Annotated in this window: 41 protein-coding genes and 2 pseudogenes; 18 read left to right on the forward strand and 25 right to left on the reverse strand. The window is 42.6% G+C overall.

Annotation, left to right across the window (positions count from 1 at the left end):
* The 8 genes and pseudogenes from ACK5MF_RS15920 to metK form a co-directional block, all read right to left on the reverse strand.
* Nucleotides 1–238: pseudogene (locus ACK5MF_RS15920) on the reverse strand (helix-turn-helix domain-containing protein); the annotation flags it as partial.
* Between the two features lie 206 nt (nucleotides 239–444).
* Complete coding sequence (gene ruvX / locus ACK5MF_RS15925; protein ID WP_416923551.1) at nucleotides 445–870, reverse strand: Holliday junction resolvase RuvX; 426 nt, start codon at nucleotides 868–870, stop codon at nucleotides 445–447.
* Nucleotides 871–1002: 132 nt separating this feature from the next.
* Nucleotides 1003–1566, reverse strand: coding sequence for a YqgE/AlgH family protein (locus ACK5MF_RS15930; protein WP_416923552.1), 564 nt, complete (start codon nucleotides 1564–1566; stop codon nucleotides 1003–1005).
* 26 nt (nucleotides 1567–1592) lie between these two features.
* A complete protein-coding gene (gshB, locus tag ACK5MF_RS15935; RefSeq protein WP_416923553.1) occupies nucleotides 1593–2549 on the reverse strand; it encodes a glutathione synthase in 957 nt (318 codons plus the stop codon).
* 12 nt (nucleotides 2550–2561) lie between these two features.
* A complete protein-coding gene (rsmE, locus tag ACK5MF_RS15940) occupies nucleotides 2562–3293 on the reverse strand; it encodes a 16S rRNA (uracil(1498)-N(3))-methyltransferase (RefSeq protein WP_416923554.1) in 732 nt (243 codons plus the stop codon).
* Nucleotides 3294–3420: 127 nt separating this feature from the next.
* Nucleotides 3421–4128 carry an endonuclease gene (locus tag ACK5MF_RS15945; protein WP_416923555.1) on the reverse strand — a complete coding sequence of 236 codons (708 nt, stop codon included), beginning with the start codon at nucleotides 4126–4128 and terminating at the stop codon, nucleotides 3421–3423.
* 318 nt (nucleotides 4129–4446) lie between these two features.
* Nucleotides 4447–4950, reverse strand: coding sequence for a SprT family zinc-dependent metalloprotease (locus ACK5MF_RS15950; RefSeq protein ID WP_416923556.1), 504 nt, complete (start codon nucleotides 4948–4950; stop codon nucleotides 4447–4449).
* A gap of 182 nt (nucleotides 4951–5132) precedes the next feature.
* The gene (gene metK / locus ACK5MF_RS15955) at nucleotides 5133–6287 is read right to left on the reverse strand and encodes a methionine adenosyltransferase (protein ID WP_416923557.1); all 1155 of its coding nucleotides are present in this window, start codon (nucleotides 6285–6287) and stop codon (nucleotides 5133–5135) included.
* A gap of 318 nt (nucleotides 6288–6605) precedes the next feature.
* Here metK and tkt point away from each other — a divergent pair, with 318 nt between their 5' ends.
* Nucleotides 6606–8603: a transketolase gene (tkt, locus tag ACK5MF_RS15960; protein ID WP_416923558.1), complete on the forward strand. Its 1998-nt coding sequence runs from the start codon at nucleotides 6606–6608 to the stop codon at nucleotides 8601–8603.
* A 64-nt stretch (nucleotides 8604–8667) separates the two neighbouring features.
* On the opposite strand, the gene ACK5MF_RS15965 is transcribed toward tkt, so the two are convergent.
* The 3 genes from ACK5MF_RS15965 to ACK5MF_RS15975 form a co-directional block, all read right to left on the reverse strand.
* On the reverse strand, nucleotides 8668–9564 hold the full coding sequence (locus ACK5MF_RS15965; protein ID WP_416923559.1) for a LysR family transcriptional regulator: 897 nt from the start codon (nucleotides 9562–9564) through the stop codon (nucleotides 8668–8670).
* Nucleotides 9565–9881: 317 nt separating this feature from the next.
* Nucleotides 9882–11444, reverse strand: coding sequence for a methyl-accepting chemotaxis protein (locus ACK5MF_RS15970; protein ID WP_416923560.1), 1563 nt, complete (start codon nucleotides 11442–11444; stop codon nucleotides 9882–9884).
* A 205-nt stretch (nucleotides 11445–11649) separates the two neighbouring features.
* Nucleotides 11650–12264 (reverse strand): OmpA family protein, encoded by a 615-nt coding sequence (locus ACK5MF_RS15975; protein WP_416923561.1) that lies wholly within the window; start codon nucleotides 12262–12264, stop codon nucleotides 11650–11652.
* 153 nt (nucleotides 12265–12417) lie between these two features.
* Here ACK5MF_RS15975 and ACK5MF_RS15980 point away from each other — a divergent pair, with 153 nt between their 5' ends.
* Both ACK5MF_RS15980 and ACK5MF_RS15985 read left to right on the forward strand, forming a co-directional pair.
* Entirely contained in the window at nucleotides 12418–13044 is a 627-nt protein-coding gene (locus tag ACK5MF_RS15980; protein ID WP_416923562.1) for a thioredoxin domain-containing protein, read from the forward strand.
* 11 nt (nucleotides 13045–13055) lie between these two features.
* Complete coding sequence (locus ACK5MF_RS15985) at nucleotides 13056–13529, forward strand: FKBP-type peptidyl-prolyl cis-trans isomerase (RefSeq protein ID WP_416923563.1); 474 nt, start codon at nucleotides 13056–13058, stop codon at nucleotides 13527–13529.
* A gap of 116 nt (nucleotides 13530–13645) precedes the next feature.
* Here the strand turns inward: ACK5MF_RS15985 and ACK5MF_RS15990 are convergent, their stop codons facing one another.
* Nucleotides 13646–14248 carry a beta-phosphoglucomutase family hydrolase gene (locus ACK5MF_RS15990; protein ID WP_416923564.1) on the reverse strand — a complete coding sequence of 201 codons (603 nt, stop codon included), beginning with the start codon at nucleotides 14246–14248 and terminating at the stop codon, nucleotides 13646–13648.
* A 138-nt stretch (nucleotides 14249–14386) separates the two neighbouring features.
* Here ACK5MF_RS15990 and ACK5MF_RS15995 point away from each other — a divergent pair, with 138 nt between their 5' ends.
* On the forward strand, nucleotides 14387–16150 hold the full coding sequence (locus ACK5MF_RS15995; protein WP_416923565.1) for a methyl-accepting chemotaxis protein: 1764 nt from the start codon (nucleotides 14387–14389) through the stop codon (nucleotides 16148–16150).
* 99 nt (nucleotides 16151–16249) lie between these two features.
* On the opposite strand, the gene ACK5MF_RS16000 is transcribed toward ACK5MF_RS15995, so the two are convergent.
* Nucleotides 16250–16780, reverse strand: coding sequence for a GNAT family N-acetyltransferase (locus ACK5MF_RS16000; RefSeq protein ID WP_416923566.1), 531 nt, complete (start codon nucleotides 16778–16780; stop codon nucleotides 16250–16252).
* A 164-nt stretch (nucleotides 16781–16944) separates the two neighbouring features.
* On the opposite strand from ACK5MF_RS16000, the gene ACK5MF_RS16005 reads away from it, so the two are divergent.
* The 5 genes from ACK5MF_RS16005 to ACK5MF_RS16025 all read left to right on the forward strand — a co-directional run bounded on the left by ACK5MF_RS16005 (nucleotide 16945) and on the right by ACK5MF_RS16025 (nucleotide 22366).
* A complete protein-coding gene (locus tag ACK5MF_RS16005) occupies nucleotides 16945–18066 on the forward strand; it encodes an acyl-CoA desaturase (protein WP_416923567.1) in 1122 nt (373 codons plus the stop codon).
* Nucleotides 18067–18369: 303 nt separating this feature from the next.
* A complete protein-coding gene (dcuC, locus tag ACK5MF_RS16010) occupies nucleotides 18370–19737 on the forward strand; it encodes an anaerobic C4-dicarboxylate transporter DcuC (RefSeq protein WP_416923568.1) in 1368 nt (455 codons plus the stop codon).
* 253 nt (nucleotides 19738–19990) lie between these two features.
* A complete protein-coding gene (napG, locus tag ACK5MF_RS16015; RefSeq protein ID WP_416923569.1) occupies nucleotides 19991–20752 on the forward strand; it encodes a ferredoxin-type protein NapG in 762 nt (253 codons plus the stop codon).
* A 10-nt stretch (nucleotides 20753–20762) separates the two neighbouring features.
* On the forward strand, nucleotides 20763–21608 hold the full coding sequence (gene napH, locus ACK5MF_RS16020; protein ID WP_416923570.1) for a quinol dehydrogenase ferredoxin subunit NapH: 846 nt from the start codon (nucleotides 20763–20765) through the stop codon (nucleotides 21606–21608).
* A gap of 215 nt (nucleotides 21609–21823) precedes the next feature.
* On the forward strand, nucleotides 21824–22366 hold the full coding sequence (locus ACK5MF_RS16025) for a glutathione peroxidase (protein ID WP_416923571.1): 543 nt from the start codon (nucleotides 21824–21826) through the stop codon (nucleotides 22364–22366).
* Here the strand turns inward: ACK5MF_RS16025 and ACK5MF_RS16030 are convergent.
* The 5 genes from ACK5MF_RS16030 to ACK5MF_RS16050 form a co-directional block, all read right to left on the reverse strand.
* Nucleotides 22363–23112: a hypothetical protein gene (locus ACK5MF_RS16030; protein WP_416923572.1), complete on the reverse strand. Its 750-nt coding sequence runs from the start codon at nucleotides 23110–23112 to the stop codon at nucleotides 22363–22365. The genes ACK5MF_RS16025 and ACK5MF_RS16030 overlap by 4 nt on opposite strands.
* A 140-nt stretch (nucleotides 23113–23252) precedes the next feature.
* Nucleotides 23253–23690, reverse strand: a complete 438-nt coding sequence (locus ACK5MF_RS16035; RefSeq protein ID WP_416923573.1) for an EF-hand domain-containing protein — start codon at nucleotides 23688–23690, stop codon at nucleotides 23253–23255.
* 155 nt (nucleotides 23691–23845) lie between these two features.
* Nucleotides 23846–25009, reverse strand: coding sequence for a benzoate/H(+) symporter BenE family transporter (locus ACK5MF_RS16040; RefSeq protein ID WP_416923574.1), 1164 nt, complete (start codon nucleotides 25007–25009; stop codon nucleotides 23846–23848).
* Nucleotides 25010–25230: 221 nt separating this feature from the next.
* Nucleotides 25231–25842 (reverse strand): exonuclease domain-containing protein, encoded by a 612-nt coding sequence (locus tag ACK5MF_RS16045; RefSeq protein WP_416923575.1) that lies wholly within the window; start codon nucleotides 25840–25842, stop codon nucleotides 25231–25233.
* A 111-nt stretch (nucleotides 25843–25953) separates the two neighbouring features.
* On the reverse strand, nucleotides 25954–27819 hold the full coding sequence (locus ACK5MF_RS16050) for a DUF294 nucleotidyltransferase-like domain-containing protein (protein ID WP_416923576.1): 1866 nt from the start codon (nucleotides 27817–27819) through the stop codon (nucleotides 25954–25956).
* A gap of 627 nt (nucleotides 27820–28446) precedes the next feature.
* On the opposite strand from ACK5MF_RS16050, the gene ACK5MF_RS16055 reads away from it, so the two are divergent.
* The 3 genes from ACK5MF_RS16055 to ACK5MF_RS16065 all read left to right on the forward strand — a co-directional run bounded on the left by ACK5MF_RS16055 (nucleotide 28447) and on the right by ACK5MF_RS16065 (nucleotide 30531).
* Nucleotides 28447–28965, forward strand: coding sequence for a YgjV family protein (locus ACK5MF_RS16055; RefSeq protein ID WP_416923577.1), 519 nt, complete (start codon nucleotides 28447–28449; stop codon nucleotides 28963–28965).
* A 13-nt stretch (nucleotides 28966–28978) separates the two neighbouring features.
* On the forward strand, nucleotides 28979–29302 hold the full coding sequence (locus ACK5MF_RS16060; RefSeq protein WP_416923578.1) for a cupin domain-containing protein: 324 nt from the start codon (nucleotides 28979–28981) through the stop codon (nucleotides 29300–29302).
* A 320-nt stretch (nucleotides 29303–29622) separates the two neighbouring features.
* Complete coding sequence (locus tag ACK5MF_RS16065) at nucleotides 29623–30531, forward strand: alpha/beta hydrolase (protein WP_416923579.1); 909 nt, start codon at nucleotides 29623–29625, stop codon at nucleotides 30529–30531.
* A gap of 60 nt (nucleotides 30532–30591) precedes the next feature.
* Here ACK5MF_RS16065 and ACK5MF_RS16070 read toward each other — a convergent pair whose 3' ends face one another.
* From ACK5MF_RS16070 to ACK5MF_RS16095, 6 genes are all read right to left on the reverse strand, one after another.
* Nucleotides 30592–32055 (reverse strand): EmmdR/YeeO family multidrug/toxin efflux MATE transporter, encoded by a 1464-nt coding sequence (locus tag ACK5MF_RS16070; protein ID WP_416923580.1) that lies wholly within the window; start codon nucleotides 32053–32055, stop codon nucleotides 30592–30594.
* A gap of 31 nt (nucleotides 32056–32086) precedes the next feature.
* Entirely contained in the window at nucleotides 32087–33748 is a 1662-nt protein-coding gene (locus tag ACK5MF_RS16075; protein ID WP_416923581.1) for a pectate lyase, read from the reverse strand.
* Nucleotides 33749–34082: 334 nt separating this feature from the next.
* The gene (locus ACK5MF_RS16080; protein ID WP_416923582.1) at nucleotides 34083–35363 is read right to left on the reverse strand and encodes an ABC transporter substrate-binding protein; all 1281 of its coding nucleotides are present in this window, start codon (nucleotides 35361–35363) and stop codon (nucleotides 34083–34085) included.
* Between the two features lie 16 nt (nucleotides 35364–35379).
* Nucleotides 35380–36516: an ABC transporter ATP-binding protein gene (locus tag ACK5MF_RS16085; RefSeq protein ID WP_416923583.1), complete on the reverse strand. Its 1137-nt coding sequence runs from the start codon at nucleotides 36514–36516 to the stop codon at nucleotides 35380–35382.
* A gap of 18 nt (nucleotides 36517–36534) precedes the next feature.
* Complete coding sequence (locus ACK5MF_RS16090; protein ID WP_416923584.1) at nucleotides 36535–37431, reverse strand: carbohydrate ABC transporter permease; 897 nt, start codon at nucleotides 37429–37431, stop codon at nucleotides 36535–36537.
* Nucleotides 37431–38318 carry a carbohydrate ABC transporter permease gene (locus ACK5MF_RS16095; RefSeq protein ID WP_416923585.1) on the reverse strand — a complete coding sequence of 296 codons (888 nt, stop codon included), beginning with the start codon at nucleotides 38316–38318 and terminating at the stop codon, nucleotides 37431–37433. The genes ACK5MF_RS16090 and ACK5MF_RS16095 overlap by 1 nt, the downstream gene beginning before the upstream one ends.
* Before the next feature lie 1198 nt (nucleotides 38319–39516).
* Here ACK5MF_RS16095 and ACK5MF_RS16100 point away from each other — a divergent pair.
* From ACK5MF_RS16100 to ACK5MF_RS16120, 5 genes are all read left to right on the forward strand, one after another.
* Complete coding sequence (locus tag ACK5MF_RS16100; protein ID WP_416923586.1) at nucleotides 39517–40221, forward strand: oligogalacturonate-specific porin KdgM family protein; 705 nt, start codon at nucleotides 39517–39519, stop codon at nucleotides 40219–40221.
* A gap of 88 nt (nucleotides 40222–40309) precedes the next feature.
* On the forward strand, nucleotides 40310–42526 hold the full coding sequence (locus tag ACK5MF_RS16105) for a right-handed parallel beta-helix repeat-containing protein (protein WP_416923587.1): 2217 nt from the start codon (nucleotides 40310–40312) through the stop codon (nucleotides 42524–42526).
* Between the two features lie 116 nt (nucleotides 42527–42642).
* Complete coding sequence (locus tag ACK5MF_RS16110) at nucleotides 42643–43683, forward strand: pectinesterase family protein (protein ID WP_416923588.1); 1041 nt, start codon at nucleotides 42643–42645, stop codon at nucleotides 43681–43683.
* Between the two features lie 452 nt (nucleotides 43684–44135).
* Complete coding sequence (locus ACK5MF_RS16115) at nucleotides 44136–45899, forward strand: sodium:solute symporter family protein (RefSeq protein ID WP_416923589.1); 1764 nt, start codon at nucleotides 44136–44138, stop codon at nucleotides 45897–45899.
* Nucleotides 45900–45956: 57 nt separating this feature from the next.
* Nucleotides 45957–47123, forward strand: coding sequence for an oligogalacturonate lyase family protein (locus ACK5MF_RS16120; RefSeq protein ID WP_416923590.1), 1167 nt, complete (start codon nucleotides 45957–45959; stop codon nucleotides 47121–47123).
* Nucleotides 47124–47177: 54 nt separating this feature from the next.
* Here the strand turns inward: ACK5MF_RS16120 and ACK5MF_RS16125 are convergent, their stop codons facing one another.
* Entirely contained in the window at nucleotides 47178–47528 is a 351-nt protein-coding gene (locus ACK5MF_RS16125; RefSeq protein WP_416923591.1) for a helix-turn-helix domain-containing protein, read from the reverse strand.
* Between the two features lie 378 nt (nucleotides 47529–47906).
* Here ACK5MF_RS16125 and ACK5MF_RS16130 point away from each other — a divergent pair.
* Nucleotides 47907–48037: pseudogene (locus ACK5MF_RS16130) on the forward strand (IS110 family transposase); the annotation flags it as partial.

Here is a 48037-nt window from a genome sequence, read left to right on the forward strand (position 1 = left end):
TGTGTCTGACAGACCAGCCCTTTGTCCACAATAATTGCAACGCTTCCAGCTTAGCTTCCGCACTAAGAGAATGGCCATCAATTAAAAATGAATTTGAACCATGCATAGTGAAAACATGAGCCCAATAACGAACATGTTTTGTTGGGACAGAATATTTTTCAGCGAGCTCTCGAGGAGTGGAGCCATCAAGATACTTTTTAGCTACTTTGAACTTTAACTCGCGACTGTATTTGGACATAAATAAAAGACCCTCAATAATTGGTTGTCCAACTATTGGGGGTCACTTCACTCCGCGTGGGAATGCATATTTGACTCACAGAAAGTCAGATTAACTGCCTATTTGGGCTTTGGTATGCATTCCCACGGGGGACCGTGGGAACGAGAATATCAGTCTGAAACGTACTGATAAAGCGCGTTTTTTGTCTCTACTTTCAGCATCGGGTTTTATTCACTCCACTGGCTTTCAAACCAGCTCTCTAAGATGATCACCGCGGATTGGCAGTCAATATTGCCTTTACTGAGCGCTTTGTATCCGCCCATCGAGAAAAGTTCAGCTCGTGCTTCGGCGGTTGATAAACGCTCATCATGCAGCTCAACCTGAACACCAAACCGCCCATGAAGACGCTGAGCAAATTTTTTGGCTCTTGGGGTAATGGTTTCTAGATCTTTACCATGTAAGTCGGTCGGCAAACCAACCACGACGAGATCTGGTTTCCACTCTTTAAGCTGCTTTTCGATGTCATCCCAATTTGGAATACCATCATTGGCTTTAAATGCTTTGAGTGGTGAAGCCGTACCTGTGATTTCCTGACCAATGGCGCTACCAATACTTTTGGTTCCGTAGTCGAAAGCCATAATAGTTCGAGACATGTAGAGTTTTCTTTGTAATGAATTTCAATATTGTCATTCCTGCGAAAGCAGGAATCTAATTATGTTGATAGCCCAGTGTTAGATCCCAGATAAATGCATCGCATTTTCTGGGATGACTGAGTGGATCGTCGTTTAAGCGTGCCCAACTTCACCAGATAACTGAATAGGGTCTATACCCAGTTTCTGGATGGCTTTGTTCCATTTATCGCCGATCGGAGTATTAAAGATCAGATCCGAGTCTGCTTCTATGGTAAGCCATGAGTTATCCGATAGTTCGCTTTCTAATTGACCCGCTTCCCAACCGGAATAGCCAAGAGCCACTAAATAGCCTTTTGGTTCAGCATCGGTACCCAAAACGGTGAGGATATCTTTGGAAGTGGTTACCGAAATATCGTCCGTCATGCGAATACTTGATTCATAGTGATCTTTCGGTCTGTGCAGAATAAACCCGCGATCTTCAGACACCGGACCACCGTTGAATACCGGTTCCTTGAGACTTTTGCTTTGCGATTGAGGATAAGCCGGCTCAATATCTACCTGCTTCAACATTTTGCCGACCGTAATATCAATCGGCGCATTGATGATTAGCCCCATAGCTCCTTCTTCATTGTGCTCACAGATGTAAATAACACTGTGTTTGAAGTAAGGGTCTTTCATGCTCGGCATAGCAACGAGAAAATGATTAGTAAGATTCATAGTATCTCCAACCTCAACGATTGGTATCACATCGCCATTGCTTTAATGCGAGTCTCAATGGCATCCATTAACTTGCCAGTGATAGAGATATCGTAAACGGCCTCGATTTCACGAATACAGGTTGGGCTAGTTACGTTAATTTCGGTCAGTTTATCTCCAATCACATCGAGTCCTACAAAAATTAGACCTTTTTCTTTTAGCGTTGGTGCAACTGCAAGTGCAATTTGTTTATCGGTTTCACTCAGTGGGCGAGGTTCACCACGACCACCGGCTGCTAAGTTACCGCGCGTTTCCCCTTTCGCGGGAATACGAGCTAAGCAGTAAGGCATTGGTTCGCCATCAACCACCAGAATGCGTTTGTCGCCATTACTAATATCTGGAACGAAAGTTTGCGCCATACAGTAATTTTGACCGTGATTGGTTAGCGTTTCGATAATTACAGAGACGTTTGGATCGCCTTCTTTAACACGGAAGATCGATGCGCCGCCCATGCCATCAAGCGGTTTTAAGATCACATCGCCATGCTGCTCTCTGAATTGCTTAATTTTTTCCGCTTTACGCGTCACGATTGTGGTTGGTGTTAGCTCTGGGAACCATGCAGTAAACAGTTTTTCGTTACAGTCACGAAGACTCTGTGGCTTGTTGACGATCAGCGTACCTTCATCTTCTGCACGCTCTAGAATGTAAGTTGCGTAAATGTATTCAGTATCAAAAGGTGGATCTTTACGCATTAATACAGCATCTAGCTCAGATAACTTAATCGTTTGCTCTGATTTGAACTCGTACCAACCGTTTGCATCTTCTTTCAGTGTGACGATTTTTGTATCTGCGATAGCCACACCTTGATCTAAGTGTAGATCATTCATCTCCATATAATGAATTTCATAGCCGCGACGCTGCGCTTCTAACATCATCGCGAAGCTAGAATCTTTCTTGATATTAATGGATGAAATGGGATCCATTACGATGCCGAGTTTAATCATTGGAAGTCTCCGTTATCCAAGATCGCCAAAACGAACTTGTAAGGCTGTTATTGCGGTTAACGCTGCGGTTTCTGTACGCAGGACTCGAGGCCCAAGCAACGTTTCTTCAAAATTGTATTTGCTGGTCATATCGATTTCTTTTTCAGAAAGACCACCTTCCGGACCGATTAACAAACGAACTCTAGTCACCGGTTCAGGAAGTGTATTAATTGAGTATTGAGCGCGAGGGTGTAGGTTAAGTTTCAATGCATCGCTTGGCTCTGCACACCACTGCTCTAATTCCATCACAGGACGAATTTCTGGAACAACATTGCGCCCACATTGTTCGCAAGCACTGATGGCGATTTTTTGCCATTGTTGAAGCTTTTTCTCAAAGCGTTTTTCATCCAGCTTGATACCGCAGCGTTCTGACAGTAATGGGGTAATGGTGTTGACACCTAACTCCACCGACTTTTGAATGGTGAATTCCATTTTGTCGCCACGTGAAATCACCTGCCCTAAATGCAAATTGAGCGGTGATTCGCTACTGTTTTCTACTCGCTTCGTTACTTCAACGGTGACGTGCTTTTTGCCACTTTCGCTAATCACGGCTGGAAACTCGGCATCGCTGCCATCAAACAGCAGGATTTCTTGTCCTTCTTTCATACGCAGTACCCGACCAATGTGATTAGCGGCATCGTCATCGAGGTTAATTTTGCCTAACTGGGTAATCGGCTGCGGATGATAGACACGGGGAATGCGCATGTGTTGTTTCCTAATCAAAATCACTATTCAATAGTGTGGTATATATCGCCTCTAACATGGATGCTTTGTGGCGAAAAAACAAGGGGGGAATGTGAATCCCCCTTATTTATCCGTTGAGTGGGATGAGTTATTTTTTACTTTGGCACTGCTCAAAAACAAATGGATTATGGTTGCCCTGAATTTTGAAAATTCGCCTTTCGCGTTCACATTCCCACTCATCGACAGGATAGCTTTTATTCCATGCTTGCATCAGTTTGCTTTGAGCTGAGGATAATTTAAAGCCGTGTTCATTGCTCATATATAAGTAGGTGCGGGCGATAGCTCCTCTGGCTCTGGCTGGTGGCATAGCGCTACGTTGCTTGAAATCAACCTGCATTTCGCATTGCCCGTAAGTGACACCAGATGTGCCATTCCATTGACTGAAGTTGAAGTTGGATCTGTCGCCGTTGACTTCGCCAATCGCTGGAGTCAGGTTGTGAAGATCGGCCTCCATGCGGCGAAACACTGTGTCATTATTGCTACAGAGTTTGCGTCCACCTTTTTGCCAGCACTGACGTTGGTGGCCAAATTGCCAGGCGGGCACCACATGTTCCCACTCTATGCGGTTAGCACGGGTTTGCTGCTTGCGAATTTGATAGCCGCAGCTTGCCAAGTCTGGAATGCCTTTTTTACCCTGCCATGAAATATCACAACCGCAATAAAAAGACGTTGGATGATCTTTATAGATTTTCAGTGCCTGATTTTTAGCGCTAGAAAATGAACTCGGAAAATCAGCATAACAAGTGTGGCTGGCAAGCAGCAAAGCGGATGTCAGCAGAAAGCGAAAATTAAACATATGTCGGACTGTATTTTATTATTTTTTACAGTCTAACATTCTCTAAGTTGAAAGCTAGTTGAGAAATCTATCGCATTTTCTTTGATTAAAAGGAAATAATTATCGAACTGACTCGCAATTGTTGCCTTAATCGAGAGGAACGGACTAATACCATATATGGAAAATTAACTGATCAGTGAATGGGTTTCGATAAGCAAACCCTCCGAGCCATGGATGGCTCGGCGGAGCTTCAGGGATGAATTCATGCGTGTTTGTGTTCGATGCCCATTCGCTATTTCACCAATATTGAATTTGATCATATTTTTATTCAGGTTGGTATCAGCCAGTCAGTTGAATTCTGGTGTAAGTCAGGGTTTGTTTGCACTGCTGACAACGATAAGTTGCTTGTTTACGCAGTACCTTGTTGTGACGACGCACCGATAACGGGTACTGATTACAGGCGCATTGGTAAGCAAAGGTTTTCCCTTGCACCGATTCCACCGACATTTTATGCGTGGTCTCAGCAGGTAAATGAAACACTTGATTCATCACGGCTTGCCATTCGGCACCATGGGGTTTTACCCAACCGTAAATAGCATAAGTAATGAGATGGGCGATTTCATGAGGAATCACTTCATGCAAAAAAGCGTGTTGATTTTCTTTGAATAACACTGGGTTCAAACGAATTTCCCACAGTTGTAGATAGGCTTTACCCGCCGCTTTGCCTCGGAGTTGGTAGCTTATTTCGGGCAGTTCAAAATGGCGTTTGAAATATTGAGAAGCAACATCTATGCACTTCTTTACTTGTGACAGTGCTTGGTATTCTAATTGATAATCTGTCAAAGCTAGCTCCCAAAATCTGCGGCAATATCCTGCGCCGAAGAGGTTATCACACCAAGCTTGTTTTATCTCTTAAAGGTTGAGTTATCTATTAAGTCGTTATGCTGGTGAAAAAACAAAGCCCCCACCAAAGGTGAGGGCTTAACAGAAAACTTTTTAATGACTTAGTTAAGCTTTCTAATGAATTAGCTAAGCTTTGCGAAATCGCGCAGTAATTCAACTTTATCAGTGGCTTCCCAAGGGAATTCTTCACGACCGAAGTGACCGTAAGCTGCCGTTTTCTTATAGATAGGTTGAAGTAGGTTCAGCATCTCTTGCAGACCGTATGGACGTAGGTCGAAGAATTGGCGAACAGCTTCAATGATGATGTCGTGAGACACTTTTTCAGTGCCGAACGTTTCAACCATGATAGAGGTTGGATCTGCAACACCGATTGCGTATGAAAGTTGGATTTCACAACGATCAGCCATACCCGCAGCAACGATGTTTTTCGCTACATAACGTGCTGCGTATGCCGCAGAACGGTCAACTTTTGATGGATCTTTACCAGAGAATGCACCACCACCGTGACGAGCTGCGCCGCCGTAGGTATCAACAATGATCTTACGACCCGTCAAACCACAGTCACCCATTGGGCCACCGATAACGAAACGACCAGTTGGGTTGATGAAGAATTTAGTCTCTTTGCTTAACCATTCTGCTGGAAGCACTGGCTTGATGATCTCTTCCATTACCGCTTCGCGTAGATCTGGAGTTGAGATTGAATCACAGTGTTGAGTTGAAAGAACAACCGCATCAATACCAACAATTTTACCTTGATCGTATTGGAACGTTACCTGAGATTTCGCATCAGGACGTAACCAAGGTAGTGTGCCGTTCTTACGAACTTCTGCTTGTTTTTGAACAAGCAGGTGAGAGTAAGTAATTGGTGCTGGCATTAGTACGTCAGTTTCGTTTGTTGCGTAACCGAACATAATACCTTGGTCACCCGCGCCTTGCTCTTTAGGATCGGCTTTATCAACACCTTGGTTGATGTCTGGAGACTGCTTACCTATGGTGTTAAGAACTGCACATGAGTTAGCATCGAAGCCCATATCTGAATGGATATAACCGATTTCACGCACAGTTTCACGAGTTAGTTCTTCAATATCAACCCATGCTGAAGTTGTGATCTCACCACCAACCATAACCATGCCGGTTTTAACGTAAGTTTCACAAGCAACACGCGCTTTAGGGTCTTGTTCCAAAATAGCATCTAGAACCGCATCTGAGATTTGGTCTGCGATTTTATCCGGATGTCCCTCTGATACTGATTCAGAAGTAAACAGGTGCTTAGCCATGATAGCTCCAATATAAATGGTCAAAAAGCAGTAAAGGATTGGTCCTTCACTACTTTGAAAAATGTTCATTATGTAGGCGTTTCTACATCTAGACGGCTATTTTAGTTTTGAATGCTTAAATTACAAGCTCTTTTTTACTTTTAGATATAACTAAACGTTTGCTTGTGTTCTCTCTTTAATTTGCAATCTTTCCGTGCACATCCGACAAAATTGTTTCAACGGTCAAGTAAACGATTGCAGTGATCTAGGGGCTTTGTAACAATACCTCCCATTATAGATGGGTATATTTCACTTCGCTTAAATCAATCAGGAGCTGACATGGCGTCTCGTAAACAATTGGCAAATGCAATCCGTGCTCTGAGCATGGACGGTGTTCAAAAAGCTAACTCTGGCCACCCGGGTGCCCCAATGGGTATGGCGGATATCGCTGAAGTACTTTGGCGTTCACACCTAAACCACAACCCACAAAACCCGAATTGGGCTGACCGCGACCGTTTTATTCTGTCTAACGGTCATGGTTCGATGCTGATTTACTCACTGCTGCACCTTTCCGGTTACGAACTATCAATGGAAGATTTAAAGAACTTCCGTCAGCTTCACTCAAAAACGCCAGGTCACCCAGAATACGGTTATGCGCCAGGTGTTGAAACTACGACAGGCCCGCTGGGTCAGGGTATCACTAACGCTGTGGGTATGGCGCTGGCTGAGAAAGCGCTTGCTGCTCAGTTCAACAAACAAGGTCACGAGATTGTTGACCACTACACCTACGCGTTTATGGGTGACGGCTGTATGATGGAAGGTATCTCGCATGAAGCGTGTTCTCTGGCAGGTACACTAGGTCTGGGCAAACTGATTGCCTTCTGGGATGACAACGGTATTTCTATCGATGGTCATGTTGAAGGTTGGTTCGCTGACGATACGCCAAAACGTTTTGCAGCGTACGGCTGGCACGTTATCCCTGCGGTTGATGGTCACGATGCTGACGCAATCAATGCAGCAATTGAAGCGGCAAAAGCAGAAACTGGTCGTCCTACTCTAATCTGTACTAAAACCATCATCGGTTTTGGTTCGCCAAACAAAGCTGGCTCACACGACTGTCACGGTGCTCCACTAGGCGCAGATGAAATCCAAGCGGCACGTGAATTCCTCGGTTGGGAATACGCACCGTTTGAAATCCCAGCAGATATTTACGCGCAGTGGGATGCCAAAGAAGCTGGCTCGGCAAAAGAAGCGGCATGGAATGAAAAATTCGCAGCCTACGCTGCGGCCTACCCAGAGCTAGCCGCAGAATTCAAACGTCGTGTGAACGGTGAGCTTCCTGCGCAGTGGGAAGAGAAAGCAAACGCGGTTATCGCTGAGCTTCAAGCTAACCCAGCCAACATTGCATCACGTAAAGCATCGCAAAACGCACTCGAAGCGTTTGGTAAAATGCTACCTGAATTTATGGGCGGCTCGGCTGACCTTGCACCGTCAAACCTCACCATGTGGTCTGGCTCTAAGTCAATCACACCAGAAGATGCATCAGGCAACTACATCCATTACGGTGTTCGTGAATTCGGTATGACGGCGATCATGAACGGTATTGCGCTACACGGCGGTTTCGTTCCTTACGGCGCAACCTTCCTGATGTTCATGGAATACGCACGTAACGCACTGCGTATGGCGGCACTGATGAAAGTGCAAAACATCCAAGTGTACACGCACGACTCTATCGGCCTTGGCGAAGATGGTCCAACTCACCAACCGGTTGAGCAAACCGCTTCTCTACGTCTAACGCCAAACATGAGCACATGGCGTCCATGTGACCAGGTGGAATCAGCAGTGGCTTGGAAACTGGCTATCGAGCGTAAAGACGCGCCAACCGCGCTTATCTTCTCTCGTCAAAACCTAGCACAGCAACCACGCTCAGCACAGCAAGTAGCTGACATCGCTAAGGGTGGTTACATCCTGAAAGATTGTGCAGGCCAACCTGAGCTAATCCTGATTGCCACCGGCTCTGAAGTGGAATTGGCGGTAAAAGCGGCTGAGCAACTTACAACTGAAGGCAAACAAGTACGCGTAGTGTCTATGCCATCAACCGATGCATTCGACAAACAAGACGCGGCTTACCGTGAAGTAGTACTTCCATCAGACGTAACTGCACGTATCGCTATCGAAGCAGGTATTGCGGATTACTGGTACAAGTACGTTGGCCTAAACGGTAAAATCATCGGTATGACCACATTTGGTGAATCTGCACCAGCAGACCAACTGTTCAAGATGTTCGGTTTTACGGTTGAAAATGTGGTAGAGAAAGCAAACGAGCTACTGGCTTAATATTGCTTTTCTAGTACTAAAACCCCCGCTCACTAGTGCGGGGGTTTTATATCTAATCAATAAGTTATTTGAACGCCCAACCTTCCGGGACTTTCGCTTCAATCAAGTCTAATAATCTAATCAGCCGTCTTGGTACAAGTCCTCTTTGTACGTAGTAGTTAATTTCTGTCGTTCCTGTTCGCCAACCCGGTAAGCAATCAACAATCTTATTAGGATGATGTTTTAAATAGCCAGCGGCAACAGACTCTGGCAATAGTCCAACACCATGTCCATTAGCAATAGAATCAATTTGTAACGCTAAGTTATCGCACTCTAGTCGGCTCTTTATTGGATCGAGATAATAGGCTTCGTTATCTGCATTAGAAATTGTAAGCCCACTTTTTCGGGTAGAACCAAAATCAATCCATGGATGCTCTGTCAGATCTTCAGGATGGTTTATTGCATCGAAATTGTGTAAATAGTTTGGCGATGCGTAAACACCATAACGCCAGTGACCTAAAGTTTGTTTGCGCCACTCTAGCCCCGGATGTTCACCTAACCAAATAACTAAATCTGGCTTTGTATTATTTGAGGGGAAATCACTGCTTAGACGAACCTTTATCTTGGGGTTATCACTAAGAAATGCATTCAAAACGTTACTCAACCAACCGCGCATAAAGGCAGAATGGCAAACAATTGTTAGCTCTCCAGAAACTTTATTATTGAGTCCTTGGATAGCGTCGTAGCTCTCGTCGACAAGGTCTAACATCTGTTTGCTGTAACTCGCGAAAACTTGTCCCGCTTTGGTTAATGTTAAGCGATTCCCTTCTCTGACCGTTAGTGCTTGCCCTATATCTGCTTCCAACTGTGCCAAACGCCTACTCACCGTTGATTTTGGCTGATTAAGAGCTTTAGCTGCTGCAGTTAAACTTTTATGTTCTTGCAAGGCGTCAAACGCTCTTATTGATGTCAGATCATGCATTTATTTACCTCGCAAAAGTTCCATATTCGAGACAAAGCGTTCCATATATCTCTATCTTAAAAACTGCGAATATGAATAACCACCACTCACAAATGATAATTATTATCACGACAGAAGTAAACCATGTCTAGATTAAACGACGGCAGGTTACGAAGAATATAGCGATGTTGAAGGTGGACGTCGCTATTGGCTGAGGCTAGATGTAAACGTCTAATTATCTCGCTAATAAAAAACGGAGACGTTAAGTCCCCGTTTTTTATTTCTGTCTATACTCTTCCTACTTGGAGCTGCAGCTCCAAGTAGTTTGAATATATTGCTTATTTTTCTTCGAAACGAGCAGCAAGGATAATAAAGTTATCAACCTGATCTTTCATTTCTCGACTATGCTCGCTCACCATATTTGTAGCTGCAACATTTTGCATCGCTGCTGAAGCAATAGAGTGAATGTGGTGGTTCACATCTTGAGTCAATCCGCGTTGAGCATCCGCTGATTTCGCCATATCGCCCACTAAATTTTGCATGTCAGAAAGCATACGTTCCACTTCATGGAGGCGGTTACCCGTTTCTTCAGCAACTAAACCACATGCTTGTGTTTGCGTTTGGCTTGCTTGAATTTCCTGCTGCCAAGATTCAATCGTTTTCAACATCGTAGACAAACTTGTTTGGATCTGGTGAGTCGCATTTTGCGTTCTACCCGATAGCGCACGGACCTCGTCAGCGACGACAGAAAAGCCTCGACCTTGATCTCCTGCTCTTGCAGCTTCAATAGCAGCATTTAACGCAAGTAAGTTGGTTTGAGCCGCGATTCCGTCAATTTCTTCCATCAACTTACTCACTGTGTGGGCTTGATCATTAAGTTTATGGGTAGTGCCTGTCGCTCGCTCCGCTTGTTCAGCCAGTGCTATCAAATCGCTATGCGTCTGTTGAATGGTTTGCTTTGTCTTTAAGCATTGATTCTGTGCTTGATCCAACAATGCAGACGCCTCATTAGTGCTGTTAGAGACAGTATCGGCTGCAGACTCAACAGCATCCGTTGCTTTCATAACACTCTGAATATCAATATTTTGTTGTTCTAACGCCTGATTAACTTCAACACAAGTTTGGTTAAGTTGCTCAGACGTTGCATAAAGTGGTTTAGCCGAATCCACCATTCGGCCTAAAACCGTACGGATACGCGCTGAGTACATTCGTAAATGATAATCCGCATAAGAGAATTCGCTATTACCTGAATAGATGAGGCGGCTAATACTGTCGTATTTATTTTTCAGCTTACGAATATGGCGAGGTGTTTCAACCAGTTCATTTCTAAACAACAGTCCAAGCGCCGCTACGGGTAATAAGCCAGAAATTAGCTGTACAGTGCTAGTTGCAGAAGCAATATATGATAATGAAGGAGCTGACAACGAACCGGCTAAAATTGCATAACGAACTGAAGATGGCAGATTGAGTGAATAGCTCTTGCCACCTTGCTCTTTTTTACACAATGCCTGATACGCTTTACTCGCGGTTTCAACACGAGCACGTTTTGGTTGGACACGCACAGACTGATAGCCTGTCAACTTTCCATTTTCATAAATAGGTGTTACGTAGGCATCAACCCAGTAGTAGCCATTGGATTTAGTACGGTTCTTTACAATTCCGCGCCAAGGATTCCCTTTCTTAAGATGGCCCCACATATCCGCGAAAGCCGCTTTGGGCATGTCAGGGTGACGAACAATATTATGGTTCTGCCCCAATAATTCACTTGCTGTAAAACCAGCAATGCGACAGAAGGTTTCATTACAATAAGTAATTACACCTTTTAGATCTGTGGTAGAAACTAGTTGATCTGTCTTTCCGACTGGAACCTCCAGATCTGAGGTAACTTGATGAGCTGACATACTTCTCGTTTTTTTATGAGTTATATTTTGTGCAAAAATCTACACAAAGGTTACGAATGTTTCAAAAATATTATCGTATTTTGTTCTATAACTGAGATTGCTATCAATTTCCTCTAATAAACTGCGGATATTAAGCAAAAATCCCAGCCGTAGCTGGGATCTTGAGTAGATATGAAAGCAATTAAATTGATGAATAATTGAACAGTTAATTATTTGAAACTATCAATAGTAATTCAACTCTTCTATTGCATGCGCGACCTTCTGTCGTACGATTTGTACATGCAGGAACATAATCACCATAGCCGCGAGTATAAATGGCTTCTTTAGCTACGTTGTTTTTAATTAGCGTTGTTTTAACGGTATCGGCACGTTTTACTGAAAGCAAATCGTTGAATGAAGATTGACCAGTAGCATCTGCGTGTCCATCAATTACGACATCAATGCCACGCTGTTGCGAGAGAAAATCGCTCATCATAGATAACCAGTGATAAGACTCTTGAGAAACCTTCGAAGACCCCGTTTCAAACTGAACAGATTCTTTCAATCGCACCATAACGTGATTACCAGGCATAACCTCATAATCCACACCATTGTGTAATAGAAATTGCTGCAGTGCCGCATAACTGCTGGTACGCACTTGCCCCATTGGGCCACGCACACCGGAATTTGCGTTACGCGCTGGTGCAACCCAATCCGGGTTACGGACATCAGTTTCACCTTTTGGCGCAGCATCTAATAAGTTTTTGTTAAACATGCGATCTGTCTGTAGAGAACCACAGCCTGCTAATATCAGCATCAGAGGGAAAACTAAAAATTTCATCGAATACATCACCCTTCAATCTATCTACATACATTTATCGGCTTGATGACTAAAACTTTATAGAAAATTGATAACAATTTGTTTATCCGTGGTTTGCGTCACATCGTTAAGCCGTTAGAATCTAACTTAGTGTTTTTTAAAGGTGAATCTCATATGAAAAAATTGCTCACTGGCTTAACTAGCCTGTTTACCTTGATATTCCTTCTGGCGGGCTGTAGCGACAATTCAACGCCAACAGAAGGTGAACAATACCAGTTATTGCCAGCGAATCTTTCGGTCTATCGTTTGTCACCTGTCACCGAGATTTTTTCGCTCACTTGTGGCCACTGCCGCAAAATGGAGGGCATTATCTCTGAACTGGAAGATCAGACTAACGAACACTTTGGAAAGCTGCACGTTACATTTAACGAAGGTGCAAAAATCGGCGCCATGATTTACTACACAGCAGTGTTGCAGTTAAATGACATTCCTGATACGAAGATGATGGATGAATTATTTGCTGCAGTTCAAATGGGAGACGGCGCTACCCTCACTGAACGTCAAGCCGCTATTGAAAAAGTCTTTACGGACAGAAATCTGACTACGCCTTATCATTTAACCCAAGAGCAGCAAAAGCAGGTTCTTGGCATGATTCAAACCGCAGATAAAGTTACTCATGATGGTGAAATTAATGCGGTTCCAACCTTCGTCGTAAAAGGAAAATATCAAGTGATCACTAGCGGTCACAAAGACGTTGAAGGCATTGCCAAAACCATCAGTTACTTATTAACACAACCATAAGAAACATAACCATGTATAAAATCGTTTTTCCTATCGTCATCTTTGTACTTGCGGCCTTTTTTGTTTATCGTACCTGGACAAACCATAAAGCAGGCGAAGAGCAAATTGCTGCAGGTCAGGCATTCTTAACTGAAAACGCAACCAAACCTGACGTTCATACCACAGAAAGTGGCTTGCAATACCTCGTACTTACTGAAGGTACAGGTTCTGTTCATCCAAAAGCAAACAGCAAAGTTACCGTACACTACGAAGGAAAACTATTGGATGGCACTGTTTTCGATAGCTCATACCAGCGTAATGAACCGATCAGCTTTGGGTTAAATCAAGTCATCAAAGGTTGGCAAGAAGGGGTTCAACTGATGGTTGAAGGACAAAAAATGCGTCTTTTCATCCCAGCAAATCTTGGCTACGGTAAAAGTGGCACAGGTCCGATTCCACCGTCAGCAACACTGATTTTTGACGTTGAGTTAATTGCAATTAACTAATTACTCTCTGAAAGCGACGGTTGTTATATACCAATCACCAAATAACATTGAGATAAAAAGGAGCCGCTTCTAGATTTAGACAGCGGCTCTTTTTATTTTGAATAATGCCATACTAGCTAGGCTTTAAATGGGAAAAACCGCAAACCTTGCTCTGTTACCATGATGCAATCCATACCACCAGCATGCGCGGCTTGTTTACCTAACTCTGTGTCTTCAAACACCACACATTCATTTGGCTCAAGCCCCATCAATTCACATGCAGTAAGAAATGTTTCAGGGTGTGGTTTGTGATTTTCAACGTCTGTTGCCGTCACTAACACATCCAACTTACTCAGCATATTTACACGCGTAAGCAACCTAATAGCGCTTACACGCTGACTGCCCGTACCGACGGCAAGCTTCTTTTTACCGATATTCGCTTCCAGCAACTCCGCAGTATTGGTGATCAACTCACCACTTTCTTCGTTTTGAGTGAAAGCATTCATTTTATAATCCGACACTGCTTGATGATCGAACTCAATACCGTACGCCTTACTAATCTCAGCCGCAATTTTAATACTCGGCATACCACCCATACTTTGCAACCATTTACCATCAAATGGAAAGCCGAACTTCTCCGCCGTCACACGCCAGGCATCAACATGGGCAGGCATAGTATCAATAAGGGTACCATCCATATCAAATATCAACCCTTTGTACTTATCTACATCAACAGTCATCCGACCAAAGCTCCTGTCATAAAAGTTTAACAATTGTAATGCATATATTAGCCGAAACTAACATATAGGGGGAAAGTTTCCCTTGTCCTTGCGACGATAATAACAACATCCATTTACGCTGTTAAGCCAGGTAATTATATGAATATTAAACAAAAACTGTATTCGTTAGGTGTCATTGCTGTTTTGGGTATCATTACCCTTTTACTCAGTTCCAATTATTTTTCTAGTGCAACCAGAGAATTAACTCATGCTATCACCTTAGTCGATAAACTCGAAATTCGACTACTCAATTTACGTCGCAATGAAAAAGACTTTTTGCTGCGCAGTAACACAAGTTACCTTGATAGCTTTAAAAAGAACAGTGAACTCTTTCTGGCATTGGAATCGGAGTTATCGCCAATTCTCTCTTCAAATGAACTTGGTTCGTCAGCAGATCTACGTAATGATCTACTCTCTTACAAAAAAGGTTTCGAAGATCTGGTCGGCGCCTACGTTCAATTAGGTCTGGATAAAGAGTCTGGTTTATTCAAAAGCTACTATTCACTCCTTAACCAAGCAAGCAACGGTGTAGATAAAGAAGCCAAACTTGAACTGACTCTATTTGATAAAAATGTTCTCGCAGGTATTGTTGCGCCGGAAGGCGAAGTAGCATCAATGTCAGCACTCATCACAGCAGCAACAGCGGTTGCGCAGCAAGAGCAGAAAATCGGGCTGGAATACAATCAGGGCTTACTGGGTAACACCCGTGATCTTTCACACAATGTTGAGCAACAATTTACTACCTTTTCCGAAACACTGACTAAAGAAGTTGATGACCGCCGCGCTAAAATTGCCATGATTGAAGATGGTATCACTGTGTTTGTGATTATTGTCATTGCCGCACTTATCTTCCAAATCAGCCGCACTATTAACAATCGTGTCAACCGCATTTTAACCGTAATTCACAATATATCAGACACCAATAACATAGGTTTGCGCTCAGATATCACAGGTAAAGATGAACTAGCGTCTGTCAGCAATTATTTCAATAAACTATTAGACAAATTTGAGTCGCTGATTTCAGGTTCTCAGGCAAAATCAAATCAATTATCAGCAAGCACGACAGCGATGCATAATGAACTGGAAGATGTACTACGCCACTTCAATGTGCAGGCAGAACACACCACTATGATGGCAACCTCTGTTCAGGAAATGGTATCTGCCATCAGTGAAATTTCTGAGAGCACCAGTGTAGCGGTTGAAGGCGTACAACAAGCCTCTCACAATGCTGAAAATGGACGCCAAGTTGTAGAGTCAACCGTCGATAATATTGAGCAACTGTCTAAAACCTTAGATTCAAGCCAGAATTCCATATCTTCACTCAACAATCATGTTGAAAAGATCGGCGGCGCGGTAAACATCATTCAAGGTATAGCAGAACAGACGAACCTGCTCGCCTTAAATACAGCTATCGAAGCAGCACGTGCAGGTGAACAAGGTCGAGGGTTTGCTGTAGTTGCCGATGAAGTTCGATCACTGGCAACGAGAACGCATCAATCAACGGAAGAGATCACTAAAGTCGTTGCTGCTATTCAATCACAAATGAGCCAAGTGGTGAAAGATATTGAACAATGCAACGCCCAAAGCCAAGAGACACTGATTGACTCACGTCAGTTAGATGAGAGCCTAAGCCTTATTCTGTCTGATATGTGCAATATTCAAGCGAACTCAGAACGTATTGCTTCAGCAATTGAAGAGCAAGGTATTGTAATGAACCAAGTCAGTGAATCGATTACCGAACTGAACTCTATTTCGGAAGATAATATGCGATCGGCACAACAAGTGATGTCCGAAGTGAATATGGTGTCGCAACAAGCAAAAGAAATGGACAAAGCCGTTTCAGAATTCACAACTAAACGATGATAGAGAATTATGTGATCAAGAATGTAAAAGCTTCTTAACAACCAACAGAGCCCAGCAATGACTGGGCTCTGTTGCAACTAGACCATGTTAAGCGGGGAGCTATTCGATAGATGCCAACATCAACTTAGGTGTTTTCCAGGCATAAACAAACTCTGGGACTTCACTACTACAAGGTGCTTTCCAAAGTTGTTCAACTTGATGTTCACCGCCAATGTGATCGTAGAAATCGATGGCTTGTCGGTTTCGTTCCAGGACTTCCAAATATACCCCATTGTCCGGGAAGTAATGATCAATCCACTGAGCCATTTCACGAATCAGCATTTTGCCCATTCCCCGCCCACGATATAGGGGATCAATGTGTAGCGACTCAATGATGCTGCCACGCTCAAAATCGTGATTGCCGAATGCGCAAATGAAGCCTAATAACTTACCCTCTTCTTCTAACAATAAGATATGTTGATTAAAAGGCGGGTTAGTAAGGCGAGTTTGCCAAATCACCAGTCTGTCCGGCAGCGCTTCGTTATCAAGATACTCTTGTTTTAGTAAACCTCGGTAATGAGTTTTCCAACTGCGTACGTGCAGAGCAGCGATTGCTTCAAAATCGCTATATTCCGCTATTCTAATTTCCATTTAATAGTCCTTATAACTTCCTGTAAGGATTTACATCACTCATTGATACTATTCAATTAGCATGGAAAAGCAAAACATACTGGTCACAATTTTACTAATGTTATTTGACTTACACGTGTACGCTGATAATCTAGCGCACACGTGTAAGCCCAAAGGACTTAATCATGACAAAAAGGCCACCACTCATATGGCTAAATGTTGCTATTTTTTCACTCAGTTTTATTTTAGCTGCGGTGGTTACACCGTGGTTTGGTTGGCATTTTGGCTTCAGTGCCGAGCACTGGATTTGGCTAGCCATTAGTTTTTCATTCTGTAACCTATCGATTACTATGGGCTACCATCGCCTGTGGTCACATAAAACATTTGAAGCACACTGGCTAGTACGTCTAATCTGCGCCTTAGGGGGCGCTTTTGCACTGCAAAATAGTGCTCTTCATTGGTCTTCAGATCACCGTGTGCACCACAAGTTTGTCGACCAAAATGACAAAGACCCATACTCAGCAAAAAAAGGCTTTTGGTATTCACACATTGGATGGATGCTACGCAACTACAATCAAGCGGTTTACCACGACTACAGCAACTGTCGCGATTTACAAAAAGATACCGTTGTTATGTGGCAACATCGCTACTATGTGCCACTCGCAATAGTGATGAACCTTAGTGTTCCCGTGCTTCTGGGCATAATTTACGATGATATATTCGGTATGTTGCTCATGATTGGCGCTGTGCGTTTGGTTTTAAACCATCACACCACCTTTTTCATTAATTCACTGGCGCACATCTGGGGTTCACAGCCATACACCAATAAAAATACCGCACGTGACAATGGTTTATTGGCATTCTTCACTTTTGGCGAAGGCTACCACAATTACCACCACATCTTTGAGAACGATTATCGGAACGGCATTTACTGGTGGCAGTACGACCCAACAAAATGGCTTATCAAGTTATGTTCTTGGATTGGTCTGACGAAGAAACTGCGTAAGGCTCCCTCACTCAAAATTGAGAAAGCTCGTGCACAAATGGCGCTGGTTTATGTGCAGGACCGTATTCTGTCACTGCCAAACCACATGGTATTAATGAACAACTTCCAGCAGGAATTTGACGCATTCATCAATGAACTTCACAACTACTACGACATCAAAAAACAGCTTGTGGAAAGTAAGACAAATCTAGCAATTAAGAAATATGAACGGTCAATGCTCAAAATTCGATATGAGCAGGTTAAGCTCAATTTCCTCGAAAAAAGAAACCGTTGGCACAGAATAGTCTCACAATACGCCTAAATCCCTACTGTCTTAGAAAGTGGTGCATTAAGTACCACTTTTCTTTTTCCTTCTTTCTATTATTAGAAAATCTTTTGCGAATAATTATATTATCTAATAGTTAAAATTATTGATTTTATTCGGAGTTGTTAATAATAGAAAGCACAATACCCGGTAAATGATAGTTGTATTTTTATTGCTTTAGATCATGCAAAGTGCAAGTTGAACTCGTGCTACAAAGAAGTTTCCAGTAAATTCCCCGTAACGCTTTGCAACACATATATTTAATCTTACTTGCACGACTCTCATAGACTGGAGATTACTATGCTTGAACTTCTTATCGGGTTAGTTGTTACGATTGCTGTTGGATACTTAATCGTAAAAGGCTACAAAGCAGCTGGTGTGCTACTCACTGGCGGTCTTGTGCTACTAATACTAACTGGTATTATCGGTCATACCGTTCTGCCTAAGAGCATCGCTTCTACGGGCAACATGCTGACGGATTCGTTGGAATACGTGAAATACATGCTGCAAAACCGAGGCGGTGGCTTAGGTATGCAAATCATGCTGTTATGTGGTTTCGCGTCTTACATGACTCATATCGGCGCGAATAACGTTGTGGTGAAACAGTTTTCTAAACCACTCGCTTTCATAAAATCACCATACATTCTACTGGTTTCTGCTTATATCGTTGCTTGTTTAATGTCTCTAGCGGTTAGCTCTGCTACAGGGTTAGGCGTACTGTTAATGGCAACGTTATTCCCTATGATGACAGCAATGGGTATTTCTCGCCCAGCGGCGGCGGCAGTGTGTGCTTCACCAGCGGCAATCATCTTGTCACCAACCTCAGGTGACGTTGTAATCGCGGCCGAAAAATCAGGCTTGAGCCTGGATGTTTTCGCGGTACAAACCGTTCTACCAGTGTCAATCTGCGCCATCATCGTCATGGCAATTACCGCATACTTCTGGAATATATATCTTGATAAGAAAGACAACACGCCAATGGAACGTGTTGATATATCTGAAATTGAAGTGAACGCACCAGCTTACTATTCGATTCTGCCTTTCCTTCCAATCATTGGTGTATTTTTATTTAACGGTAAGACTATCGAAGGCTTATCTCTGGATATCTATACTATCGTTGTCGCTTCTATCTTTGTCGGCGCTCTGGTTCATTACGTAGCACGTAAATTTAACGGTAAAGAAGCGCTAGAAGATCTCGAAGTTTGTTATGACGGCATGGCTGACGCTTTCAAAGGCGTAGTAATGCTATTGGTTGCTGCAGGGGTATTTGCTCAAGGCCTGATGTCTATCGGCGCTATCGATAATCTACTTCACCTGGCAGAAACGGCTGGTGCAGGTGGCGTAGCACTGATGCTGATCCTAACTATCTTGACCGTTGCAGCGGCAATCGCAACAGGTTCAGGTAACGCACCTTTCTATGCATTTGTAGAGTTAGCACCATCATTGGCGGCGAAACTAGGCCTTAACCCTGCGTTCTTGATTATCCCTATGCTGCAAGCATCAAACCTTGGTCGTACTATTTCTCCTGTTTCAGGCGTCATCGTTGCAACTTCTGGTATGGCTCATTTGAGTCCATTTGAAGTGGTTAAACGTACATTCTTACCAGTAATGACCGGTTTAATTACCGTTATTTTAGGTACAACCGTTCTCGTTCCTATGATGGCTTAACATCATCTAAAAAACGTAACAGAAAAGGTCAGCGATTTGCTGACCTTTTTGCTATTTGTTTATCAGCAAACCTTTATGAAAGCTTCAATTTGCTTCATCGCGGTATTAATTTTACTACAATAGACTTATTCATTTGACCTGAGTCAACAGAATGTTCGTACACTACTTTAGAGGTAGCGACTATTTCTTATACACACGGATAATGTGGTTATAATTTTAGTAGCGAGTTTTATGCTTTATGTAAGGTTGGCGTATGAAAACTTCTCGTCCCAAAATATCCGAAAGCCGCCGCCGGTTCTTAAGAGATGCTTCCAGAACTGCTGTTGGTGTAGGCGCTGCAGCCTCACTTCTCGGTTTACAATCTCTGCAAAGTCAGGCAAGAGAAACCTCTGGCGTACCTATCCGCCCGCCAGGTGCTTTGCCCGGTAATGATTTTGAGAAAGCTTGCGTTCGATGCGGTCTATGTGTTCAAGCGTGCCCTTATGACACATTGAAGCTTGCGTCGCTACTATCCCCTGTAGCAGCAGGCACACCTTACTTCACCGCCAGACAAATACCTTGTGAGATGTGTGAAGACATACCTTGTGTCACGGCTTGTCCAAGCGGCGCTTTAGATCCTGCTTTAACCGATATTGACCAAGCAAGAATGGGTACAGCCGTGCTCATTGACCAAAAAAACTGCCTGAATTTTCAGGGTTTACGTTGCGATGTGTGCTACCGAATTTGCCCGGCTATCGACAAAGCCATCACCCTTGAAACCATACGTAATGAAAGAACGGGATTTCACGCCAAATTTATTCCTACCATTCATGCTGACTACTGTACCGGTTGCGGAAAATGTGAAGAAGCCTGTGTATTGGATGTAGCGGCAATAAAAGTGGTACCGACAGAGCTGGCTCAAGGCCAATTGGGTAAACACTACCGTTTAGGGTGGGAAGAACATTCTGAAGTACGCACCGATACCGATGAGCATGGTGGTGTGCCACTCAAACCATTTAACGGCAACCAGCTTTAGGAGATGCATAATGGCTAAACATTTGGCTAAAGACGCAGGTAAAGCGGCTGTTCAAAACTTAGGCTGGTGGAAAGCACATCGTTTTTTAATTTTTCGACGGATTTCTCAGCTTACTATTATTGCGTTATTTATGGCAGGCCCAACGTGGGGTGTTTTTAAAGGAAATCTTTCTTCTAGTACTCTGTTTGATGTCATTCCGTTTACAGACCCACTTTTACTACTACAGACTATAGCTGCAGGGCATTTACCAGAATTTACGGCGATTCTAGGAGCACTCATCGTAGTAGCGGTTTACGCGATTGTTGCCCCTCGAGCATTCTGCGCATGGGTTTGCCCTTTAAATATGGTGACAGATTTAGCGGCTTGGCTACGCAGAAAACTCAATGTGAAAGCAAGTTATTCGTGGCCCAAAAGCCTACGCTACTGGCTGATCCCCGTTTTGCTGATTGGCAGCGCCGTTTCCGGAAGTGCTTTATGGGTGTGGATAGACCCTGTTTCAGCACTGCACCGAGGACTTATTTTCGGAATGGGGGCTGGCTGGATGCTAATTGTGCTGGTTTTCTTACTGGACTTATTGTTAGTTGAACATGGGTGGTGCGGACATTTATGCCCTTTGGGTGCCACGTATGGCATTATTGGCAAACACAGCATCATGCGTGTGACGGCAACAAACCGAAACGCCTGTAACAAATGTATGGACTGTTTTAATGTCTGCCCTGAACCACAAGTTTTGAGAGAACCATTAAAAGATGGCGATACTCGCGTGATGGCGCAAGACTGTATTAGTTGCGGGCGTTGTATCGACGTCTGCTCTGAAAAAGTCTTCGAATTTAAAACTCGCTATTCCAAACAGTAGCTTTGACTTCCGTAATAAAAAAGGCTTCCGCAAAAAAGCGAACGACATGGTTCGCTTTTTTATTGCATTAAACACAATAATATATTGCACGCAATATAATTGTGCGATACCTTGGTGTGGAAGAAAAAATTAAAATTTGAAGTTTTCGCAATAACCGCTACAACTTCATTTAGTCATCTATAAAAACATTTCCACCGGAATACAAGGACAGAGTAATGAGCTCAATTTACGATATCGAATTAGTAACAATTGAAGGCAAACAACAAAAACTGGCTGATTTTAAAGGCAAAGCATTACTTATAGTGAACACGGCTTCTGAGTGTGGCCTAACACCACAATACGAAGCTTTAGAGAAACTTTACCAAGCGCAAAAAGACAATGGCTTGGAAATTCTAGGTTTCCCATGTAACCAATTCGGCGCTCAAGAGCCGGGACAAGAGGCAGACATTCAATCTTTCTGCACCATGCGCTTTGGTGTGACTTTCCCACTGTTCAGCAAAATTGAAGTTAATGGTGAAGGCCGTCATCCTCTTTACCAACAACTATTTTCTGCTCAACCAGAACGTACAACCGCTCCAGACAGCGGCTTTGTAGCAAAACTGAAAGGTTACGGTATCGAAGGAAAAGAAGGCGATATCTTATGGAACTTTGAGAAGTTCCTAGTAAGCAAAGATGGTGAAGTGATCGGGCATTTTGCACCGGATATGACACCAGACCATGAAATCCTAGCTAAAGCGATTGAAGCAGCACTAGCTTAATTCGTTTCAATGAAAATGCCTCGTTGTTCGGGGCATTTTCTTTTTGAGCTATTCAGTGAGTTAGAAAATCTGATTTGCAGGTTGGGAAAAAGCTGATCGATGTAGCGCATCACAGTATAGATCAACAATGCGATACTTATCATTTCTAACAGCTCTTCGATAGTATAGCCAATAGCATATAGCCATGAATCGGTACCAGAACTTTGAGCAATGACACCACCAACCAGCTCTATTCCCAGAGCGCCAGATAGGAAAACCAAACCGGAAAGCACAAATAAACCCAGAATGTTTCTCGGAAGATTGAATAGAAATTTAAAATAAGCAATTGCCAATACGATAGCTAAAATTCCATATGGAATAACCCAAGCGAAATAAAACATTCCAGATGTATGAAGCGTTTCGCGCACAGGACCCACCAGCATTTCGTGAAATTCTGAAGATTCATCAATTGACAAAAAGGTAAAAATAAAAGCAAGACCAAACCAAGCTAAAGACGGTTCTTTTCTCGTTCTGTGGATATATCCAACAAGAGCTAATAATGCACTAGCAACGAACATAGCGAACGATGAATACAAAGTCGGTACGTTCATTTCTGTATCGAAATCAACAAGGCGAATAAAGCTCTTAATGTGCGGGAAGTTCATATAGAACTTAGCGACAATTCCAGCAATATTCGCCAATAACAAAAGACCAATAATCATCAGAAAGAACTGCAGGACTTTCTGGGGCTTCAGCGTAATAGCCATTATTACTCTCTATGTATAAAATACAATGCATTAAGTTTCATCAGTATTGTACTAAACTCATTCAACACTCATAGAATCAAAATGTTAATAATGACTACTTTTGCGCTTTTTAATCCAATTCTTACTTTTACCCCAAACAATTAATTTGAATTGCCTTTACCGTTAGACTTTCCGTTGCCTTTGTTCTCATTCTTTTCTTTATTGCTATTGTTCATTTTGTTGTTATTTTTGTAAGTTTTAAGTTCTCCAGTTCCATTGCCTGGGTTTGAATATTTGGCGTGCGCAGCAAATTCAGCTTTATCTATATTGCCATCTTTATTTTTATCAAAAGAAGCAAAAGCACTGACGGAGTCTCTTCTGTTCATTTGCTTAGCTGAAGATGAATTAGCCTGCTGCATTGGCATACTTGATCGATATGTATCTAACTCAGAGACACTGATCAATCCATCTCCGTCTGTATCAACACTGTCAAATGAAGGCATCGACATTATCGGGCGGCTATCCGAGTCTTCGCTTGCTTGCGCACCAAGAGACAAAACACACCCGAACATTAATACTCCCAAGACTAATTTATTCATAGTAGGTACCTATTCGTGATTAACGACCTTATAAGCATAGAGTAGTAATCAACAAGGGCAAGTGAAGTACTGGTAATGACGATGGCAAATGGCAAATGACACATACACTGGCAAGTTACGATGCACCTTCGCAAATCAGGCTATTATCTTTCATCTCATGATGATTTTTTAACCATAAATCGGATATGCAGCAATCCCGCAGCTAGCCCCCATACAACAGAACTAATACCAAGAAATGTAACGCCAGACATCGTAATCAAGAATGTATATAGCGCCGATTCTCGTACACTCTCATCCTTAAATGCTGTCTGGAAACACATTAGCAAGGTTCCCAACAGTGCTAATCCCGCCAGAATTTGCGTCACTTTTTTAGGTAGAGCAAGGAAAATGGCTACAACTGTCGTTGCCCAAATGCCTGCAATGAGATAAAACACCCCTGCACAGATGACTGCTTTGTATCTCTGAGCTGGATCTTCATCGGCATCTTTATTCATGCAAATTGCTGCTGAGATAGCCGCCAAGTTCACGCTAAAACCACCAAAAGGTGCAAACAAAATATTCGCAGCACCTGTACCTAACAGTAGCGGTTTTACCGGCACTTCATAAGCGTGCGATCTCATCATGGCAATACCGGGTAAGTTCTGAGACAGCATAGTAATGATATAAAGCGGAAGGCTTAAGTTAATCATCGCTGAGAGTTCAAAATTCGGCGAGATCCATTCTGGCTTAGCAAAATTTAAAGTGATGTTTTGATTATCGAAAGCACCACTTACTATAGAGCAAGCTATACCAACAGCCAGTAAGATTGCCATCGTGTATTGGGGTAAAAAACGTTTACCGATTAAGAACGCTGCAAACATGACAAAGAAAATATTCGGATTTGTCATTACTGGACTAAAGATTTTTACACAGAACGAAAGCAGGATGGCGCCCAACATAGCCGTAGCTAACTGAGGGGGAATGTTCGCCAGCGCTTTGCTTAATGGCGATATCAACCCCGTTAATACGATCAATAATCCGGAAATAACAAAAGCCCCTATCACAACTTGCATCTCATATTGTCCGACAGCAGCAACCAGCATCGCTGCACCGGGTGTTGACCACGCGGTTAACACTGGCTTTTTAAAAAACCAAGAGAACAAGATTGATGTGACCCCCATTGCAACGCCAAGCGCCAGTAACCAACTTTCAATTTGAGAAGATGTTGCGCCAGCCGCTGTTGCCGCTTGAATAATAATGACCACTGAACTGGTGTAGCCGACTAATACCGCTGTAAAGCCAGCCGATACGTGGCTCAGGTTGAACCATCCCTTTTGCATTTGTCTGTTATCCTTGAAAAACACATATCCTTGAAAACACAATTGAGCATTCAATTGCCAACAGACAAAATAACATCATCAACATTTTTATAACACCGTATTCTCAAAATACTATACTTAAACTACTTGGCGTTGCAGGTGAACGAACGCAATCAACACCGCTGCAGCTTCAAGTAGGAAGAGTATATCAATATGTTAGTTTTACGTTGATAGTAAGAGGATTACGATTGAATCTTCTTCAAGCTCATTCCTTTAATATGTTCCAGTTTAAGTTTTTTATATTGAACCAGAAACAGTTCGGCACAGGAAAGTGCATCACTCGCTGCTGAATGTTCATGATAATTTGGCAACTCATAATGACGGCGCATATCGTTAAGCTGGTAGCTTTTGTGCGACCCTGTTTTACCTGCATAACTAAAGCGTTTCTCAATATGAATAGTATCGATGAAATAGCCAGGAAACACATCAATCTGATAATTCTGCTCTAAAAATGCCTCAATGAAGCCTTTTTCAATATTGCAGCTATGTGCAAGAATCACTTTGCCTTTTGCCCTTTCAAGCAAACGCTCCATGCCCTTCTCTAAGGAAACACCGTTAGCCAAAGCTTGCGGTGTTAACCCATTGATCGCTGCAGATTCCGCTTTGATGTATTCTCCGTTATCAATCAAAATTTCTTCAGAATTTGACAGCTCAATTTGCTCCAGAGTGAATTCAACCATTCCAATGGATAGGATCTTATCCTTTTGCACATTAAGCCCTGATGTTTCAAAATCGATGGCCAAATACTCAAGCTTGTCGAGTGATGTATCTAAATCAGCTAGAGGATATGACATATAATTTTTAAATGCCTTGGACCAATTTTCATTGGCCGCTGCAGACCTTCTTAATTCTTTTAACGCCGAAGAATGAGACTCAGTCCCTTTAAACATACGACGAATCATGTTTTACCCCACTAGGAACTTCAGTTTTGCCACATCCTGTAATTCACTGATAATTTTGAACGCATCTTTTAAGTGCTTTCTTTCAAAACTACTGAACTCATCCGGTGAAATATTGTTATTCGGTACACGACCAGAGAGAATTGCATTGAGTTGATGGCGGAAACGTACCTGAGTTAAAAATCGATACGCACCAATAATGTTCTGGCAACTATCTTCCGATAAAGTGCCGTGTTCAGCCGCATATCGAAAACGCTCTTCAGTCCCAGTTAAAGAACCGCCAGCAGCCAAACTAAATATGCGAGCCAAGTCGATGATCAGATTTAACGCGTACTTTTTGATATTCAGGGTGTTGCTATTCTCGCCCCCTTTTTCCAAAACTAAGCTGTTAAAGATGCTTAGTGGCGGCTGTGTATCTATAGCATCACGCACTAGAGCTGGAATAAACTTACCACTTTTTTGAATACAGTCATGCAGATGCTGCTGGATTTGTTCTGCATAGTCGCGGTTTCCATAGATAGAACGCACTTCAAGGAACACACTGATACTTAGTAGCTTGTTGTATTCCGGGCTCGAAACCCACTTACTGTAATAGTCTTTCCACACGGAAATTGGTTGGCACCATTTCGGTGATGCAGCCATATATTTACCATCACATAACGGATAACCGCATGCCGCTAGGCCGTTACACACTTTCATAGCTAAATGAGTGAAGTACGCTTTTTGGTCATCAGTTACATTATCAGATAGAACCAAAGCGCTATCCTGATCCGAAAGCATGTGCACTTCATTACGCGCATGTGAACCCGCAACAATCCAAGCGTAGTCGCAAGGTGCAGGTCCAAGCAGATCTTCGCTCAATTGAATAATGCGACGTGTAAAAGCATCCATAATAGTCGACATGACTCGCCCCTGAATTTCAGCACTTACACCACTTTCAACCAAGGCTTGGAAGATAGTTTCACGTTCTTCTTTCAACACAGCCAATGCACTAATAGAACTGGTGTATTTGATTTTCTGGATTAAGAACAGTGACTGAGTTCTGTGATTATGTACAAGGTGCGTCGTGGTTAATAAACCCACGACTTTTCTATCATTAACCACAGGTAAACAACGAATGTTGTATTGCAGCATCAGTGAAATCGCTTCGATCACTTTCGAACTGCTTTCTACCAATACTGGGTTTGGTGTCATCACCATAGAGATAGGCATATCAGTGTCGATACTGGTTGCAACCACAGAGCGAGTCATATCTCGGTCAGTAACCAAACCAGCAATCTCGTTATTCTTCATAACGACCGCACACGAACTGCGTTGTCTGCCACACATCTCTCGGGCAACGTCTTTGATTGAATCATCAACATCAACTATGGTGATGTTTTCACTGGCAATTTCACCAACGGTTCTGAAGAATAAGCCCTTGTCTTCTTTACGAGCCACCTGTTTAATCGCCGAACTCAGACGAATATTGGCTTTCGCTGCGAAGTAATCTTCGAACTCTGGGTGACTTTCGCACACATCTTTTAGGACTTGATGGGGAATCAAATACAATAACGAATCTTCAATCGCTTCCGCCTGATAACCATCTTCAGAATGCGCTAGTGGTTGCAAGAAAGTAAATCCGAATTGGTCTTCTTCACCTAAACGCGAGCGTAGCTCACCGAGCGGCGTTCTCTGTTCAATCGCACCAGTTCTAATAATGTAGAGGTAGCGCTGTTCACACAAAGCGCTGAAACCAATCACCTCCCCCTCAACCAAGTATTTTATTTTGATCGAGTTAGCGATCGTTGCTACTACTGAGGAAGGTAGTCGGTCAAAAGGGTCTATTTTGACCAAAAAATTCTGTATGTTGGGAGTAATTGAAGTACCCATATTTACCTATCTTCACTATTCACGTCGAATCGAACAAATTTGCGATTAAAGCTCATTATTTGCTATCAAAGCTTACTATTTGCTATTAACACTTGCTAATTGCTATTAAAACTTGCTAATTGTCACCAGATGTATTTCAGTTTGGCTGAGGAAGCACTATAATACTGAAACACCGTTTTAATAGTACCATTTTACAGTACTTAAATACTGCTTTGCTATGTAAAAATCTGGCAAGTTTTGATAAAAATTAGCGGTGTAAGGCTTTATAACTAACCTTAGAAACATAATTTAATATCATGTTTTTAAAAAGAAATACAAAATTGAATGCATTTGTTTTTGTTCATTTTAGATTTGTCGTTTTATACAAGAAAAGTGTTACACTTCACTAAAATGAAAAGTAGTTTTAAAAAAATAATTGCACAATTTAAACTTTTTCTGTACTGTACCAATCATAAAACACCGTAAGGCTAATGCTGAACTCGTTGCTGTGAGCTTAGTATTAGTAACAAAAGTGAGATTACCTGAACTCGCCCAAATACATCGGTGAGCTAAGTACAGTCAAAAACGGTTCTGAGTGACTTTCGAGTATAACTCAGTTGTCTATAACCTTTTTGGTGTGAGAGTTTGATGGAATTTTCGTTTGCTCAGGCTTTAGGTTTTGTCAGTTTTGCTTTAGGTATCTCTACCTTTTATCAGAAAGATGATCGTAAATTGAAAATCATCATGTTGATTTTTAACATTAATCACTTGATTCACTTCTTTTTACTTGGGTCAATGACGTCGACATTAAGCGCGGCGTTATCTGCGGCAAGAACGGGGACGTCGATATACACGTCTTCAAAATATGTTGCTGCAATATTTGTAGTGTTAGGTCTTGGATTAGGCTTGAGCATTACTAACCATTGGTGGGACATGTGGCCTATCCTTGGAACAGTTATCGGTACATACGCAGTATTTATGCTTAAAGGCATTGCTATGCGTATCGCCTTCTTAACTGGCGGTGTTTGTTGGCTAATAAACAACATTATCGTCGGATCGATTGGCGGGACTATGCTGGAAGCAACGTTGATTTGTGTTAACTTGCTTACCATTTATCGCTTGCTTGGCGATAAGAAGAGAACCGCAATTCCATCAGAAGCAATATAAGTAAGGGCAAGCAATGTTCGTATACAACAAAGACGTGAAATTAGAAGACTTGGGCAATGGTGTTTCTCGCAAGATCCTTGCGTACAGCGATAACATCATGAGCGTAGAAGTGTACTTCGAGAAAGGTGCGGTTGGCGCGATGCACAACCACCCACATGAGCAGCTAACTTACGTTCTGTCTGGCGAATTTGAATTCACTATCGGTGACGAGAAGAAAATCGTGAAAGCGGGTGACGCGCTGTATAAAGAGCCAAACATTATGCACGGCTGTGTGTGTCTGGAAAAAGGCGCTCTTCTGGATAACTTTACACCAATGCGTAAAGACTTCATCGCTTAATTATCTATTTCTTATAACAACTATACTCAAACTACTTGAAGTTGCAGGTAGGCGGCAAGTGAGCGAATCCCCATGAGCATAGATAAACTATGTGATTGGGGTGAGCGAGCGCAGTCCCCATACCAAAACATAAAGCGCTGCAGCTTCAAGTAGGAAGAGTATATATTCCGGCTCCCGACGTATAGGGATGAATGGATCTCCTTGCCAGTCTTTTAGACTGGCTTTTTTTATCGGTTAAAACAATAGGTTTATCCGCTTTCCTATTAGATATAGTTGTTATAGTAATGCCTTGCGAAATTGATGTTTAAAGAGAGAACAAGATGGAATCTAGCCAGAAGTTTGATTCACTATTTCAGCTAAACCTGACGAATGATGTACATCAATATTGGCCACAATCAGCGACTACTGAAAACTTAACCGCGTCTGTCTGGCATAGAGACCATCTCGACCTTTCGTCAAACAGACTTATCGCAGGTGTTGCTACACCAGAACTGATGGTTTTTACACCTGCACAGCCCAACGGTATTGGAATTGTCGTTTTTCCCGGAGGTAGCTATCAAAGGATCTCTATTGATAACGAAGGTCGCGATATTGGCGTTGCTTTGTCTCAACTGGGTTACACCGTCTTTGTCGCTACGTATCGAATGCCAGGTGAAAACCATCGCTTTGGTTCTGAAACCTCATTAGCTGATGCTCAACGCGCAGTTCGTTGGGTACGAGGCAACAGCGAGAACTGGAATATAGAAAAAGTAGGAATACTGGGGTTTTCTGCCGGTGGGCACTTAGCAGGCCAACTGGCTACGCGATTTGATACCTCTATCTATGATGCATTAGACGAATTTGATTCACTCTCAGCTAAACCCGATTTCTGTGGACTAATCTACCCCGTGGTCACGATGGATGAAAAATTCGGACATAAAGGTTCTGCTTATGAATTGCTGGGTTCGCACATGACCGGGGAAGAGCTCAACCGCTACTCTATTGAAAAATGTGTGCATCGTAATATGCCCGCTTGTTTTCTGGTGCACGCTAACGATGATGAATCCGTACCGGTAGAAAATAGTCTGCTTCTTTGGCAAGCTTTACGTGCACAACATATTGCAGTTGAAATGCACCTGTTCAATGATGGTGGACACGGATTTGGTATTCATGGGGTAGAAAATAAACCAGCACGTCAATGGCCTGAGCTTTTTCATAATTGGATTAGTCACGCTTTAAGAGAAAAATAAGCAAAAAATGCTCGTCCCCACGGTCCTCCGTGGGGATGAATATAGCACTTATCTTATACCTTATGCTGCGCTTTCTAACTTCTTCAAATAGTTCTTCAGCCAGCCTAGCCTCATCATTCGAAGATAGAAGATCACACCTCGTATCCACCAATCGGCAAACATCCCAAACCAGATGCCATAAATACCAAATTCAAAATAAATCCCAAATATGTAGCCAAGAACAATACGACCGCCCCACATGCTGGCAATCGAAATATACATAGCAAACTTCGCATCTTTGGCACCTTTAAATGCAGCAGGAAGAACCCAGGAAGCGGCCCATACCGGCATCATAATGGCATTGAGCAAGATTAAGTTAAGGATAACTTCGACAACCTCGGCTTCATCTGTATACCAAGCTGCCATATATGGCGATAAAGGTACAAACACTGCCGAAAACAAGCAGAGCACTATGGTTGCAGTCCAGAAAATAAGCTGCATTTCCTGAAACGCAACTTTCGGTTTGTTCTGTCCTAACCGTTTTCCAACCAACACTGTTGATGTCATTGCCAATGCATTTCCTGGGATATTCAGCAACAGTAACAGTGAGAAGGTAATAACATTACCCGCCATCGCCACTGTCCCCAAACCGGCAACCATGATTTGCGTGATAAGTTTACCCAAGTTAAACATCAGGGATTCAACACTGGCTGGAACGCCCACACTCAAAATATCGAAAAGGATCTTCTTATCAAACCCAGTAAAATACTGTCGGAGGCTGACGATAAAGGTACTGTTGCGAGTCAGGCAGGCTAAGATGATAACCGCGCCAGCCCAGCGAGCTAAAGTAATTCCCAGAGCAGCACCAAGCATGCCAAACCCTTGCCATTCAATGCCAAACAAACCATGTAGTCCATAAATTAATGGATAGCTGAATAAGATGTTTAGCACATTCATGGCAATGTTCGACATAGCAGGTAATCGTGAATTGCCTACCGCTCTCAAGATGCCGCTACCGACAAGCGTAATTGCCAACGCCGGATAACTCAGAGCAACCAGATTTAAATACCTATCACTAAGAGCAATAACTTCATCTTCTGCACCATAAGCAACGATATAGAGCATTGAGCCAGAAAACAGGAAGATTGAGAGCATGGAGACAAGAGCAACAAACATCCCCAGCACCATCACCTGCCCCGCAGCAGATAATGCTGATGGTCTATCCCCTCGCCCAAAAGATTGAGCAACGACAACAGAACCACCGAGCGCCACGGCCGTCATTACAGAAATAATGATCCAGGTAATGCCGTCAGTAAAACCGACTGCTGCTGTCTTATCCGCCCCCAAACGCGCAACAAGCACAGTACTGATGATTCCCATCAGTACCACGCAAGAAAGCTCCAGGATGATTGGCCAAGTAAATGGCCAAACATGGCGTTTTAATAAAACTTTGTGACGATAACGAACTTTAAAAAACAAATTTGGAAACAAAGACCCATGAGGTTTATGCCCGCTGGGTCCTGGTTCCGAAGAAGAGTTTGACACGGCGACTCCTACTGTCTGTTAATCTTAATAATTAACGCGCAACCATAGCCATTTCATTGTGAGGCTGACCATATATTACATCGCGGTCATATACCACTTTTATTTCACCATTTACATTACGATCACCGTGTAAATATCCGCCGGTTGAAATCATTTGCGGAATATCATCGTATACACCTGCATAAGCTGCTTCTAAAGCCACTAATGCATAAGCAATTGGGTCATCTAAGCGAGCATTCTGTTGTGAAAGATCTTCAACAAACAACCCACTCTCTTGGTGGTAATGTTTAGCAATCAAGTTTTGTGCAACACAATCAGCCAGTTCAAGCAGACGTATATCCTCACAGTGTTGATAGAGTTCGAGTAACGCAAATAATAGGTAAGTTGAAGCAATTGACGTATCTTTGGCAACAGAGGTTGGCACCAAAGACGTCACATCCAATGAGCCAAGAGCAAAACGTTCAAACATCTTCGCCGCAAGTTCTTTCACTTGTGGATTAGTGCTTGCGCGTGACGCACGGATCAGCGTCAGCAAATAAGCAGGGTCTGCCGGACGGCGAGCCAGTGTGGTACCCATCTCTCCGTAGTAACCGTGGCGTTTAAACGTAAAGCCAGTTAAATCCATTCCATCTGTCCACATTGGAAGTACTTCATTCGTCTTCGCATCCCAAGCGTGAGAGAAATAGCCCACAATGCCTTCGATAACCCAGTTTAGCCACTCTTCGTCATTAAGATTCTGTACACAAGACAGCATCGCTAGCGGGTTATCCACCACCACAGCCCAACAATCGCGGAACAATACGTTTGCTTCGCGGGCAATGTCGCCGAATTCAGGACCAAACTGACGCTTAGCTCGGTCACCAAACCATGAGTAAGTCAGACGGTCATCTTCAGGAATAGGTTCACGCTGTTTCGGTGAAGAGAACTGATACACCGGCATGTGCGTTTCAGGGTGACGAGCCGCGACAAACTGGCGATAGAGGTGTTTCGCCCACTTCAGTGCGTTTTCATCACCGGTGTAGCGGTAATAGTGACAGGCTGCGTAAATTAAATCGGTTGATGCATTAACAAACGTTAAACCCACCGTTTCCGGCAATTCTGGCCATTTTGCAGGGTCAACCACTTCTTTTGCTTGATGAAGCTTAAATAAATCCGCAGGAAACGCTTTACCGTATTGACCGTGACGAGTTAAATCGAGCTTTTCCCAATCCGTTACGTGCGCAGCCCAAAAACCTTGCAAAAAATTCTCAGTCGCTTCTGGCTGCATTTGAAATAGCAAATCATAAAAAGGGAAATGATGCTTAAGCTCATGAACACACTCTTTACTTGCTGGTCCCTCGATATCGCCATTTTCTAGGTTTACAAAGCGATGCCCACCCCACTGTAGTAAGCCACTGATTTTATCTGCGTAGTTTTCGAGAAAGTATTCTGTGATGTTTTGCGCTTCATGCAGATACAAGTTATTGCCCGTTAACATGCTTAGCGCTAAATAGCCACGCATTAGGTTTTGTTGACTGGCAAAATTGCTCATCGGTACATGATGACCATCGGGATAAATCCACTCAACCGGCTTTAGCGTTTTAACATTAATACCATCCGCCATTAAAGGGCTATGAGAAGATTTTCCAAGCTCTAAAGACTGTTGATAGAAACGATTAATGATGGGAAGCAGAGAAACTCGAGACTCAGACATAATACTCTCCAAAAGCAGGAAGGTGTTGATAATACCATCCTAGGTAAAAATATGATCAAATTGGACATTGGTTGAACAGCGAATGGGCATCGAACACAAACACGCCCTTATTTTTATAAGGATGTCCTTCCATGGGGCTCCGCTGAGCCATCCTTGGCTCAGAGGGTTTGCTTATCGATGCCCATTCACTGATCAGAAATTTTTCTAGAACGGTATAACAAGCGAGAAAACACAAACCTTATATTTTCTCGTTTGCTATAAACAAGCATACCCAAGTGACGTCACGCCACTTGGGTATTTAATCTCCCCGAAGGGAGACTAAACGAACGCATTATTAATTAATACGTTTAAGGATACGGTTACCGCGACGGATGAAGTCAGACGCAGCAGATTTAACATCTGTTTGACCGTAATCTAGTTTTTCCATTACTTCACCATACAGCTCCATTAGCTGAGCGTTATCAGTGTAAGTTGTTGGAAGAATCACTTTAGGCAGTGATTGACCTTGTAGGTAACCTAGGTAGCCTAAGCTGTTTTGGTCAATTGCGTTAGCATCATGTAGAGCTTGCAGACCTTCTGAGCTTAGTGGAATACCACGAGAAAGACCTAGGATCTTAACGCCATCAGCATCGTTCATCAGGAAGTTGATCAGCTTAGCTGCTTCTTCAGGGTGCTTAGTGTTACGACCCATAGAGAACATCATTGATGGACGAGCAAGTAGACCTGAGTCAGTAGCACCTGGAGCCATTGGGTATGGAGCGAGTTCTAGAGACATTGATGGATCTAGGTTAGCTGCATATTTGCTGATTGCTGTATCCCACATGTATAGACCACCGAAGCGACCATCAATCCAAGGACGCATTTCGTAAAGGTTACCTTTACCGTAAGAAGCGAACTCTTTAGTTGATGGGAATACGTGGTTCTTAACCTGATCTACGTAAAGTTGGAAGAATGATTCCATCTCTTTTTGGTCATAGTTCAGAACAACTTTTTCCGCATCGATAATGTCTTTACCCATTGTTTGGATCATGTATGAACGGTTCATCGCGAACACATCACGTGATTCAACAACAAGTGGGTAGTAATCAGCACCTAGATTTTTTTCGAATGCTTTACCCGCAGCCATCAGTTCATCCCAGTTTTGTGGGTAATCAACGCCTGCTTTTTCGAACATTGTTTTGTTAAAGTAGAACACGCGAGAAGTCATACTTACTGGAAGACCGTTCACATAACCCGCGATAGTAGTCATATCTAGCGCTGATTTAGGGAATGCAGCCATGTGCAGAGCATCTTTCTGCTTGTTCAGGTCATAGAAGCCATCACCATTTTTAGAGAACAGAGGTAGCCAGTTGTAGTTGGTTTGCATGACATCTGGTTCAGTGTTACCTGCTACCTGAGTAGTCATACGTGAAGTGTGACCATCCCAACCTGTGTATTCAGCTTTCACTGTGATACCTGGGTTTTTCTCTTCAAACTTTTTCAATGCTTGCAGTGTAGATTGGTGGCGGTCGTTACCACCCCACCAAGACATGCGGAGTTCAACATCAGCAAAAGCTGAAGCAGAAGTTGCGCCAATTGCAGCAGCGATAAGTGTAGTCAATACCTTTTGATTCATGGATATGTCTCCAGTTTTATTTTAGTAGAGAAATGTTTTTCTCAGTTTTCTTATCGAAAATGTGTACTTTGCTCATTTCAACAGCAAACTTCACACCTTTCTGTAATTTCATATCTAGTTTCGCGCGAACATCGTCCACTGGCACACGAGCAGTTAGCTCTTTGTCACCAACGCGGAAGTAAACAAATACTTCGTGTCCCATGTTCTCCATGCGAACTACATCACCAACGATGGTTTGAACATTCTCGTCATCGGCTAGTGAAAGCGTGATGTTGTCTGGACGGATACCAAATACAGTTTTATCGTAACCATTAGAGCGTAGAGCTTGTGCTTTCGCTTCTGAAAGTTGCAGACGTTGTTCACCAAGAGCAACGAACATGTTGTTGTCTTCATCTGTAATGTTGACCTCAAGCAAATTCATTTCTGGCGCACCGATGAAACCTGCTACGAACATGTTTACTGGATTGTTGTATAGCTCAGTAGGAGTATCAACCTGCATGATTTCACCAAGTTTCATCACACAGATACGATCACCCATCGTCATCGCTTCTGTTTGGTCATGCGTTACGTAAACCGCTGTTGCTGGATTACCCGACTCTTTTAGGTGACGGTGTAGATCAGAGATACGAACGCGCATTGAAGCACGTAGTTTCGCATCCAAGTTTGATAGTGGTTCATCGAATAGGAACACTTCTGGTTTCTTAACGATGGCACGACCTACCGCTACACGCTGAGCCTGACCACCAGAAAGCTGACGTGGTAGACGATCGAGTAGCTCTTCAATTTCAAGGATTTCAGCCGCTTCTTTAACACGTGCCTCAATCTCTTCTTTTGGTAGCTTTTGCAGTTTCAAACCAAAACCCAGGTTTTCTTCTACCGTCATGTGTGGGTATAGAGCGTAGTTCTGGAATACCATCGCAATGCCGCGATCTTTTGGTGCCAGGTTATTGACGACTGTACCGCCGATAGTAATTTCACCACCGCTGATGGTTTCCAGACCTGCTAGCATACGTAGCGTGGTTGATTTAGCACAACCTGATGGACCAACGATAACCAGAAATTCACCATCGTTGATTGTTAGGTCGATACCGTGTACTGCTTTAAAACCGTTTGAATAAACTTTCTCTAGTTTATTAAATTTAACTTCTGCCATTTTACTTACTCCAAAAAATTAACCTTTAATACCGCTGCTAGCTGCGCCTTCAATAAAGTATTTCTGCGACATGAAGAACACGACGATTGACGGGATGATAGCGATAGATGCCATTGCTAGGATTTCATTCCACTTCGCGCCTTCTGTAACGTCGATAGACATTTTCAGAGCAAGAGCAATTGGGTACTTCTCTACGCTTGATACATAGATAAGTGGACCTAAGAAATCGTTTACTGACCACATGAACTGGAACAGAGCAACAGAGATAATTGCTGGGCGAATAACCGGAACCACTACGTGCCATAGCACTTGGAACGAGTTACAACCATCAATCATTGCTGCTTCTTCCATGTCTGTTGGTACGCCACGGAGGAACTGAACCAACATGAAAACGAAGAAGCCTTGTGTTGCAAATGCCAGTGGCAAGTACAAAGGTAGATAGCTATCAAGTAAACCCATTTCGCGGAACATGATGTATTGCGGAATAAGTAGTACAGATTGTGGAAGCAGGATGCTTGCGATTAACGTAGCAAACCAGAACTTCTTAAATGGGATTTCAAAACGCGCGAACGCGTAAGCTACGATTGTTGAAGATACAACAGTAAAGAACACTTTTGGTAATACATAGTAGAACGTATTCAGGATGTAGTGACCAAATGTAAATTCAGTACCGGTTTTCCAACCGTTGATGAAGCCTTCCATACTCCATTCGCTTGGGATCAAGCTCATAGAAGTGAAGATTTCATGGTTTGGTTTCATTGCTGCGGTAAACATCCACAATAGTGGGTAAAGCATTAGGAAACCAACGATAATCAATACAGTGTAACGAATTGCTGCGTTGATTTTTTCACGACGAATCGTGCGTTCATTTTCTACGTTTGAAGCAACTGCTGCTTCTGAAATTGTAGTAGACATTATGATCTGCCTCCCTTATCACCTGAGTAGAACACCCAGTACTTCGACGAACGGAATGTGATTGACGTAAAGATTGCCACTACAACAAATAGTGCCCACGCCAATGCGCTGCCGTATCCCATATCAAAGAACTTAAACGCTGTCTCATAGATGTAGAGCGAGATCAGGTAAGTTGACTTCATTGGGCCGCCACCAGTGATAACATAAGGAGCCGTGAACTCTTGGAACGCTTGCGTTGTTTGCATGATGAAGTTGAAGAAGATAACCGGAGTAATCAGTGGCACCGTTACTTTCATAAACATCTGCCATTTGCTCGCACCGTCGATCATCGCAGCTTCATACTGAGATTGAGGAACGTTTTGTAGTGCCGCTAGGAAAATGACCATCGCAGAACCGAACTGCCACGCACGCAATAATGTGATAGAGAATAGCGCAAAAGCAGGTTCACCCAACCAGTTGATTGGGTCGACACCAATGAAGCCTAAAGCGCCATTGAGGACACCGTCGATAGCAAAAAGAGCACGCCAAAGTACCGCGATGGCAATACTACTACCTAGAATTGAAGGGATGTAGTAAGCAGTACGGAAGAAGCCAATACCTCTTAACTTAAAGTTAAGAATAAAGGCAATGCCCAGCGCAAATGCTAGTTTTACTGGAATGGTCAAGAAAACGTACAAGAATGTAACGCTCATTGATTTCCAAAAAGTATCATCTTCTGTGAGCATGTACCGATAGTTTTCAATCCCGATGAATTCTGGTGAAGTCATCATGTCATAATCGGTAAAGCTCATCACGAATGATGAAATGAACGGAAAAGCGGTAAACACTATCAACCCTATGATGTAGGGAGATAGGTACGCTAATCCTAGCTTACGATTTTCATACATTTTCTCGTCCTCGTTAAGTTTAACTGCCGCTGGGTTAGATAAGTTCTCGCCTAAGACCCCCATCAGCTTCTGTTATCTATTAAACGCGAATTTATAACGATTACCATGCAAAAACTTATAATTTGTGATCTTGGATATTATTTTGGAGTGGAATTTATAAAAAAGTGAAACACAGTTCCTATTTTGGAGGTTATGCGTTTCTAAAATGAATTTTAACTTGAAATCAAATAGGTTTTAGATACAGGTCGCACCAGGAACAATTAAAATCATTTTGTTTATTAATTAGTTACTTATGTGGCACATCCACATCATCGATTCACTGTGTCAGCTCTGACTTACACATTTATCCATCCCTATTGCATACTACTAAATAGTTATTTGACCTTGGTCAATAAATATTTATTTTATGGTGAAAAATATATTATCTTTAGGTTTAATTCGCGCTATTTATAAATAGCTAAATAAACTAAAGTATGAGTTTGCTAGCTAAACTTATATCGTTCAGTCATTTAGCATCATTTTCTGCCATAACCATATAGAAGTGGTACGTAATATGTTTAAAAATGTAATTTAAGGTTAAAAATTTTGAACAACTAATCGCTATTTCTTAAGCCTTAACACTTATAAATCTCAATAACTGTCATGGGAAGGATTATTCTTACAATATACTTCCACCTTATCTAACAACATCCAGAAAACTGATGAACTTATATATTCGTTTTCCTAAAACAAACTTTTACACCACTCGTCAGAAGGGAAATTGGCGCTCAAATCTTATTTCATGCCAAAAGCACTGCAATCGATATGGAAAATTAGACCACATACTTCCCTTTCTATCCTTTCGCATTGAAATTTAGAAAATAACCAGTATTTTCATTCAGTTACAAAACAAAGGACAAGTAACAGCATTAGAATACCCTGAATCAAATCAGTTAACCTTGCTACTCAATAACGATTTTCCATAGCTGCATAGCAACATCTAGCGATAAATAAACAAAAAATATTTCTTTGCTGAATGCCTCATCAGACCAGAGAACATTAAATATAATGTGTAAATGCCAACTTGATCACGCAGAAAACCAGTATTTATATAAAACACTGTTTCAAAGATCACACATTTTGAAAAGTTCCATTTTAAAAAAAGTTTTTTTAGTTAAATTAAATATCGAACCACAATTACAAAAACGGTGTTTTAATTATGAAAAAAGTACTTACCTCTGCCATCCTATTGGCTCTAACTGCTACTGGTGCACAAGCTGCTTCTGTCAACCTACGTCATGAATACAAGCCTGAATTTGGCGATCAGAAATCGACCTATGCTGATCGTATTGAAGTATCTCATCGCTTCAAGAGCGGTATTGGCTTCGCTGTTGAGTCTAAGTATAAAGATGAAGATAGCAGTTCAGATCATAATGATGATCTTGTTAGTAATGGCTCTCAAGCTAATATCAGCTACCAAATGAAATTAAACGATAGCTTTACTCTAACACCTCAGTACAAAATTGAGGGTAGCGGCGATATGGCTCATCAGTTCAACTTAACTTTAGGTTATAAAGTAAACGATGACTGGTCAGTATCATACCGTCAACGTTACAACCAATCTCAACATGATAACTACTACAATCAAGGTACATTCGCGTTTAGCTATAAAGGTATTGAAGATTGGGGGGTTAGTGGCTCCCTTGACTATCGTGTAACTGGCGGTGACAACAAAGCCGAGGTATGGGATGGAGAAGATAAAGGTATCAGCGAAATCAACTTTAAAGGCCAGTACAATGGCTTAGAAAGTGGTTGGAAACCATTTGCTGAGTTCGGTGTAACTCCATCGAAGAAAGATTCTAGTGACACAACTAAAGATAATTGGCGTCCACGTCTACGTGTTGGTGTAGTTTACAACTTCTAAACTAACCACTAAATAATCCTAACTGTCCTTTTCAAGGCTGACTCACTATCCACAGGGTCAGCCTTTTTTGATTACAATGAGGTGATCAATGAAACTGTCACAAATAACTCTCGCAATAACTAGCGTATTAGCACTTAGTGCATGTTCATCTGTACCCACTGAAGTCACACCAGAGAACTTAACTTGGCAAGCCATTACTTTCGGTCAATCCACAGATTTGAACTTTGGTTCGACCATACTGCCAGAAAAAGTGGGCACCAATGAGGTATTAGTGAATGGAAAACCTGTTAAAGCAGGCAAACTTGCAGACGCTTTCACTATTGAAAGTCGAGGGGGTAAGCTAGCTAACTCCCATGAAGGTGTGACTTTCTACTACACCAAACTTCCTACTAATAAAAACTTCACCTTATCCGCTTCAATTGTTTTAGAGCAATTAGGTCCAGAAACTGGATCTACCCCAAACCGTCAGGAAGGCGCTGGTATTATGGTTCGCGATATTATTGGCGAGCCACGATTAGACCCACAACCTGAAGGTTTAGAAGAGTTCCCAGCAGCATCAAACATGGTGATGAACCTGCTAAGAGCAAACAAAAAAGAAAACAATGGATTGGTTGACGTTAACGCCAACTACCGTGAAGGCATTTATCAGCCTTGGGGAACTGGCGGCAACAAAATGGCTCGTGATGAGTTCCTAAAAGGTGTTCCGTTCACTGACGGTACGCCATTCAAGATGTCTCTGACTCGCACAGACTCAGGCTACATCGTAACCTATGACAATGGTACTATCAGTGAAACACGTGAAATCAAGGGAGCAAATGCAAACATCGTTAACATACAAGATCCAGACAACCAATATGTCGGTTTCTTTGCATCCCGTAACGCTAAGATTTCCGTCAGCGACGTTCACATTGAACTCAGCGATGCAAACACCGTTGATGCCCCTAAATACTCCGCGAAACTGACTGACGTTGTTCTGCAACAGGCATCTGCTGATAAAAGCGCCATTGAAAATTACAGCCTGCAATCACGTGCCAATTACTCCGGTACTTTTAGTGTTAGCCAACAAGGTAAAGTGGTTGTAGAAAAGCAACAGGTTGCCGCGGGTGATTTTTTCCGTTTTGATGCAACACTCACCGCGCCTAGCACTGCGTTTACAGTTACATACACACCAACCGAAGGTCCGGATTTAACACCTAAGACTTACCAACAGAATGTTGAAAAGGTCGATTTGGTGGATCCAATGAATATTTCTGTTAACCCTGACGGTAGTAACGGCCATTTGGATTTAGCAACGGCAATTGAACTCGTAGCTCCTGGTGGCATTATCACGTTAGAAGATGGTGACTACCAAGGCGTCACTATTCCCGTTTCTGCTAGCGGTACTGCTGACTTACCAAAAACGCTTTTAGCGAAAGGTGAAAACGTTCGTTTCCTTGGTGACATTCAACACAATGCAAGCTATTGGAATGTTTCAGACATTGAAGTTTCAGGTGCTCGCTACATCGTTTGGGGTAGCCACAATAACTTCGATTACATTGTAACGCACAGCGCAGCCGATACTGGCTTCCAAATTACCTCTCCTGACAAACTAGGTCGAGCTTTATGGGCAAGTCACAATATCGTCAGCGACAGCGAAAGTTACAACAATATGGATGATTCTCAAATCAACGCAGATGGTTTCGCAGCCAAAATGCGCATTGGTGATGGCAATACATTCATACGCTGTATTTCTCACCACAACATTGATGACGGTTGGGACTTATTCAACAAAGTGGAAGATGGTGCCAATGGCGTAGTAACCATCATGGATTCTGTTTCTTATAAAAATGGTCGAACCTTAACCGTTGCCGGTAAAGGCGGCAGCCGAGGCAATGGTTTTAAATTGGGCGGAGAAGGTTTACCTGTTGCTCACGTAGTGAAAAATAGCCTAGCTTTCCAAAACAACATGGATGGCTTTACTGATAACTTTAACCCTGGTTCATTAGAACTTGAGAATAACGTTTCTATTGATAACAAGCGTTTCAACTTCTTGTTCCGTAAGAGCCCGTATGCTGGTCAAGTTAAACAAGGTAATTTCGTAGGCAACCGTTCGTACCGCTTCTTTGTTGCTAGCAAATACAGCGATGTTGTCAACGGCAATACTTTAGAGAACAACCAATTCTACATTGATGGTCATACGGTTGATCAAAAAGGCAAAATCGTGAATGAAGATGTCACAGCACTTAAATCTGCCAGTGACGTTGCTTCTACTCATGAAGAATCGATGCCCGAACAAGTGAAAAAACTACGTTCATTATTGAACTAATACATTTCGCAACCAAAGGCTCAGTGAATCTGAGCCTTTTTCATTTGAACACAGTTGTAAACCGTAGTAGAACCCAATAAAACAGATCAATAAGTTAACAACACATAGGCTTAGTAATGAACAGTGAACACAACATAATTGTGGATTCGTCTGGACATGGTGATGTCAGAACAATTCAGCAAGCATTAGATTTAGCACCGAGCAATGACACCCCATTTACCATATTGATTAAACCGGGGCGTTACGAAGAAAAACTACACATTACTCGCCCTAACACCCATTTGATTGGCTCATCTAAATCGAACACCATTATTCACTATACATCCGCAAACGGATTGCTGGCGAAAGATGGAAAGATATGGGCCACCTACAATAGCTATGTGGTCAATGCTGATGCTAGCAATATCACCTTCCAGTCGTTAACTATCGAGAATAGTTTTGATTTTATCGGCAACCAAAGAAAAGCTAACAGTGATCCCTCTAGAATTTCTGCGACACAAGCGGTGGCAATGCTTGTTGGACATAAAGGAGACCAAGTTCAGTGCAGAGATTGCACGCTAAAAAGCTTTCAAGACACTCTGTATGTCAGTGCTGGCAGAAGCTATTTCGAATCCACCGACATTTGGGGCACTGTCGACTTTATTTTTGGTGGCGGCACAGCCGTGTTTAATCAATGTGAATTAATCTGTCGCTGGCGGGAAGATACTACTGGAAACGAGCCGTTAGGATTCGTCAGTGCGCCAAGTACGCTTATTGAACAAGAATATGGCTTAATTTTCTATCGCTGCGAGTTAAATAAAGAGAATGATAAGGTTCCTGAAAACAGCTACCGCTTAGGGCGTCCATGGCATCCTACAACTGAGTTTTCCGATGGCGCATATGCTAACCCGAATGCTATTGGGCATTGCGCTTATATAGATTGCAATTTCGCTAGCCATATCAATGGTTGGGACAAAATGCACGGCAAGGCAAAAGATGGAACGCAAATGTGGTTTTACGCGGAAGATTCGAGATTTCATACATTTAATAACTCTCAGTCTGCACTCAACAAACCGGATCGATTCCAGATGAGCACAGAAAAAGCAGCTGCCTATACCTTAGAAAATATTTTCAATGGTTGGCAACCGAATCTATTAGTCAATGCGGTAAACCATTAGAAGAACGACTGTTTCAGCCTTTCAAATCCCGCTCCAAAACATCAAAATTCTCACTGCTGGAATGTTACCAGTAGTGGGAATTGTCATTCTCACCAGACGAATTAATCCAAATCTGACGCCCTTTACATTAGATGATGGTCTAGAATTGTGCTTTACAAATAACACGCTGTTATTGATAGATGTAATGACAGGCAAGGCAAATCAAAGCAAGCATCAATACAAAGAAAGACTGTCTCAATGCAAATGTAATTCTTTGTATATAAAGGAATAAATTTTGTTTTATTTTATAAAAATACACGCCGTTTTTAGTGCATTTTTATTGCCTTAAACATTTTAAAAATGCTAATCTATTTAAAATAAACCGACGTTTTGATTTTAATCACATACTTTTCTAATTTTTTGACAGAAAATGTCAGGAAATTTTTTTGATGTAAAACTTATGAGATTTCACTATGCAATATGATTACATTGTAATAGCCGGCTATTTCGCACTTATGGTTGCGATCAGTCTGTTATTCAAAAAAATGGCTAGCAATAGCACCAGTGACTACTTCCGTGGGGGCGGCAAAATGCTCTGGTGGATGGTAGGTGCTACCGCATTCATGACACAATTCTCTGCGTGGACCTTTACAGGTGCAGCAGGTAAAGCCTTCAGCGATGGCTTTGCAATTCTAGCTGTGTTCGTTGGTAACATGGTTGCATATGTGTTTGCATACTTCTACTTTGCACGTCGCTTCCGTCAAATGCGCGTTGACACTCCTACGGAAGCGGTTAAACGTCGTTTCGGTGATACCAACGAGCAATTCTTCACTTGGGTTATCATCCCACTTAGCGTAATCAACGCAGGTGTTTGGTTGAACGGTCTAGGTGTATTTGCTTCAGCAGTATTTAATGCAGACATCACAACAACAATTTACGTAACAGGCGCAGCAGTTCTGATCATCTCTCTACTGAGTGGAGCTTGGGGTGTTGTAGCATCGGACTTTATTCAAACTCTGATCGTTGCTGTTATTTCAATTGCGTGTGCGGCTGTCGCTCTATACTTTGTTGGCGGTCCTTCTGAAATCATCAACAACTTCCCTGGCGGTTTCGTCATGGGCCCAGACATGAACTACCCATTACTGCTTGTTGGTTCTTTCATCTTCTTTATCGTGAAGCAGCTTCAAAGTATCAACAACATGCAGGAATCTTACCGTTTCCTAAACGCTAAAGACTCTAAAAACGCAAGCAAAGCTGCGTTGATGGCTCTAGTGATGATGGTGTTCGGTGCAATCATTTGGTTTATCCCTCCATGGGCTTCTGCAATCATGTATCCTGATGCAGCTGCGGCATACCCTAACCTAGGCGCTAAAGCTAGCGATGCGGTATACCTGGTGTTTGCTCGTGAAACCATGCCTCTTGGTACTGTTGGTCTTCTAATGGCTGGCCTGTTCGCTGCAACTATGTCATCTATGGACTCGGCGCTTAACCGTAACTCAGGTATCTTTGTACGTAGCTTCTACGCAACTATCGTTCGTAAGGGCAAAGCAAACGACAAAGAGCTTCTACGTGCAGGTCAAATTGCTTGTACTGTTAACGGTATCTTAGTCATCCTGATGGCTCAGTTCTTCAGTTCACTGAAGCACCTAAGCTTATTCGATCTCATGATGCAAGTGGCGACGTTACTTCAATCGCCAATCCTAGTACCATTATTCCTCGGTATCCTTATCCGTAAGACGCCTAAATGGGCTCCTTGGGTAACGGTTATCTTCGGTATGTTTGTATCTTGGTTAGTCGTAAACGTATTTACTCCAAGCTACGTGGCAAGCTGGTTCGGTATTGAAGAACTGACTCGTCGTGAAATTGGTGAAATGAAGACGATGATCACAATCGCGGCTCACCTATTCCTAACTGCTGGTTTCTTCTGTCTAACCACTCTATTCTACAAAGAAGAGAACGACACACATAAGGAAGTCACGGCAGAGTTCTTCAAAGACGTTGACACTGAATGTGTGGAAGAAGAAGGACAAGACGTTGTTGACCGCATGCAACGCGCTAAACTAGGTACTCTAGTTATTTACATGGCGGCAGGTTTAACAACCATGGTTCTGATTCCAAACCCACTTTGGGGACGCCTACTGTTCTTGGCATGTGCGGCGGCGGTATTTGCTGTTGGTTACGGCCTGAAAAAGAGTGCGAAAATTGACGATTTAAACGAAACAATTTCTGTTCGTTAATCAATCTAAAGTAGGCAGCATGAGGCTGCCTACTTCATTTATATTAGGAGATTTATCGTGGCTAAAGGTGACATCCTAAACCTTGAATTCGAAACTTTTATTGATAGTGACACTAACGTAAAAGTAACGCGTATCACCCCTAAAGACGTGATCTGTCATCGCAACTATTTTTACCAAAAGTGTTTCACTAACGACGGTGACAAACTGCTTCTCGCTGGTGATTTTGACGGCAACCGTAACTACTACCTTGTTGATCTTAAAACTCAAAAAGCAACTCAGCTTACTGAAGGCAAAGGCGACAACACATTTGGTGGTTTCATCTCAACTGATGACAAATCATTCTTCTATGTGAAAGCTGAACTAAACCTAATGCAGGTTGACCTAGCAACTCTTGAAGAACGTGTTGTTTATACCGTTGATCCTGAATGGAAAGGCTACGGTACTTGGGTGGCAAACTCAGACTGCACTAAGCTGGTCGGCATTGAGATCCTTAGAGCTGACTGGGCTCCACTGACTTCTTGGGAAAAATTTGCTGAGTTCTACCACACAAACCCAACTTGTCGTCTAATCAAAGTTGACATCGCGACTGGCGAACTAGAAGTCGTTCACCAAGATAAAGCATGGTTAGGTCACCCTATCTATCGTCCATTTGACGATTCAACGGTTGGCTTCTGTCACGAAGGTCCACACGACTTGGTTGATGCACGTATGTGGTTAGTAAACGAAGATGGCAGCAACGTTCGTAAGATCAAAGAGCATGCTCCTGGTGAGTCTTGCACACACGAATTCTGGATTCCAGATGGCAGTGCGATGGCCTACGTATCTTACTTCAAAGGGCAGTCAGATCGCGTTATCTACAAAGCAAACCCTGAAACGTTAGAAAACGAAGAAGTCATGGTCATGCCACCATGTTCACACCTAATGAGTAACTTCGATGGATCTCTAATGGTTGGTGACGGTTGTGATGCCCCGGTAGATGTTGCAGACGCTGAAAGTTACGACATCGAGAACGACCCGTTCTTATATGTACTGAACACGAAAGCAAAAACTGCTACTAAACTTTGTAAACACAGCACATCATGGGATGTATTAGACGGCGACCGTCAAATTACACACCCACACCCATCATTTACTCCTGGCGATGATGGTGTTCTGTTTACCAGTGATTTCGAAGGCGTTCCGGCCGTTTATATCGCAGATCTGCCTGAATCATTCAAAGCTTAACTTAAGCTTTAGATGAAAACACCGAGCTCACTTCAATGTGAGCTCGGTGTTTTATTATTTATTGGCAATGTGCACGTACTCAATAATGACTTGATTGCCTTCTACATGCACTTTTTGTATTTCACCATCAACGCTTACTCGATTCTGTAAATAAACAACCGATTCCCCTCTGCCATGTTGATATCTTAAGGTAGGCAAGACGTTTTCAGGATCAACATGTAAATGCTTACAGAATTTGGTCACAAACGACATGGACAATGGCTCAGTACCACGTAACAAATTGGAAAATTCAACCTGGCTGACACCAAGACGCTTGGTTATTTCCATTTGGGTTAGATGCATTTTCGCTTTCTGCGACATCCATACATCATACAAGGCTTTGCGATCCTCTTGGCAAAACTCCATGTAGTTTCCTTAACTCATCACTCATATATATAAATACAATGCCAAATCATCATATGAGAAATGTCAATACAGAGTGAGTTTCTTTGCAAGGTTATGGCAAGACACATAATTCACTTTTTACATAATACCATCCTAGGTAAAAATATGATCAGATTGAACATAGGTGGAATAGCGAATGAGCGTCGAACACAAACACGCATAAACCCGTCCATGGGGCTCCGCCGAGCCATCCATGGCTCGGAGGGTTTGCTTATCGACACCCATTCACTGATCAGAAAGTTTTCCAGAATAATGGAATGGACCCTCTCTACCTAATCGGCTTCAAATGAGCCATATTGATTGATGAAAAGACAACCAATAACAGTAAGAGAGGATCCTATGACAAGCGTAACAGTCGGTTTAGATACAGCCAAATCTATTTTTCATGTTGTAGAGAAAAATTCGTCTGGTCGCATACTAAAAAAAGCCAAGCTAACTAGAAATCAATTAGTTAACTACTTTTCCAATAA

Source organism: Vibrio sp., from assembly GCF_047973365.1.
Lineage (GTDB): Bacteria > Pseudomonadota > Gammaproteobacteria > Enterobacterales > Vibrionaceae > Vibrio.

Excerpts from the sequence above, each read along its gene's own strand:
- ACK5MF_RS16055 (WP_416923577.1), top strand. The coding sequence starts at position 28,447 with ATGGAATTTTCGTTTGCTCAGGCTTTAGGTTTTGTCAGTTTTGCTTTA.
- ACK5MF_RS15990 (WP_416923564.1), bottom strand. The coding sequence starts at position 14,248 with ATGACTGTTGATGTAGATAAGTACAAAGGGTTGATATTTGATATGGAT.
- ruvX (WP_416923551.1), bottom strand. The coding sequence starts at position 870 with ATGTCTCGAACTATTATGGCTTTCGACTACGGAACCAAAAGTATTGGT.
- ACK5MF_RS16075 (WP_416923581.1), bottom strand. The coding sequence starts at position 33,748 with ATGTCTGAGTCTCGAGTTTCTCTGCTTCCCATCATTAATCGTTTCTAT.
- ACK5MF_RS16005 (WP_416923567.1), top strand. The coding sequence starts at position 16,945 with ATGACAAAAAGGCCACCACTCATATGGCTAAATGTTGCTATTTTTTCA.
- ACK5MF_RS16035 (WP_416923573.1), bottom strand. The coding sequence starts at position 23,690 with ATGAATAAATTAGTCTTGGGAGTATTAATGTTCGGGTGTGTTTTGTCT.
- ACK5MF_RS16115 (WP_416923589.1), top strand. The coding sequence starts at position 44,136 with ATGCAATATGATTACATTGTAATAGCCGGCTATTTCGCACTTATGGTT.
- ACK5MF_RS16025 (WP_416923571.1), top strand. The coding sequence starts at position 21,824 with ATGAGCTCAATTTACGATATCGAATTAGTAACAATTGAAGGCAAACAA.
- ACK5MF_RS15995 (WP_416923565.1), top strand. The coding sequence starts at position 14,387 with ATGAATATTAAACAAAAACTGTATTCGTTAGGTGTCATTGCTGTTTTG.
- metK (WP_416923557.1), bottom strand. The coding sequence starts at position 6,287 with ATGGCTAAGCACCTGTTTACTTCTGAATCAGTATCAGAGGGACATCCG.
- ACK5MF_RS15930 (WP_416923552.1), bottom strand. The coding sequence starts at position 1,566 with ATGAATCTTACTAATCATTTTCTCGTTGCTATGCCGAGCATGAAAGAC.
- ACK5MF_RS16105 (WP_416923587.1), top strand. The coding sequence starts at position 40,310 with ATGAAACTGTCACAAATAACTCTCGCAATAACTAGCGTATTAGCACTT.
- ACK5MF_RS16050 (WP_416923576.1), bottom strand. The coding sequence starts at position 27,819 with ATGGGTACTTCAATTACTCCCAACATACAGAATTTTTTGGTCAAAATA.
- ACK5MF_RS16080 (WP_416923582.1), bottom strand. The coding sequence starts at position 35,363 with ATGAATCAAAAGGTATTGACTACACTTATCGCTGCTGCAATTGGCGCA.
- ACK5MF_RS16110 (WP_416923588.1), top strand. The coding sequence starts at position 42,643 with ATGAACAGTGAACACAACATAATTGTGGATTCGTCTGGACATGGTGAT.
- ACK5MF_RS16100 (WP_416923586.1), top strand. The coding sequence starts at position 39,517 with ATGAAAAAAGTACTTACCTCTGCCATCCTATTGGCTCTAACTGCTACT.
- ACK5MF_RS16085 (WP_416923583.1), bottom strand. The coding sequence starts at position 36,516 with ATGGCAGAAGTTAAATTTAATAAACTAGAGAAAGTTTATTCAAACGGT.
- tkt (WP_416923558.1), top strand. The coding sequence starts at position 6,606 with ATGGCGTCTCGTAAACAATTGGCAAATGCAATCCGTGCTCTGAGCATG.
- ACK5MF_RS15965 (WP_416923559.1), bottom strand. The coding sequence starts at position 9,564 with ATGCATGATCTGACATCAATAAGAGCGTTTGACGCCTTGCAAGAACAT.
- napH (WP_416923570.1), top strand. The coding sequence starts at position 20,763 with ATGGCTAAACATTTGGCTAAAGACGCAGGTAAAGCGGCTGTTCAAAAC.
- ACK5MF_RS15980 (WP_416923562.1), top strand. The coding sequence starts at position 12,418 with ATGAAAAAATTGCTCACTGGCTTAACTAGCCTGTTTACCTTGATATTC.
- ACK5MF_RS16040 (WP_416923574.1), bottom strand. The coding sequence starts at position 25,009 with ATGCAAAAGGGATGGTTCAACCTGAGCCACGTATCGGCTGGCTTTACA.
- ACK5MF_RS16065 (WP_416923579.1), top strand. The coding sequence starts at position 29,623 with ATGGAATCTAGCCAGAAGTTTGATTCACTATTTCAGCTAAACCTGACG.
- ACK5MF_RS16060 (WP_416923578.1), top strand. The coding sequence starts at position 28,979 with ATGTTCGTATACAACAAAGACGTGAAATTAGAAGACTTGGGCAATGGT.
- ACK5MF_RS15985 (WP_416923563.1), top strand. The coding sequence starts at position 13,056 with ATGTATAAAATCGTTTTTCCTATCGTCATCTTTGTACTTGCGGCCTTT.
- ACK5MF_RS15970 (WP_416923560.1), bottom strand. The coding sequence starts at position 11,444 with ATGTCAGCTCATCAAGTTACCTCAGATCTGGAGGTTCCAGTCGGAAAG.
- ACK5MF_RS16030 (WP_416923572.1), bottom strand. The coding sequence starts at position 23,112 with ATGGCTATTACGCTGAAGCCCCAGAAAGTCCTGCAGTTCTTTCTGATG.
- rsmE (WP_416923554.1), bottom strand. The coding sequence starts at position 3,293 with ATGCGCATTCCCCGTGTCTATCATCCGCAGCCGATTACCCAGTTAGGC.
- gshB (WP_416923553.1), bottom strand. The coding sequence starts at position 2,549 with ATGATTAAACTCGGCATCGTAATGGATCCCATTTCATCCATTAATATC.
- ACK5MF_RS16000 (WP_416923566.1), bottom strand. The coding sequence starts at position 16,780 with ATGGAAATTAGAATAGCGGAATATAGCGATTTTGAAGCAATCGCTGCT.
- napG (WP_416923569.1), top strand. The coding sequence starts at position 19,991 with ATGAAAACTTCTCGTCCCAAAATATCCGAAAGCCGCCGCCGGTTCTTA.
- ACK5MF_RS15945 (WP_416923555.1), bottom strand. The coding sequence starts at position 4,128 with ATGTTTAATTTTCGCTTTCTGCTGACATCCGCTTTGCTGCTTGCCAGC.
- ACK5MF_RS15975 (WP_416923561.1), bottom strand. The coding sequence starts at position 12,264 with ATGAAATTTTTAGTTTTCCCTCTGATGCTGATATTAGCAGGCTGTGGT.
- ACK5MF_RS16045 (WP_416923575.1), bottom strand. The coding sequence starts at position 25,842 with ATGTCATATCCTCTAGCTGATTTAGATACATCACTCGACAAGCTTGAG.
- ACK5MF_RS16125 (WP_416923591.1), bottom strand. The coding sequence starts at position 47,528 with ATGGAGTTTTGCCAAGAGGATCGCAAAGCCTTGTATGATGTATGGATG.
- dcuC (WP_416923568.1), top strand. The coding sequence starts at position 18,370 with ATGCTTGAACTTCTTATCGGGTTAGTTGTTACGATTGCTGTTGGATAC.
- ACK5MF_RS16095 (WP_416923585.1), bottom strand. The coding sequence starts at position 38,318 with ATGTATGAAAATCGTAAGCTAGGATTAGCGTACCTATCTCCCTACATC.
- ACK5MF_RS16090 (WP_416923584.1), bottom strand. The coding sequence starts at position 37,431 with ATGTCTACTACAATTTCAGAAGCAGCAGTTGCTTCAAACGTAGAAAAT.